We start from the raw sequence: 54,211 nt of genomic DNA, 5'->3' as shown, positions 1-54,211 counted from the left end.
TCGCGAAACCAGTGCAGCTCTGTGGCCGTGTTGACCTGGAGGTCAACACTCCAGTCAAGCCCGTCAACATCGCGAACGTCCGATTACGACCACGACACTCGAGGCCGGGTCGGGCCGGTCCGGGCCGGAGAGCCGACCTCCAGGCCGGAGAGCCGACCTCCAGGTCGGAGAGCCGACCTCCAGGTCGGCTCCGCAGTCGCGAAACCAGTGCATCCCGCTCTGTGGCCGTGTTGACCTGGAGGTCAACACTCCAGTCAAGCCCGTCAACATCGCGAACGTTCGATTACGACCACACTCGAAACGGCTCGTTGTCGTTGTCGTCTTCGACCACGCTCAAAGCTCGATGCCGAAAACAACCCCCCGCTCACCCCGCCGGCGCCGCCCCGAACACCCCGTGCAGGAACCAGCCGCCGCTGCCGCGCAGGTCGCGATACACCCAGAGCCGCTCGCCATCGGCGCTGCGGGCGACGTAGTAATCCCGCGCCACGGCAAAGCCGTCCCACCAGCCGGTGTCGATGCGCTCGCAGCCGGCGCCCAAGTCCAGCGGGCCGTCGAGGCAGGGGCGGCCGTCGTGCAGCGCCAAGGGCAGCGGCTCCGCCAGGAGCCAGAGCGGCCGGTCGGCGCGGGCGCCCGGCGGCACCTCGAGCGGCTGCTGCGGCGTGCGGCGTCGTTGCCGGCCGGGCGCATCCAAGGCCGGCAGCTCGGGCTCGCAGGGCCGCGTGGCCCGCTCCGGGCGATGGTCCGGCGCCGTCGCGAGCCCCTGCACCGCCGCCGCGCCGAGCCGCGCCCGCAGCCGGTCCAGCAGCACCGGGTCCGGTGCCGTGCCGGCCGGGTCATCGGGCAGCAGCGGAAGATCGCGCGCGGCCAGCGGCTGCACGGGCTCGCTGCCGAGGCTGATGGCCCGCACCGGTGCCGGCAAGGTCAACCGATCCAGCCGCTCGCGCAGCAGATCGAGCCAGTGCCGCGGGTCCCGCGCCGGCGCCGCGGAGCCGAGCCGCAAGCGCGTCGCCGGCAGGTCCGCGTGGTGCAGCCGCCAGCCGAGCTGCCGCACGCCGGCCTGCCGCGCGAACAGAAAGCCCCCCAGCTCGTCGATGAGCCGCCGGCACGCGAACACCAGCGCCGGCGCGTCCGGCACCTCCGCCGGCAGCTCCAGGCTGGCGCGAAAGCGCTGCGGCGGCACGAAGGCCCGGCGCGGGTCCGGCCGCTCGCCGAGCAGGCGCTCCAGTTGCGCAAGCCGCGCGAGGCCGAAGCGCTCCGCGAGCCCGGCCCGCGGCAGGCGCAACAGCTCCCCGACGCGCACGAGGCCCATGCGCTGCAGGTCATCGAGCTCCGCGGCCGTGAAGCCGAGCGCCGCCACCGGCAGCGCCGCGAGCGCCCGGCGCAGCGCGGCGCGGTCTTGGATGATCGCGGCGTCCGCGTCCTCCGCGGCCCGACCGAGCCCGGCGGCGGCGAGCACCAGCGCCGCACCCGGCGTCGGCGCCAACACGCAGCGCGCCCGCCAGCCGAGCGCGCCGATGCCCTCCAGCACCCGCCCGCGCAGCGCCGCGGCGCCGCCGAAGAGCCTGAGGCTCCGGCCCGCCTCCAGCACCAGCGCCGCTGGCGGTGCCAGGCTGACCTGGTCGCTGAAGGCCATGGCCCAGGCACCGAGCCGGGCCAGCGCCGCGCGCTCCGCGGCCGGCTTGCGCGGCAGGATGCGAAGCTCCGCCACCAACGCACGCGCGGCGGCGTCCGGCAGGCCGGGCAGGATGCCGAGCCGGGCGGCGGCGGCGTTGCGGGCGAGGATGCGCTCATGCTCGCTGACCGCAATCGGCGGCTGCATCGCGTGAGCGCCATCAGCCGCGACGCAGTGTCCGACTGTGGGAGCGGCTTCAGCCGCGACGCAGCCTCCAAGCATGGTTGTGGGAGCGGCTTCAGCCGCGACCGAGCGCCCGAGCATGGACGTGTGAGCGCCATCAGCCGCGACCGAGCGCCCGAGCGTGAATGTGGGAGCGGCTTCAGCCGCGACCGCGACCTCCGGCAGCCCCCGGGTATAGACCTCCAGCGGCAGCGCCGGCAGGTGCAGCGCGAGCCATTGCATGGCAGCAGCCTACCCGGGCTCAGCGCCGCGGCGGGCCGCGCCGGTGCCTGCCGCGGCGCGCGGCAGCCGCGAGCGCCCCGGCACCGGCCGCGGCCACCAGCCGGGTGTCGTCGCGCTGTGCCGGCGTCGGCGCGGGTGCAGGACGTGCCGCGTCCTGCCGATCTGCCGCCGGCCCGGCCGCGCCCTCGGGTGCATCGACATCCAGCCGCGGCGGCCGGGGCGGCTCGCCTTGGGAGGCCGAGCGCGCATCCGGTGCGCGCCGCGTCGCCGCCGGCCGCGGTGCAGGGGCGGCAACGGCCGGGCAGCTCGGCGCGGCGCCATCGATCCGCGCAGCCGCGCCGCTGCCCGCGTTGGCGCCGCCTTCGGGCACGACAAGGCCCCGAGCGGCGTCCCCGACCTGCCCAGCCGAGCCGGCCTCGGCCGCAGGTGCGCGTGCCGGCGTCTCGACCGCATCGGCCCGGCCCGCGGCCGCCGGCTCGGCATCCGCCCGCGCCGGCAGCCACAGCCGCTGCCCGGGGCGACCGCCGCGCTGCTTCAGCAGCGTCACCTCCAGGCCATCGTCGCGGGCGCCGACCTTGAGCCGGAGCGCCGCCGGCGAGGTCTCGCCCGCCGCCGCGGGCGGGCGCAGCAGCAGCGCCGGCAGCCGGTGCTCCGCGGCGGCGAGCTGCAGGCGGCGCAGCGCCGCCGGGGTCCAGCAGGCCGACGGCCGGCCCCGGGCGCGTCCAGTTGGCGCCGCGGGCGCGGTCCAGGCCAGCACCGCGGCGCAGGTGCCGGAGCCGAGCCCCTGCTCCGCCGCCCAGGCGCCATCGGCACCGGCACGCACAATCAGGATGCGCCGCAGGTCCAGCCCCGCCGCCGCCAGCGCCGGCGCAAAGGGCAGGTGCGGCGGGTCCACCCACAACAGCCAGCGCGGCTGCCGGCTCAGCGCCGCCAACAGCGGCAGCAAGAGCGCGAGCGCGGCCCCCTGGTGCGCCGTCAGCACCTCGCTCAGCCCGCCCGCCGGCCAGCCGTGGCCGGCCAGCGCCGCGTCCAGCGCCGCAAAGCCGGTGGCAAGCCCCATCGGCGCTGCCGCCGGCGTGGCATGGCCGCGCCAGAGGTCGGCGCGGGTGGCGAGGAGCTGATCGAGCTGCATGGTGCTGCCGTTGTCCGCCTGATGATGGGGCCCGCATCGCCCCGCTGTGCCGACGACCGAAGTGCCAATGCCCGGAATGCCGAACGAAGCGGCCGGAGCGCCGACCGAAGCGCCGACCGGAGCTTCCGCCGGAGCACCGGCCAGAGTGCCGGCCGGAGCGCCGACCGGAGCTTCCGCCGGAGCACCGGCCGGAGTGCCGACCTCCAGGTCGGCACGACCTACAACCGCCGCGACTCGCCCCCGCCACGCCCGCTCACCCCCAACCGCAGCACACCGACGCCAAGCCCCTCAATCACCAGCGCCTGTTCGCGCAGATCCACGACGATGGGCGCAAAGTCCGGGTTCTCCGGCAGCAAATGCACGCGCCAGCGCCAATTGGCCTGGCGCCGCAGGCGCTTCACCGTCACCTCGTCGTCGAGCCGCGCGACCACGATCTGCCCGTCCTGCGCCTCCGGCGTGCGGTGCACCGCGAGCAGATCGCCATCCAGGATGCCCGCGTCGCGCATGCTGAAGCCGCGCACCCGCAGCAGGTAATCCGCCCGCGGCCGGAACAGGTCCGGGTCCAGCCGGTGATGCTCCTCGATGTGCTCGGCGGCGAGGATCGGGCTGCCGGCGGCGACGCGGCCCACCACCGGCAATGCCGGCTCGTCATCCGCCGGCGCCAACAGCCGGATGCCGCGCGACGCCCCCTGCTGCAGCTCGATGACGCCATGCCGCGCCAGGGCCTTGAGGTGGTCCACCGCGGCGGTGACGGAGCGGAAGCCGAAGGCCTCGGCGATCTCCGCCCGCGTCGGCGGATAGCCCGTCTCGCGCACATGCCGGCGGATCAGGTCCAGGATCTCTTGCTGGCGGGGGGTAAGCCGGTCGGACATGGGCGCGGCCTCGGTGGGGCGGATGAACTGTCATTTTAGACAGCTTCCGCCGCTTCGCAAGCGCGGATTCGTGCGCGCAGGGCCGAGGGCCAAGGGCCAAGGGAGCCCTCCTCGGCCCTCGGCCCTCGGCCCTTCCTCCCCAAAGCGCCCTGTCGATGCGAAGCTTGCCCCACCCACAAACACTTCGACGCCGTACAGCCATCTAGGGGCGCTGCCCTTGACGCGCATCGGGATTTCCGTGAGCCTTGCAACCTGTTCCACAGGGATCGAGACCGCGGCCATGCCCCAATCGGATCAAGCCCCAAGCCCCGCCGCCGCCGCGCCCGGGCCGCCGAGCCCGGACGGCCGGCCGCGCTATTTCCTGTCCGCCGTCAGCGGCGAGTTCGGCCATCTGCGCCGGCTCGCCGCGGACGTGCTCACCAAGCTCGGCTGCGAGCCGGTCACGATGGAGACTTGGGCCACCGGCGCCGGCGACCTGCGCGCGCTGCTGCGCCAGAAAATCGACGCCTGCCACGGCCTGATCCAGATCGTCGGCGACGCCTACGGCGCGGAGCCGCCCTACGCCGCCCTCGCCGAGCTGCACGGCGCCGACCCGGACCCGTTCGCGCACTTCGGTACCGTCAGCTATACCCAGTACGAGCTGCACTACGCGCTGGCCAGCGGCAAGACCGTCTGGGTCTTTCCGGCCGCAACCAGCACCGACCCCGCCACGCCCGGCCCCTGCCGCGACAAGGCCCTGTCCGATCTCGACCGCCCGCACGACAAGCCCGGCCAGCCGCCGCACCCAGACCCGGACGCCTACCAGGCCGAGCGCCGCCGCCGCCAGCGCGCCTACCGTGCTTGGCTGGAGGCCAGCGGCCGGCTCCGCCACAGCTTCAACAATGCCGACCGCTTCGAGCTCTTGCTCAAGGACATCCGCGACGAGGTCGAGGCCCTGCGCGAGCGCCTGCTGGACAACCAGCGCCGGCTCGCCGACGGCCAGTCCCGCATCGAGGCCAAGCTCGACCGGCTATCCGCGCAGCAACAGATCACCGCCGCGCGCATCCGCGCCCACCTGCTGGACGCCGTCGAGGGCACCTACCAGCGTGAGCTCAAGGCCGCCGAAGAACCCGCCGACTGGCAGCAGCGCGAGCGCCTGCGCCAGGCCGCGGAGACCCAGCGCAGCGCCCAGCTCACGCGCATCGACGAGGTGGCCGCCTCCTTCGTCGAGATCGAGCAAGGGCCGAACGCCACCGAGGTCTTCCAGGAGCTGACCCGGATTCTGGACGAACAAGGCGTCGGACCCGCGCTGGCCTACGTGGAGTCCAAGCGCGGCGGCATCCTCGCCCAGGTGCAGGCCATCCAGGCCAGCGCCGAGCAGCGCATCCGCGCGGCCCTGGCGCCGCTGCTCAAGGCCGCCCAGCTCTACGCCGCCGCGGGCGACGCCGAGCAGGCCCGCGCCACCTACCGCGACATCCTCGCGCGGGCGCCGGACTGGCCCGAGGCGGTGGAGGCAGGTTTCGTGTTCCTCATCGACCAGGGCGACCTCGCCAGCACCCGCGCCACGCTGGCCGCCGCCAAGGCCGACTTCGACGCCGCCCGGCGCCTCGCCGAGCGCGCCGCCGCGCTGGCGCCGCCGGACGGCGCCGGCCAGCAGGCCGCCGAGCGGCGCATCGGCGTCGCCGCCAACTGGCAAGGCAACATCGCCGTCGCCGAGGGCCGCCTGGACGCCGCCGCCGCGCACTATGCCGAGTACCACCGCATCGCCGCGCGCCTCGCCGCGGCGGACCCGGCCAATACCGGGTGGCAGCGGGATCTGTCGGTGTCGCACAACAAGCTCGGCGATGTCGCGGTCAGCCAAGGTCGGCTCGACGACGCCGCCCGCGCCTACGCCGCCGGGCTCGCCATCCGCGAGCGCCTCGCCGCGGCGGACCCGGCCAACACCGGGTGGCAGCGGGATCTGTCGGTCTCGCACAACAAGCTCGGCGATGTCGCGGTCAGCCAAGGTCGGCTCGACGACGCCGCCCGCGCCTACGCGGCCGGGCTCGCCATCGCCGAGCGCCTCGCCGCGGCGGACCCGGCCAACACCGGGTGGCAGGACGATCTGGCGATCTCCCACGAGCGCACCGGCGACATCGCCGTCGCCCAGGGGCGGATCGAGGACGCCGCCGAGGCCTACGGGAAGCGACTCGCGGTTTTCGATGCCTTAACGCGCAAGGATCCGAGCAATAAGCGCTGGCAGCGCGAGCTGTCCGTCTCCCACAACAAGCTCGGCGATGTCGCGGTCAGCCAAGGTCGGCTCGACCACGCCGCCCGCGCCTACGCCGCCGGGCTCGCCATCCGCGAGCGCCTCACCGCGGCGGACCCGGCCAACAAGCAATGGCAGCTCGACTTGGCGATCTCGCATGAGCGGCTCGGCGAAATATCCGTCGCGGAAGGGCGCCTAGACGATGCGAAGCGCCATTACGAAACGGAGATCGCCATTGCCGAGCCCATCGCCAACGACGACCCCGCCGACCTCGGCAAGCAACGATTCATTTCCGTTGTCTACAACAAGCTCGGCGATGTCGCGGTCAGCCAAGGTCGGCTCGACGACGCCGCCCGCGCCTACGCGGCCGACCTCGCCATCGCCGAGCGCCTCGCCGCGGCCGACCCGGCCAACACCGAGTGGCAGCGGGACTTGGCGGTGTCGCACTACAAGCTCGGCGATGTCGCCGAGCGGCGCGGCGACACCGACGGGCTGCGCACCCACTGGACCGCGATGCTCGCCGTGTTCGACGGGCTGATCGCGCGCGGCCTGCACGTGTCGCCGGCGGACCTGGAAGGGCTGCAGGCGATCCGCGCCCGTGTGGATGAGCTTGATCGCGCCGCGCCATAGGTCGGCTCTGCCTCGGCGGCCACCCTGGTCGGACTGATGATCGACGCCGCTCTGCCGCCAATGCAGCGCAGGCGGCAGAGCCGCGAAGAGGCATGCCGAGTCAGAGCCTCGGCACGAGACATGACCAGTGGCGCATCTGCTTGTCTGGTGCCGAGGCTCCGCCTCGGCACCGAATTCGGCGGCTCTGCCGCCAGTGCACGACTCGGGGCGGCAGAGCCGCGAAGAGGCGTGCCGAGGCAGAGCCTCGGCACGAGACAATTCTGGCCTCGTGACACCGCTCCGCGGTGTAACGCATCGCCGGGCGCGGATCGCCGAGTGCCGGCGTGCATAGGGGCGCTGCGTCCGCCGCCGAGGCGCCCCGCCTCGGCGCGGGTTTCAGCGGCTCTGCCGGCCTTGATGTCTGGTGCCGAGGCTCCGCCTCGGCACCGAATTCGGCGGCTCTGCCGCCAGTGCACGGCGCGAGGCGGCAGAGCCGCGAAGAGGCGTGCCGAGGCAGAGCCTCGGCACGAGACAATGCTCTTTCTTCCCTTTGCGCCTCTGCGTCTTTGCGCGAGCTTCCTCTTCTCGTGCTTCCCTCTGCGCCTCTGCGCCTCTGCGCGAGCTTTCTCTTCTCCCATGGCACGCGTGCCGAGACACGCGGACAGCGTGCATCCCGGCACGGACCATGGCACAGTCGCGCCGTCAAGCTGCTGTCCGATTCGCCGCCATGAACGCCGCTGAAACCCTCTACGAGCAAGACTTCCACGCCTGGACCGAGGAACAGGCGCGGCTGCTGCGCGCCGGCATGACCGGCCGGGCCGACCTTGCCCACATCGCCGAGGAGATCGAGACCTTGGGCGCGAGCGAGCGACGCGAGCTGGAGAGCCGCCTCAAGGTGCTGCTGCAACCCCTGCTCAAGTGGCGCCATCAGCCCGAGGCCCGCTCCACCGGCTGGGCCGGCACCATCGCCGAGCAGCGCGACCAGCTCGACACCTTGCTGCGGCAGAGTCCGTCGCTCTGCCGGCTGGTGCCGGAATACATCGGCTACGCCTACCCGAAGGCGCGCCGGGCCGCGGCGCTGGAGACCGGGCTGGCGCGGGAGGCCTTCCCGCCGACCTGCCCGTTCACCGCGGAGCAGGCACTGGACCCGGACTTTCTGCCCGGCGCCGTCTAGCCTGGCGCGAGCTGGCGTCTAACCTCGTGGCACCGCCCGCTGGCCTCGTGCCACCGCTCCGCGGTGTCACGCATCGCCATAGGCGGCAGCGCCGCGCAGCGGCAGCCCCTTGCAGCTTCGGCGTTGGCGCCGCGTCTGGTGCGCGGGCGCAGCTTCGTGCACCCTATGCCACCGGGCGCGGCAGCCGGGTGAGGGCCCGTCGTGACCCGCCCCGATCAGCACGAACCGGAGCAGTACCATGACGGCCGCCACAGACACCAACCCCCCGCCCCCGCGCCCGCGCGTGGTGCTGCGCCTGGGCTTCGCCGGTCGGCGCGAGATTGACGGCGCGCAGTTGACCAACCTCGCCCGCGCGCTCGATCGGGTGCTCGCGCGACTCGGCCACCGGCTCGCGGCGCTGACGCCGGGCACGCCGTTGGCAACCTCCGCGGAGCCCTTGGTGGCGGCCTTCTACGACGGCAGGCGGCGGCCGCTGCTGCGGCTGGTGACGGGCCTCTGCGAGGGCGCGGACACCGCCGCGGCGCTGGCGCTGGAGCGGCTGACGGTGACGGCGGACACGGCGGGGCCGCACGCCGCCGCCGCGTCCTGCATCGACACCGAGCTGGCGGCGGTGCTGCCCTTCGACATCGCGCGCTATCGCGCGAGCCGCTACGACTGGTTCCAGGCGGAATTCGACCGCCAGGCCGCCGCCTGCGCCTATATCGTCGAGCTGGACGGCCTGCACGACCGCCCGCAGCCGGCCCCCGAGCCGGACTCCCCGCGCGATCGCCTCGCCCGCCGCCGCCGCGCCCGCGGCTACCGCGCGCAGTCCAAGGTGCTGCTGCGCCAAGTCGATCTGCTCATCGCCGCGGCGGACCCGGACGCGGCGGGCAAGGCCGGCGGCACACTCGAGACCATCGCCGCCGCGCTCGCCTTCGCGCTGCCGGTGGTGTTCATCCACACCGGCGATGCATCCATCCGCGTCGTCGACCCGGAGCAGGACCTGGCCTCGGCGCTGGCGGACCCGCTGCCGACGGATGCGGCGCTGGACGCCACGCTGGACCGTCTCGTGGAGCAGCTCATCGCGGACCCGGAGCTCGCCGCGAGCCGCACCGACGGCGGCGTCGCGGTCGAGGGGCTGCCGCTGTTGGCCGAGTTCTTCGACGCGGCGCAAACACCGCCGGCGCCGGCGCACCGGACCTTCGCGGACCGCCTCCGGCACTGGAGCTGGCGGGCGCTGCGCGAGCGCCTGGGGACCCGGCCCAGGACCGGGGCAAGCGCCGAGGACGGCGGCGACGGCGGCGACGGCGGCTTCGCGCCGGAGGCATCCCCGTTCCATGTCTACCGCGACCGCGCCCGGCGGCTCAACCACCACTACAGCGGCCTGTATCGCGGCGCCTTCGTGCTCGGCTACGGACTCGCGGTGGCCGCGGTGCTGCTCGCGACCCTGGCGCTGGTGCTGCTCGGCCAGGGCCAGAGCGAGGCGGCGCAGATCCTCAAGGGGGCGGCCGACGCGGGGCATGCGGCAGCGCCCGCGCTCGCCGCAACCACCGCGACCGGCCATGCGCAGGCGGTGCTGCCGGACTGGCTGGTGCCGGCGCTGTTGGCACTCGGCTTCGGCAAGCTCGTCATCGTCTGGTTCATCGCCCGCAACACCCAGCGCGCCAACGGCGAGCAATGGAGCGACCTCGCCGTGGACTATCGCTACCTCGCCGAGCGGCTGCGGACCATGCTCTACCTGCCGCTCGCGGGCAGCTTCCAGCCCCCCGCCGCGGCGCCGCCGCAGTACGCATCCCGCGTGGCGCGACAAAGCGCGGTGGACTGGCTGTTCGAGGCGATTCTGCGCTCGGTGTCGCCGGCCGCCTTCGGCGTGGACGAGACGCTGCCGGGCTGGAACGGCGGCACGCTTCGCGTTCGGGTGCTGCGCCCGCGCCCGGCGTCGGCGCTCGCCGTGCTGCGGGAGCATTGGGTGCGAGGCCAAGTCGCCTATCACGCCGACAACGCCCGCATCATGCGCCGGCTGGACCTGTTCACCGAGCAGACCGCACGGCGCCTGGGCAGCGCGCTGGTGGCCGTGGTGGTGCTGGACCTTGCCCTGGTCGCCTGGGAGCTGCGCGGCACCCTGCCGGCGTCCATTGCGCCGACGGCGCACCTGGCCGCGCCCTGGCTCATGTTCCTGGCGGCGCTGCTGCCGGCCGCGGTGGCGGCGCTGAGCGGCCTGCGCTTTCAGAGCGAATGCCGACGCCTGGCGGAACGCTCCGAGCACCTGCGCCGGCTGCTCGGCGGCCGGCCGGCGGATCGGCACGCCCGCCCGCCCGAGCTCACCGGCGGGCGCTGGCTGGAGCTCGCCACGCTGTCGCAGCGCGTCGACGGCTGCACCGCGGACCCGGACAGCGACATCGGCGCCTGGTCCGCGGACGCGCTGGCCGCGGCGGAGCGCATCGCCATCGACTGCGTGCGCGAGGTGGCCGAATGGTCGGTGCTGTACGCGAAGGAGCTGCCGGAGACTTGAGGCTGGACTCTACCTTCGCGGCTCCTAGAACCCTGAGCGCTGCTCGTTTCATCAGAATCCTAGCGGCCCTAGAACGGAGTCCACCTTTCGATGCAACTCCCACACAAGTGTCATCTCCCGCGCGGACGCTTGCCGATACAGTCTCTTGACGGGGTGAGCCCAAAGCTTCCGAACATCGTTTAATCGAGAAATCCACGCGGTGGCTCGGTCTTTGCCCTGCTCACCTGATATTGCCTCCACCACGTAAGAGCAACACGACCAGTTCTTTTTCACAATTTGTGCGAAATCGACCAATGAAAAGTATGCTTCGGGTGGCAGCGTATCGGTACATCGTTCCTCCTCCCTCCGCTTGACGCATTCGACCCGTATCGCCTCAGGCACACATTCATTCCACCAACGGTCCCCGAACTTCCGGTTCAATGTCTGCACAACCCAATTGAATAACCGGGTTTCAATTTCCTCCAGTGCGTTTCCGAGGTTCCCTTTTCGCTGTTCATCCTGCGGGGGCTCGAAGTCCAGCAAAACGACGTGCAGTGGAGAAACGACCGAAAAAGGGCTCAAGAACTTGAGCGCGGTTTCGAACGCGCCCCAAATGCTCTCGCCCGCCGCATCTGCGCTCCCTGGCAAATCCGCCCCGTATCCTCGCGCACTCGATACCAGAACCCAACCCGGATTCACTGCCACGAACCGCCGAACCGCTAGTTCATGCACGTGCGATTCCAATCGCAAGCGCATGATCTTGGAATTAGCATCCCACCCTGCGCCATCCTCTTCCACCGGCAATCTCGCCGCAACTACAAGAAACGGGGGCTTAATCAACTTTCGGCCGGCCACGTTGGCGCACGCCTGCCGAAAAGTACTCTGCAGGAAAGGCCCGAAATGCGTCGAAATGCGAACGATCAAGCCGGAAGGATCATGGGTTTCGCCGACATAGAGGACTTTGTGCTGGGGAGCTGCCAGGATGTATAGCCAGGGAATCCGCTTAGTCACGTCTAGGCGCGCTGCCGCCAGCCCCGTGAAATGTACCGCGGGAACGTACATCGCAACTTGGCACCGACCGCCTTTCAGTCACCAACGTCCGAGCCAGAAATCTTCTGGAGCTCGGCGCCAAGGGATTCCGCGAGATCTTCGCCAAACGTACTGGCCTTACGACGGAAACGATCGAGCACCTTCTCGACCTGATCGGCCTTGACGTCCCGCCAAGTGGTGGAGCGAACCTCCAGTTCTGCACGCGCGAGGATCGTCAGCATTTGATACAAGATAATCGTAATCCGTGGGTCGTCCTGCGCGGCAGCCAAGACTTCCGCGACCCACGTATGCTGCGTGTTCATCATCGTCTCCGCAGCCCCCAGATCGACCGCAGCGTAGGGCAGCCACATCGCGTTTCCCTTCATGCCGCTCACCGGGATGACGCGATCCTTCTCTTGTGCTCTTTGCGTAATACTCTCCTTGGTAACACGCTCGTCTTGAAGCGACGCAAGGGTCGCTAGGCCGATCTCCTGTTGTCGCTGGCGCCGCGCCTCAATTTCCGCAGTCGAGCTGACTTCGGTTCCAGGGGTGTAGTCCAAATCGGACACGGGCGTATTGACTATACTCTCGTTCGCGGCTGCGTCCTTACGCTCCTTCTTCCACTCGGCCTCACGCGCTCCTGCGTTCTTCCACGCATCCACGCTTTTACTGTGGTAGTTTGCGATTAGGCCTTTCAAATTACTGCGCGCGGCTTTGGACAACTTGATATGACGCTTCTTGACATCGAGCGCCACCACTGCGTCGGCTCCTTCATCCATCATCAGCCGTCCCCTGAAGGCCCATGCCGATGTCTGGCTCGACACCAAGCCCCAAAACCGTTCCGCCATGACAATGATGCGCCTATTGCGGTACACAAAAAAGCCGTGCCGGGGCAGCCGCGTATATGGATCTACATCGATCTGGTAGCGTTCCCGCATTTCCTTCTGGCCGCCGACAGGCGCAAAGCTGGGCGGATGGATCAGATGCGTTGCGGTGATGATCGCATCCGCCCCCGCACCCAAGGATAGGGGCGTATCATCCAACAGGAGCCGCACGTCGCGACCGTCCCAATCTTCAGGATTGCCGATCGAACCGTTCGCCCGCGCTTCCTCCAGAAACAAAGGATCAATCCCACTCAGCGGGGTACCGTTGACCTCGATCGCAATCGGCTGTGACGCCGTGTCGCCGCCGGCCCCCGGGGACAAAAAGAGATGGTAGATGTTCGAAACGTGCCGCCGGAAGTAGGTCGTGAAGGCCTGGAAGGCAGGTTGACTATCCGTCGGCTCTTCGATGATCAGCAGCGTACCGTGATCCGGGTTCGGCGCCAAGGTTTCCCAAATGGCCAAGTAATGATCGGGAGGATCGCCCAAGTCGATGCGATACTTACCGTATTGCTGTATGTCGGACACCTCCAGAACCGCACAACAAAGCTTCGTATCAGATTGCTTGCTGACTAACGCGAGCTTGTTTCCCAGAGAAAGCCCAGCGGACTTCAAGCCAAGGCCGAACTTGCCCAGTGAACCGGCGGGGTAATCGCGTTCACTTCCCAACGTAAAAGCGTTCTTTAGGCCTTGCTCATCCATTCCGCTGCCGTCATCAACGATAATATAGCGGCCGACGGTGTCTGTAGTTCCCTCTTCGTCATTAAACTGCTCCTCCAACTGCACACGAATGGTCTTCGCGCCCGCGTCTACACAGTTGTCCATAAGGTCGCACAAAGCGACCTCCGGATCATAGCCAATGCTCGCCACTGCGGCTACGAGTTTGCCAGCGTGTGCGGGAATTTCTACTTTTGTCATTTGGGCACGCCTCGCCTTTTGGTTTAATGGGCTTGAAAACGTTGCTGTTACTACTCGATGGCTCATTCGCAGGCCACGACCGCGAGCCGCAGGTGAATAGTCTCCGATACGAATCGGTGGTTGACGTTCCTAGTTCTGGCTTAGCCGGAAGGTGCTCGATCCGCGTGTCCGCCACCTTGGAAATTACAGCGAGACTAGGAATCCGCCTAGTTACTGCAAACTATACACGCTTGCGCATCGGCATCGTCGTCCTGAGTGCTTATCCGTAGGGACTCCTGCCACGACATACCTTGTTCTCGCGTCGAACCTGACGACTCATATTGCGCGGCCTTGGCAACGAGCTCGTCAAGCGTCATACCGGCGACCCATGTATATCCGTCCTTATCTGCCTCATAGCGCATCGCGGCTTCGAAGAGCTTCGGATGCTCGCGGCGCAACGCGAGCCACTCGCCGCGTTGTTGAAAAAAGCAAAAATAGCAACCTGAGCGCTTCCGCCATCGGTAATAGTCTGGAATACCCACCGTGTCCTCCAGGATCCTAAAAACGTCCTCGCGGCCGATTCCATCCTGAATGAAGGGGAACACGGGGTTAATGTTGCGCTTGGTGCTGATATAGCCTTCACGGTTCTCGTCGGCACGGATGCCGATATATGACAGCGCTGGGTCGTCGCCAATGAATCGCTCGAACGGCTCGATCTTCATGACGCGGGTACACCACCGCTGCCGCGGCGATGGCAAATAGCCGCCGTACATCTTTAGATGATGATCGAAATCGCGCCCGCTGTTCAGGCGGGCCACCTCCTTGCCGAGGTAATCCTCCATACGATCGATGAAGTCGTAGACCTCGGGAAGCTCGGCGCCAGTATCGCAAAAGAAATACTCCATGTCCGGCACCGTGCCCTTGTCCTTAAGGTAAATGGCGAGGGCCGCACTGTCTTTGCCTCCTGACAGGCCGAGCACGTGACGAATGGACCTTTGCTGTTCAGTCATGCCTTCCCCCGGGTAGCGGATTGCCGGCTCAGTTGAAGTGAGCCGTGGTCTGCTGTCGACCGTAGCTGGTCTTCGCGCGCTTGAAGAAGCTCTTCGGTTAGTTCGGCGAGCAGTGCGTACCTCAGCGAAGGGTCCGGTAGGTTGCGAATTTGCTCAGAAATCTGCTCACGTACCGTCTTGATGGCCGTTCGGGCGGCGTGATCGATAAAGACCACTTGCTCGTGCTCTGTCCCACCCTTCCGGAGGCTCCGCAGCAGGACGACATCAAACTCGGTATCCGTTGCATGCCGGTTCCGGTCGTAGTGAACCCGCAACGTCTCGATGTCGTGGACTCGGCGCGTGAACTCCGCTAGGCGGTATTCTGCCCCTTCCGAATCGGCGTCATTCCACTTCTTTGCCGGCTTTTGCCCGAGGAATAGGAGGACGTTCGCAAACCACTCCTCGTCGGTCCCCGAGTCTTTCGTCAGCCGCCGGATGAAGGCCCGCAGGCCATCGGCGTCGATCGTGTAGCGATCGAGTCCATCGAGACGGCCGCGCAGAATGACCCTCAGCTCGGCCAGATCCGAATCCCGATCGAGGTTGAAGGCTTGCGCCATCAGGCCCTGGAAGTGCTGCAAAAGATCGGGGAAGGCCGACTTCAGCTCGCGAAGGGCTTGCTTGAGGCGATCAGCGAACTTACGCAGAGCCGCCTCGTCTGGGTTGTCTTGCGCTAGGGTTTCGAGACCGCATGCAATCGGCAGTTCCTCGAACAGCAGCGCGTGGGGGGACTTGGCGAAGGCGAAGACGCTGCGCACCCGTTGCGCGGTCTGGGAAACCCGCTTCGTGAGGTTCGCGTACTCAGGCAAGTCGCCCATAAACTTCGCCAAGGGCCGAGCGATGGTTAGGACGCTTGTACCGCGCTGCGGGTCCTCGAACATGAGCCGGAGATACTCGCGGAACAACGACGCCCGTAGGCCCTCGATACGGAAGCTCTGTACGGCGAAATCGCCCGGACGCCGAACGAACCGCTCGATCTGTTCTTCGGTGAGGTAGGGGATGTAGCGCCCCTCCTCGAATAATGCGCACTCGTCTTGGTACACCAGGTAGCCAGCGAGATAGAGTATGGGCAGAACACCGCGCTTGATGCCGTAGGGCGGAGCCTGAAGCAAGGCGTCAAGTACCGAGAACGGCGCCGGCGCCTGTTCGTTCTCAGTCATGAATGCGGCGATGCGTTGCCACACCGGACCAAAGCGGAACTCTCTTGCGCGCTTGCCGGCCGTGCCGTTTACGGTCGGCGCCGAGAACGCCCAGCTCTGGTCCCCCGCCGCCGCCGGCCGATGGATGCCCGGCTCTCGCAAGAGGGCCAGGTAGATCGCCCGTTCCGGCGGAAATTTTTCGATTCCGAGATCAGTATCCGATTCGCGCCGCAGCATGGCGGCAAGCAAGCGATTGCGGGCTGCGGCAGCCTGAGACGACGGCTTGTCGCGGTTGATCAGCTCGTTCTTGATGGTCGGGCTCGCGTGGTAGATCTCGTCCAGGATGCGCGACAAGGCCGACTGCAAGTCGCGGCGCGTCGCTAGGTCCAGCGCACGCCCCCGCCAATACCAAACGCCAGCGCGTGGGTCTTCCGACAACGCGCGCAATATCTCGCGGCGCTTCGCCGCGGTTACGGCAAGCCTGTCTTTATATTCGCGTTGGGCGACCGGGTCGGTGTTCAGGGCCTGCGCCTCGCGACGGACACGCTCCAATGCCGTGACCTCGGCGATGACCTGTCGCAAGCGATCGGCATCCGGGCAGGCGACCAGGATGTCCGCTCCCTTGAAGTACCCGAGCACTTCGTCGTTGAAGCGTGCGCGATCCGCTTCGTTCTGAATAAGAAAGAAGATAATTCGCGGCGTGTCCGTCGACTCGGGAAGCCGCCGGAAGCTGTCCACATCGGCGAAGCTCGGCAGGTAATAACGCAAGGTCCCGGTTTGAATCGCGTGCCGGCGACCGAGAATCGGCGGAAGGGCATGCTCCTTGTTGAGGGCGCTTGCGAGATTGAAGCGTCCGGCACGCTCGACTTGTTCCTGCACCGCGGCATCGAGGTCAAAGTCGCTTCCTTCCCAGACTCGATACTCGCCACTGAACTTACGGTATTGCAGTACGGATTTTGCAATGAGCTGTCGGATAGCGGCTGATGCTGTACTCGGAGGACCATCGCACAGGGCGACCACATCTTTCGACGCCTTCAGGCCACCCTGCGCACCGACGATGTTCAGGAGACCGATGGACTTGAGCAGGCGCTCCTGCTCCGGCGGGGCATCGCCGAGCCGCTCCGTGGCGGTGACGACCTCGGTCCAGCGTCGGCGGGTGTAGTGGTCGGTCACGGCCGCGGACTGATTGCGGATGAAGTATTCGTAGATTTGCCAGGGCAAGATCCAGTCGCCGATCCGAGCAAGGCGGCTCAGGCTGTCACCGAGTCCGTAGGGCTCCAGGCTCCCCAGGTAGCTGAACAGCGTGCGCTCGTTCTGCGCGACCTTCTGGCAAAGCAACGGGAGCAGCAAGGCGGCGAGCGGGTGCAAGGGGTAGCAGCGCGCAAACAGCTCGGCCGCACTCTGGGCCGTCAGCGATTTCGGCAGGGCATCGGCCGACGCCAGCCGCTCGGCAATATCGAGCGCCTGTGCGTGGATGCCGGCGCGCTGTTCGGCATCGAGCCGGTGCGTGAAGGCGGCGGCGACGACGCGCAAAACCTGCTCCGCGGATTCGATGAACGGGATGGTCTCGAAACGGCCCTGCACCTTTGTCCATTCGTTGCGGAGCGTGTCGCCCAGACCGCGGGCGTACTGGTCCATGGATTGATGCAGCAGCACCAGCAGGGTGAGCTTGGCGCCATGGTCGGCACCGGTGCGTTCCGCGAGGGCTTGCAGCAGGAAGATGTCGTTGGCGCCCGAGTGCCGGGCTTCGTATTCGAGAAACTTGCCGAGCTCGTCGATGACCAGCAGCAGACCGCGGCCACCTGCGCGGGCGATGGCGTCTTGCAGCGCGGCGACGAGTTTCATCAACTCGCTCGTGGTGGGCGGCTGTTCCGCCGTCGCCGCCCGCTGCAACGCGTCGATGACCGCCGGCCGACGCCCGGCACGGTCGGCCCAATAGCGCAGTGCGCCGTCGGCGAGGGCCTCCGTCAGGCGCGTTGCGAAAGGCTCGGGGCTGCCGGTGAGGACGATCACGCAGTGGCCGCAATGGCCGTGCTCGGGCCGATCGGGGTCCCGAAAGCGGTGCGCCAGATCGGGCTCGGCCGCGTTCAGCACTTCCCAGGCGGCTTGCGTGTTGGTCGAATCGGGCGCCCCGAGCAGGTGCGTCAGGAACGCGGCAAAGGTCGATTTGCCAACGCCATAGGGACCGACCAAGGACCAGGCACCCAAGGCGCGTTTTAGGTCGAGGCTGTCGGCAATGCGGGCGAGTGTGTGCAGGGCGCGCGGCGTCGGGATGTAGCCCCGCACCACGGCCGGAGAGTCGCTGTCGCGCTCTAGATTGACGGAGCGCGTGTAATGGGCATTGACGAGGATGTGATCAGTGAGGCTCATGCCGCTGCTCGCTGGTGGGTGCCGTTGTAGTGGGCATCAAGCATGTCGATGGGGGTGAGATCATCGAGCACATACAGTTGGTGCACGCCCGCGGTCTCGCGCAGCTCAAGCTTATGCGGCATCCCGGCGACGAGCCTCTCCAGCTTTGCCAGCAAGTCGCCTTCCGTGAGTCGGAATACCGCGCCCAGCGCCGGATAACCGACCGGGCCGTACATCAGGTCCGCCACCGGGAGCTGCATTTCGCCGAGCTCCCGCAGCAGTTCCACCACGGCGAAGCCGAGGATTGTCGGCGGCAAGTCCTCGCGGGCGGCGGGCCGGGATTCGTAGCCGTGCGCTTCCGGCAGCTCGGTGATGAGGCCGAGCACAGTCAACGGTGAGTCCAGGGCCTCTTCGATCTGAAGGTTCCCGCTCGGTGCGCTGCGGACGTACATGCGCCGCAGTACCTCGGAGTCCGACTTGAGCGTGGACGGCGACACGCGGCTCTGCACCTGGGCCTTCACGAAGTCTTGGAGCGCCGTTGTCAGCTCGCCACCAGTGAACTCGGGCTTGTGGAAACGGTTGAAGAACCACCACCAGGACGTGGCCAGCGCCGGGTTTGATGCGATCAGCCAGTGCAGCAGCCAAATCGTCGCCTCGTCTTCGAGGTACGGGTCGCAGCCGTCGTCATCGAAGACATAGGCGCCGATGTCCGTGAGCGTCCAGCCCATCTCGCTGCGCTCGATGAGGCGCGCGGCCTGCAGCCAGTAACGGATGGAGCTGACCATGTTCTTGCCGACGCCGAGTCGGACGGTAGCATCCTCCGCCTCGAACACGGGTTCACCGCCGATCAGCGCCTGCGCCCCCTTCGTGAGCCAGCCGAAGCGCAGTGCGAAGGTTTCGTGTCGGCCGAAGGCGGTGCGTTCGAAGTCGAACCTCATCCGTATCTCCTGTCTTCATCGTCGCCATCGGCAACCATCAGTTTCAGCGTCAACTGGCCCCGATCACGCAGGTACTCGTTGGCGTTGTCCAGAAACCACTGCTTCAAGGTGACCCCGTCCCGGTCTAGGGCTGCGTAAAGCTCTTTTTTCAAGTCCGGATCAATCTCCACGACGACCCGACCGCTGCGCCCGACAGGCATCGGCACACCACTTGGCTGTTGCATGGCTGCATGTAACATAGGGCATGTTATGTGACGTCGCAATGGCGAACTGATCGTGGATTTCGACCACTGCACCTGGAAAGTCCGACGGTTCGTGCGCTCGCACAGTTAAGCAGCCAGGCAGGCTCAAAACCTGAGCCCGCGCGCGATCCTGCCCTGATCGAGGCCGCGGCTCTTGCAGCGGAATCCGAGCGTGCTGCACCGGCCGTGTTCTGCGGCACGTTGGATACACGATTGCTACTTACGGCCGAAGTTTAGGCTGCCTTTCGTCTGTTGACGAGTGGTTTCTGACCGACCACCTATGCAGCGGCAGGGCAAAGAAGCTACACGAGAGCACGTGGGCGCCGAGGCGCAAAGCGCGGTCTATCACTGATGCCCGGCTCAGACCCGGCTCGGGCAGCGCTCCCGCAGCACGCAGTCGCCGCAGCGCGGGCGGCGCGCCCGGCACAGGTCCTTGGCGTGGCGGACGATCAGCGCGTGGTACTCGTTGAACAGCGCGGCGTCGGGGCCAAGGGCCTGCTCGAACCAGGCGCGGAGCACCTCGTAGGGCTCGCCGCCGCCGATGAGGCCGAGCCGCGCGAAGAGCCGGCGGGTATAGGCATCGATGACGAACACGGGCCGCTCGAAGGCATACAGCAGCATGTCGTCCGCGGTCTCGGGGCCGATGCCGTGCATGGCCAGGAGCCGCGCGCGCAGGCCGATGGTGTCCATGACTGCCAGCGCCGCCTCGCCGCCGGCCGCCAGCAGCGCCGCGCAGAAGGCCCGCAGCCGGGCGGCCTTGACGTTGAAGTAGCCGACGGGGCGGAGCAGCGCGGCAAGCTCGGGCTCCGGCAGGGCCAACAGCGCCGCGGGCGTCAGCGCGGTGCGCGCCGTGACCTGCCGCAGCGCCTTCTCGACATTGGTCCAGGCGGTGTTTTGGGTCAGGATCGCGCCGACCATGACCTCGAAGGGGGTGTCCGCCGGCCACCAGTGCTGCGGGCCGTGGGCGGCGAGCAGGCGCTCGAAGACGTCGCGCAGCGCTGGCTCGGCGGCCGGCGCCGACGCGGTGGTCGGCGCGGCGACGCTGCCGTCGGCAGTCACGGCCGGCGCGTCGGGAGCAGCGCCCGGGTGGCAGGCCGCGTCAGACCCGCCGCCCCTTGGGGATGACGACGATGCCGTCGGCGGAGACGTGGAAGCGCGCCTCGTCGGCACCGCGGTCGAAGCCGATGCGCTCGCCGGGGCCGATGACGACGTCCTTGTCGCAGATGCAGCGGCGGATCTGCGCGCCGGGGCCGACCTTGACCCCTTCGAACAGGATGGCCTCGTCGACGATGGCGCCGTCTTCGACCTCCACCAGCGGAAACAGCACGGAATGGCTGACGCCGCCGCCGCGGATGACGGTGCCGGCGGCGAGCATGGAGTTGACGAAGATGCCCTCGTTGCCGGAGGTGGCACCCGGCACCGTGCGCGCCGGCGGGTACTGACCCTGGTAGGTGAGGATGTTCCAGTCCGGCTGATAGAGATCGAGCGGCGGTGCCGCCTCCAACAGCGCCATGTTGGCGCGGAAGTAGGCGTCGGTGGAGCCCAGGTCGGACCAGTAGCGGTCCGGCGTCACGCGGCCGCGCTCGCCGCCGAAGCGATAGGCGCAGACCGTCTCGCGGCCGAGCAGCGGCGCGAGCAGGTGCGTCGCGAGATCGGTGCCGGCGCCCGGCGGCGATTCCGCCGAGGCGCGCGGTGTCGCCTCCGCCTCGGCGGCGGCGAGGCTGTCGATCTCCGCGAGCAGCAGCGCCTTGTCCACGACGTACACGCCCATGGGTGCATCGAAGGTCGCGGCCGGGTCCGGCGGCGGACCGAGGCCCGTGATGTGCTCGGCTTCGCCGTGCAGCATGACGTCGCCGCCCGGGAAGGCGCCGCCGGCCGGGCGCACGGCCACGGTCACGCCCGCGCCCTGCTCGACGTGGAAGCGCACCAGCTCGGCGTAGTCCATGCGGTAGACGAGCCCGCCGTCGAGCAGCAGCAACTGCTCGGCGCGCGAGCGCTCGATGAGGTAGCGGTTCTGCCGCAGCGCGTCCAGCACGCCGCCGTACCAGCCGTCGCCCGCGCGCATCTGCGGCGGCACCGAGGTGATGAACTCGCCGAGCTCCGCGTTGAACACCGACCAGGCATCGCGCAGATGCTTGTGCAGCGAGTGGGACTTGTACTGCGTCAGCACCAGCACCTGCCGCAGCCCGGAGTGCAGGCAGTTGGCGAGCGTGAAGTCGATGACGCGGTACTTGCCGCCGAAGGGCACCGCGGCCTTGGTGCGGTGCTGGGTCAGCGGTGCGGGCGCACCGCGCTCGATGGCAAACAGAAAGGTCAGGGTCGCGCTGGGCATGGTCATCGGGGCAGCACCGTCGGGCACTCTGCGAGGTCAGGGGCACTGCCCGGGGCGGGCGGGCCTGCGATCAAGTGTCGCAACGGGGTGACCGGACCCTGCCGGCTGCCCTCGGCGCGGGCTCAGCCGTGGGGCGCCGCCACCGGGCCGGGGACGGTGCCGCCCGAGAACATCGGCACGGCTACGAGCCCGCCGTCTCCGTTGACGATACTGACGGCATTGTAGACCAGCACGCCGGCACCGACGGCGAGGGTCAAGAGCAGCGCGAGCCGATGCAGCAGCGTCGACAGCGTGCGGCGGCGCCGAGCGGGCAGCCCCGGCCCGGGGTTATCTTGCGTGGGCGTCATGTGCGGCCTCCGCTGGGGTTGGGATCATCGGTGTGCGTGTGCGCCTGGTGGTGATGGGTGCCGCTTGGTGCCGCCGGCTCAGCCGGCCGCGGCCATGCGCCCGCCGTCCAGCTCCGCCGTTGGCTGCGGAGAGCAGGTGCGCAGCAGCCGCGAGCGCCCACTCATGGCCGCCGCCACCGGCAGCCCCATCAGGTGCAGCACGGTCGGCGCCACATCGGCGAGCGTGCCTCCCGGTGCGAGCAGCCAGCGCTGCTGGTCCACGACGAGCAGCGGCACCGGGTTGGTGGTGTGCTGGGTGTGCGGCTCGTCGGTCTCCGGGTCGGTCATCAGGTCGCAATTGCCGTGGTCGGCCGTCAAGAGCGCGGCACAGCCGTGGGCGACTGCGGCATCGAGCACCCGGCCCGCCTGGGTGTCCACGGCCTCCATGGCCTGCACGGCGGCAGCCAGGTCGCCCGTGTGGCCGACCATGTCGCCGTTGGCGAAGTTCACGACGATGAAGGCGTACTGCTCGCTCTCGATGGCCGCGACGACGGCGTCCGCCACCTGGCGGGCGCTCATCTCGGGTTTCAGGTCGTAGGTGCGCACCGTCGGCGACGGGATCAGCCGATGCTCCTCGCCCGGGGCCGGTGCCTCGACGCCGCCGTTGAAGAAGAAGGTGACGTGCGCGTACTTCTCGGTCTCGGCGCAGTGGAACTGACGCAGCCCCCGGTCGCTGAGCCAGCGATTCAGCGCCACGGCCGGCGCATCCGGCGTGAATGCAAAGGGCAGCCGCAACGACTTCTCGTACTCCATCATGCAGGTGATGGCCGGCCGCGGCGCGGCGCCGCGGTCGAAGCCGTCGAAATCCGCGATGGCCAGCGCCGCGGCGATCTGGCGCGGGCGGTCTTTGCGGAAGTTGAACAGGACCATCGGGTCGCCGTCGTCGAGGCCGCGATAGCCGCCGATGACGCTCGGATGGATGAACTCGTCGGTCTCGCCGGCGGCATAGGCAGCGCTGATGGCGGCGCGGGCATCGGCGGCAGCGCGGCCCTTGCCGAGCACGATGGCGCGCCAGGCGCGCTCGCTGCGCTCCCAGCGCCGATCGCGGTCCATGGCGTAATAGCGACCGCTGACGGTGGCGAACCCGCCGCCGGCTTCATCCAGCGCCCGTTCCAGATCGCGCAGGTCGTTGAGGGCGGACTTGGGCGGCGTGTCGCGGCCGTCCGTGATCATGTGCAGGAGCGGCTTGGCGCCGCGCCCGCGGCACAGCTCGATCAGCGCCATCAGGTGACGCAGGTGAGAATGCACCCCGCCGTCGGAAACAAGACCGAGCAGGTGCAGCGGCCGACCGGCCGCCCGCGCGGCGTCGGCGGCGGCCAGCAGGGCCGGATTCGCTTGGAAGCTGCCGTCGGCGATGGCGTCGTCGATGAGGACCAGGTCCTGGCGGATGGTGCAGCCGCTGCCGAGCGTCAGGTGGCCGACCTCGGAGTTGCCCATCTGCCCTTCCGGCAGGCCGACGCCGACGCCGGAAGCGTCGAGCAGCGTGAACGGGTAGCGGTAGAAATACTCGTCCAGACGGGGCGTCTGCGCCTGCGCAACGGCGTTGCTGAGCTTGCTCGGGTTCACGCCGACGCCGTCGAGTATCACCAACACCACCGGCTTGGTGGCGACGGGCGTTGGCGGTGCATCTGCTGCGATCATGAACTTCTCCATTACTGTTGCTCAGGTTCCATTGTGCACCGCAATAAGCGTGCCGCGAAAGGCAGTTAGGTCGCCAGGCGCACGCTGGTGGGGCTGCTGGCAAAAGCGCGCGGCGGCGCTTGAACGGCCCCTGCACCACAGCGGTGCGCACCGCGCGATGCTTGGGCATCGCGTCACTGCATGCGACTGCGCCGCCGTGCCGATCAGGACGCGAGCATAGCCCGAGGCGCGGCGTCCGCCGCCTGTGACATTCCCCAATGGGAGCAGGCGCAAACCGCCGCGACGGCTGAGCGGATCGAGCAGCGGCGACGCTCGGCCCGCGCTGCCGTCAGTCCTGCTCGGCGCCGGGCTCCGGCCGCTGCGCCGCCGCGCGCAGCATCAGCGCCTTCATGTCCGCCACCGCGGCGGCGAGCCCGCTGAACACGGCGCGGGCGACGATGGCGTGGCCGATATTGAGCTCGCGCACGCCGGGCAGTGCGGCGACTGCGGCGGTGTTGTGGTAGTCCAGGCCGTGGCCCGCGTTCACTTGGAGCCCGAGATCGAGCCCATGCCGGACCGCCGCGGCGAGCCGTGCCAGCTCCCCGGCGCGCGCCTCGGCGCCGGCGGCATCGGCGTAGTGGCCGGTGTGCAGCTCGACCACGGGCGCGCCGACCTCGGCCGCGGCATCGAGCTGGGCCGGGTCGGCGTCGATGAAGAGCGACACGCGCACGCCCGCCTCCGCCAGCATGGCGCAGAAGTCGCCGAGCTCGGCACGATGCGCCACCACGTCGAGGCCGCCCTCGGTGGTCAGCTCCGCCCGGCGCTCCGGCACCAGGCAGCAATCGGCCGGGCGGATGCGCGCGGCGATGCGGCCCATCTCGGCGGTCGCGGCCATCTCGAGGTTCATGCGCGATTGCAGGATGCCGGCGAGCAGCTCGACATCGCGGTCCTGGATGTGCCGGCGGTCCTCGCGCAGGTGCAGCGTGATGGCGTCGGCACCGGCGTGCTCGGCCACCAGCGCCGCCTGCATCGGCTCCGGATAACGGGTGCCGCGGGCCTCGCGCAGGGTGGCGACGTGGTCGATGTTGACGCCGAGCAGGATCTCGCTGTGGTGCATAGGGGTCAGACTCCTTGTAGTGAATCGGGAGCTGGATCGAGCCGGGTGTGTGCTCCTGGGTCCGGGGTCGGCGCCGACAGCTTTGCGCCACCGCGGCGCCTGGCCGCGAACAGCGCGCGGCTTTGCAGCGGCCGCTCGCCCAGGTGTGGCGCCAGCAGCCGTCGCAGCAGCCGCCGCGCCTCCCGCGCCGCGCCGGGCGGGAGCCGCGTGCCGGCCTCGAGCGCAAGGAGCGTGGCGCCGGACAGCGCATCCGGGTGGTCCATGCCGTCGAGGATTGGGCCGCGTTCCGGCTCCACAACATAGCGCACATCGGCGGCGATCGGCCGGCCCGTGTCGGCGTCGCGGTCGAGCGGCGGACGATAGCCGAGCTGGCCGAGCAGCGTGAGCTCAAAGCGGCGCAGCGGCGTGTCGGCCTCGCCGCCCCCGGCAAGCTCCGTGAGCGCGCGCTGATAGGCCGCGAAAATGATCTCGTCGGCGTCGTGGCGAGCGACCAGGCGCAGCAGCAGCTCGTTGACGTAGAAGCCGCAATAGAGTGCGTCTCCCGCCAGCGGCAGCGGCCGGCCGGCGGGCTCCGCCCGGGTCAGGGTGCCGACCTCGCCGCGGCCGGTCCAGGCGAGCAGCAGCGGCTGATAGGGCTGCAGGAGCGCCGCCTGGCTGCTGCCGCCGCGCCGGGCCCGGCGCGCGCCCTTCGCCACCAGCGCGATGCGCCCGGCGGCGGCGGCGTAGACATCGAGCAGCAGGCTGGTGTCGCCGTAATCGCGGCGGTGCAGCACATAACCGGGTTGCAACTGGTCGCGGGTCATTGGGGCCAGCGCAACATGCGGTGCGCCCGAGGGGTGTCAATCGCCGTAGCCCAGGCTCACCAGCGCCGCCTCGTCGCTGCGCCAGCTTTCCTTGACCTTGACCCAGACCTCCAGATGCACGGGGCAGTCGAACATCGTCTGCATCTGCCGGCGGGCCTCGCTGGCGGTGGCCTTCAGCGCCTCGCCGCCGCGGCCGATGATGATGCCCTTCTGGCTCTCGCGCTCCACCCAGATCAGGGCATGGATGAGGTAGCGGCCGTCCTGGTTTTCGAAGCGCTCGATCTCCACCGTGACCGCGTAGGGCAGCTCCTGCGCGTAGCGGCGCGTAAGCTGCTCGCGCAGCAGCTCGGCGGCAAAGAAGCGCTCCGAGCGGTCGGTGAGCTGATCGTCCGGGAACATGCGCTCGCCCTCCGGCAGGCGTGCGAGCAGCAGGTCTTCGAGCGTGTCCACCTGCGCGCCGTTCTTGGCCGAAACCGGCACGATCTCGGCAAAAGCGTGGCGCTGGGCGAGGGCGGCCAGATACGGCAGCAGCACGGACTTGTCTTTCAGCAGATCCACTTTGTTGACGGCCGCGATCACGGGGGGACCCGAGTTGACCGCGGCATCGAGGGCGAGCTCGTCTTCCCTGGTGAAGCGCGGCGCCTCCAGCACCAGCAGAATGAGATCCACGTCGCCGAGGGCCGAGCGGGCGGTACGGTTCAGCACGCGGTTCAGGGCACTGCCGCCGCGCTGGTGCAGGCCCGGCGTGTCCACGTACAGGAGCTGGCCGTCCGGGCGGCTCTTGATGCCGAGAATGGCGTGCCTGGTGGTCTGCGCCTTGTGCGACGTGATGGCGAGCTTCTGCCCGAGGAGGCGGTTCAACAACGTGGACTTGCCGACGTTGGGCCGCCCGACGATGGCGATGGTGCCGGTGCGGTCAGTCATGGGTGCCCTCACGTGGCGGTGGCGCTGTCGAGCTTGAGCAGCATCGCGGACGCGGCTTCCTGCTCGGCCCGGCGGCGGCTGCTGCCCTGGCCGCTGGCCTCGGCGCCGTCGTCCGGCAGTCGGCAGCGGACGTGGAAAGATTGGTCGTGGGCCGCGCCCGAGACCTCGACGACACTGTACTCCGGCACCGGCCGGCGCCGCGCCTGGAGCCATTCCTGGAGCCGGGTTTTCGGGTCCTTGATGGCCTCGCGGGCTGCGACCTGCGTGAGCCGGCCATCGAACAGCCGCAGCAGCATGGCGCGCACGACCGCGAAGCCGCGGTCGGCATACACCGCGCCAATGATGGCCTCCAGCGCATCGGCGAGGATGGAGTCGCGCGCGTGGCCGCCGGTGCGAAGCTCGCCGGGACCCAAGTGCAGATACTCGCCGAGCTTGAGCTCACGGGCCACCGCGGCAAGGCTGTCCTGGTTCACGAGTGCGGCCCGCCGGCGGCTCAGCTCGCCCTCGTCGGCCTCCGGAAAGCGCGTCCACAGCGCCTCTGCCATGACGAGGCCGAGGGCCGCATCGCCGAGGAACTCCAGCCGCTCGTTGTTCTCGCGGCCGGCGCTGCGGTGGGTCAGCGCGAGCGCAAGCAGGTCGGCCCGCAGTGCGTCGTCGGCGCCGAGCAGGGCCGCCGTGAGCCGGCGAGGGTCCGCGTTCATGGCTTCTTCAACAGCACCTTGTGGTCGAAGGCCATCACCACGTCGACATTGAAAAACAGGTGCTTGCGCACTTCGTAGTCGGCGATCAGGTTGATGCCGTCGGGGTCGCGCTCGAGCTTGAACTGCTGCGTGCCCACATCGCGGATGCTGTTGATGCCGAGCTGCGAGCTCAGGCTCGACATGATGCCGCGCGGCCCCTGGGCGATGACGTCGGGCTTCTCCTGCAGCCGGTCCATGATGCCGCGCACCTGCCAGAAGGTCGCGTACGCGGGGAACATGGCGATGGCGAGGTTGGCGAAGAAGACCACCAGCACGATGATGATCATGACCCCGCCGAAGCCCATGCCGCGCTGGGCGCGTGCACTCGGCCGGCGACGCGACGGGGGCTGGCGGTTCGAAGCGGCGTGGCTGGTCATGGTCGTTGGGTCTCGGTGGCCGGTGCTCAGGCGCTGGTGCTCAGTGGATCACGTCGCCCAGGCGGTCGAAGGCGATGGGAAAGCCGCGCTGTCCGTCCCAGTGCATCCAGATCGCGAAGGCCTTGCCCACCAGGTTGCCCTCGGGCACGAAGCCCCAGCAACGGCTGTCGTTGCTGTTGTCGCGATTATCGCCGACGACGAAGTAGGCGCCCTCCGGCACGGTGACGGGGCCGTTGGCGAGCACCATGCAGCCCGGCGGCAGGTCGCGGGCACCGGGGTTGATCAGGATCTCGTGCTCGACGCCGTCGACTTGCTCCAGCGCCCGATAGGCCCCCGAGTGGCCACTCCCGGCGCCCTCGCCGATGTACGGCGGCAGCGGTAGCTGCGCCATGGGCTCACCGTTTACGTACAGTGTCTTGTTGCGGTAATAGATCTGGTCGCCGGGCACGCCGACGACGCGCTTGATGTAGTCGACGGCCTCATCCCGCGGGAACCGAAACACCACCACGTCGCCGCGCGCAGGCTCGCCCAGCGGCAGGAACTTGCTGTTCAGCACGGGCCAGCGCAGCCCATAGGCGAACTTGTTGACTAGGATGAAGTCACCCACCAGCAAGGTCGGCATCATGGAGCCGGACGGGATGCGGAATGGCTCGACGATGAAGGAGCGCAGCAGCAGCACCGCCAGGATGACCGGGAAGAACGAGCGCGCGTATTCGACGATGACGGGCTCGCGGCTGGCGCGGGTGGCGGAGGCCCCGGCACCGGCGCCGACACCGGCAGCGTCGGCCCCGGTGGCGGATTGTTCGGCGAGCCGGCGGCGGCGTGGCGCAAGCACCAGCGCATCCAGCAGCCAGATGCCGCCGGTGAGCGCCGTGGCGGCGACGAGGAAGGTCGGAAAATCGAAATTCATGCTCTGAACGGGTGCGTATCCGTGTAGATCGCGCGGGCCAGGTGGGCCGAGCGCTGCTCGCGGCCGGCGCGCGGGGGAAGGATGGGTCGGGAGGGCCGCGGCCGCCATGGTGCGCGCGGCGACCGACCGGCGCGGGGCAGCCGATGTAAACGGCTAATTATCCTTGGAGGTTTGCAGCACGGCAAGGAATGCCTCCTGCGGTATCTCGACGCGCCCCACCTGCTTCATGCGCTTCTTGCCCGCCTTCTGCTTCTCCAGGAGCTTGCGCTTGCGGGTCGCGTCGCCGCCGTAGCACTTGGCCGTGACGTTCTTGCGCAGCGCCTTCACCGTGGTCCGGGCGATGATCTTGTTGCCGATGGCGGCCTGGATCGCGACCTCGTACATCTGTCGCGGGATCAGCTCCTTCATGCGCTCGGTGAGGTCGCGTCCGCGCGACTGCGAGTTGCTGCGGTGCACGATGAGCGACAGCGCATCGACCCGCTCGCCGTTGATGAGAATATCGAGCTTGACCAGGTCGGCCGGGTCGAAGCGCTTGAGCTCGTACTCGAAGGACGCGTAGCCGCGGCTCACGGACTTGAGCCGGTCGAAGAAGTCCAGCACCACCTCGTTCAGCGGCAGCTCGTAGGCCGCCTGCACCTGCCCGCCCAGGTACTGGAGCTGCTTTTGCACGCCACGCTTTTCGATGCAGAGATTGATGACGCCGCCGAGCAGGTCCTGCGGCACCAGAATGTGCGCCTCGATGATGGGCTCGCGGATCTCGCGGATGCTGCCGAGATCCGGCAGGTTGGCGGGATTGTCCACGTTGATGGTCTCGCCGTCGGTCTTCAACACCTCGTAGATGACCGTGGGCGCGGTGGTGATGAGGTCTAAGTCGTATTCGCGCTCCAGGCGCTCTTGCAGGATCTCCATGTGCAGCATGCCGAGGAAGCCGCAGCGGAAGCCGAAGCCTAGGGCCTGCGAGGTCTCGGGCTCGTAGAACAGCGACGAATCATTCAGCCGGAGCTTCCCCAGCGCGTCGCGAAGATCTTCATAGTCGTCGGTGGAGACGGGGTAAAGCCCCGCGAACACCCGCGGCTGGATCTGCCGGAAGCCCGGCAGCCGCGCCTGCGCCGGCCGGTCCGCGGTGGTGATGGTGTCCCCCACCGGCGCGCCGTCGATCTCTTTGATGCCCGCGATCAGAAAGCCGACCTCGCCGGTGTCGAGCAGCGGGCGCTCGGTCTTCTTCGGCGTGAAGACGCCGACGCTGTCCGCCTGGTAGACGCGACCCGAGGACATGACCTTGATCTTGTCGCGCCGGTTCAGCGAGCCGTTGACGACCCGCACCAGGGACACGACGCCGACGTAGGAGTCGAACCAGGAATCGACGATGAGTGCCTGCAGCGGGGCGTCGGGATCACCGCTCGGCGGCGGGATGCGCTTGACCAGCATCTCCAGCAGGTCCGGGATGCCGACGCCGGTCTTGGCGCTGACCCGCAGTGCATCGTCGGCGTCGAGGCCGATGATCTCCTCGATCTCGCGAATGACCCGCTCCGGCTCCGCCGACGGCAGATCGATCTTGTTCAAGACCGGCAGCACCTCAAGCCCTAAGTCGATGGCCGTATAGCAGTTGGCGACGCTCTGCGCCTCCACGCCCTGGGCCGCATCGACCACCAGCAGCGCGCCCTCGCAGGCCGCCAGCGAGCGCGACACCTCATAAGAAAAGTCCACGTGTCCCGGCGTATCGATGAAGTTGAGCTCGTAGGTCTCGCCGTCCTGGGACCGATAGTCGAGCGTGACGCTCTGCGCCTTGATGGTGATGCCGCGCTCGCGCTCGAGGTCCATGGAGTCCAGCACCTGCGCGGACATCTCACGGGCGCTCAGGCTGCCGCAGTGCTGGATGAAGCGGTCGGCGATGGTGGACTTGCCGTGGTCGATGTGCGCGATGATGGAGAAGTTGCGGATGTGCTTGAGGTCCGACATGGCGGGGTCTTGAGTCCTTGTTCAGCGAAGGTGACGGGGCCGCGGCGGCGGAGCGCCGGCGCGGCGGCGACGCGCCGGTCACTCCGCCGGAATGCGTATGGGATAGAACATGCGCCCGTCGCCGCGCTGCACCAGCACGGCCACGGACTCGCCCGCCTGCACCGCGTCGAGCAGTTGCCGGAAGCGCTTGGTGTCCGGCACCGGCTCGTTATCGAAGGTGACGATGACATCGCCGGCGCGAATGCCGCCGCGCTGTGCGGGGCCATCCTCCACGCTCGCGACGATCACCGCACCGCCGGGCAGGCCGAGCCGCTCCTGCTCGTCTGCGCTCAGGTCCTCGACGACGAGGCCCAAGCGGTCCGCTGCGGCCTGCTCCACCTGGCTGGTGGTGACGACGATGGCCTCTTCCTCGGGGAGCTCGGACAACATAACCGGCAGCTCCATGGTTTTACCGCCGCGCAGCACGGTCAGGACGGCCTCGGTGCCGACCTTGGCGGCGCCGACCAGCGGCGGCAGGTTGCCCGAGGTCGTGACCTCCTTGCCGTTGAAGGCGAGCACGATGTCCCCCGCACGCAGCCCGGCCTTCGCGGCCGGGCTCTGCGGCAGCACCTGCGCCACCAGCGCACCGCGGGGATGCCCTAGGTCGAAGGTCTCGGCGAGCTCGCGCGTCACGTCTTGAATCAGGACGCCGAGCCAGCCGCGGCTGACCCGCCCCTTCTCCTTGAGCTGCGCCACCACGTCCATCGCCACATCAATGGGTACGGCGAACGACAGGCCCATAAAGCCGCCGGTGCGGCTGTAGATCTGGGAGTTGACGCCCACCACCTCGCCGTCGAGGTTAAACAGCGGCCCGCCCGAGTTGCCGGGGTTGATGGCGACATCGGTCTGGATGAAGGGCACATAGTCTTCGGTGGGCAGGCTCCGCCCCTTGGCGCTGACGATGCCGGCGGTGGCGGAATGCTCGAAGCCGAAGGGCGAGCCGATGGCGAGCACCCACTCGCCCACCTTGAGGTCCGCGGCAGAGCCGATCTGCACCGCCGGCAGGCCCTCCCCGTCTACCTTGAGCAAGGCCATATCGCTGCGCTCGTCGGCGCCGACGACCTTGGCGATGAACTCGCGCCGGTCGCTAGTGCGCACAACGATCTCGTCCGCCGCCTCGACGACGTGCGAGTTGGTCAGCACGTAGCCGTCCGGCGACAGAATAAAGCCCGAGCCCAGGGAGCGCCCGTTCTCGCCTTCGTCCGGCAGTGGACCCTCCTCCCCGAAGAAGCGGCGGAAGAAGTCATACAGCGGGCCATCCTCGCCGAACCCATCTTCGGCATCAAAGTCCTGCGGCCCGTAGAGCAGGTTCTGTTTGGTGCTGATGTTCACCACCGCCGGCCCGTAAAGCTCGACCAGGCCGGTGAAATCCGGCAAACCAAAGCGTGTCGCGGCGTTCCCGGGCAAAGCTGGGACGACGGCCTCCCTCGCGGCGCCCGCGGGGATTGCGCAGGCCATCAGCAGCAGCAGGAAGGACAGCGGGCGGATGGGGGTGAGCATCTAGGCGATGAAACCGGTCGGGAGATCGATAGCAACGGCAGCGCGGCGCCGACGCGAAAGCGCAAAGATAGCAGAGCACCGGCCCGGGCTGCGCTCTGCCGTTACGATGTCGCCGCCCGGCCAGCGCCGGGCGTGCTGTCAACTGAAAGTGACCGGGATAGGCAGCGGGCGGTCTCTGCGCAGCAGCACCGGGCGAAAGCGCCGGTTTGCAGTCAGGCGGCGGCTGTAGGCGGCCACCAGGCGTAGCGCGATGACGAGTCCGAGCAGACCGCCGAGGATGCTCGCAAGCTCGCCGTCGGTACTTGCGGGGAGCGGCCAATGCCGACCGGCGATGGCCCCACCGATGAGACCCACGAGTGGCCCCAGGTAGGCGGCGGCGGCAGCGCGCAGCAAGGCATCTTCGGGGACGCCCACCACCACCGCGTCGCCGACCTCAACGCCGAGGGTGTTGTCGACTTCCAGATGCAGCGGACGCCGCCCGAGAAACCGGTCAAGCAGCGACGTTCCGCAGCTCCCGGCAGCGCCGCAACTGCCGCAGGCGCTCCGGCGCACCGCCTCGATGATGGCGACGCCGTCCGCGACTCGCAGCACCCTGCCCTGCTCTTCGATCACAGCTCCACCCACGCTAGGCGCTGCGATGCACGCAGCGCCGCACAGCATAGGCGCGCTGCCCAGCATCGGCAATCGTCCCTGAGGCAAGTTTCACGACGACACGGCGCTTGCAGGTCAAAGGGCCGAGGGCCAAGGGAGCCCTCCTCGGCCCTCGGCCCTTGGCCCTCGGCCCTCGGCGCACCCTGACCAACCGCGCTTTCTAGGTTCAATCGAGCGCGGCAGCCATGCCGTCGAGCACGAACCGCACCGTGGCGAGCGGCACCTCGCCGACCACAGTCACGTGGTGCTCGCCGATGCGGCCACCGGCGGCGCTGACGGCGCCGAGCTGGGACTCGCCCCGCAGCACACCTGTCGCGGGCGGCTCGGCGTAGATCGAGAAGGATGCAAGGCCGTCACTGACCACCAACTGGCGCACCGTAGCACCATCGTCACGCTCGAAGTTTGCCCGAGAAATGACAGCGAAGCCGCTGGGCAGCCGACGCGGCTCCCAATCGGCATCATCGCCGGGCGCCGGCGTCGGCCGCGCCGGCGGCTCGCCGCCAGACGGCGGCGCCGCGGCGGGATCGATGTCGATGTCCGTGAACATGATCTGTTGGATCGGCACGCGGTCGTGTGCGAGCAGATCGACCTTGAGCGGCAGGCCGCTCGCCTGATCGACGTAGAACCGGTAGCCGTAGCGATAGACGTCCTTCGCCATGACGCTGACCACATCCGTCTCGCGCCCCGCGATGCGGAACACGCCATGCCGTGCTACGCCGTAGTGACTGGACAGGGCCGAAAAGTCGAGCACGAGTCCGCCCAACAGACCGCCAGCGGCGGCGGGCCGCCGGACGGTCAGCGGCGCCGAATCCGGCAGCATGCAGGTGACGCCCCCGGCGTGCCGGGCCAGTGCCCGCACCGGTCCGGTCAGGGAGAAGAGGCTCTCACCGCTGCCGCCGGCGCCGACGCGATGGCTGACCCGCAGTGCCGCCAGGTCGTGCCCGTGCAGGTAGACCAGGGTGCCCTCAAAGGCCACGTGCTCGGCGGACCGGTTCATGCGATGGAGGATCGCCGCGGCGCCCTCGTCGGCGAACGCCGCGGCCGCGCTGCCGAGCAGCCCGAACAACAGCGCCGTGAGCCGCAGCGGGCTCATGCAACGGTCGCACACGCGGTGAAGCTTCGGAGCCGCGGGGTTCGACACCGCGCCCTGGGTCGCAGGTGCAGACAAGCTCAAGGTAGACGCTCGTAACCGATGACGGCGACGTAGAGTCCGACCCCGCTGCGTGCGGGCCCCGCCATTTGCTCATGGTGGTTGAACAGCAGCCGGTCGAGCCGGTTGCGCACGGCGGGGTCCTGCTGCTGCCAGCGCTCGGTGGTTGCGGCCAGTTGGACGTCGCCGTCGAGCGCTCCTGGCACCGGGCGCGTGAGCACGACGGCCAGCCCGAGCAGCGCCATCCCCGCGGCAAGGGCACCGCCGACGGGTGCGCTGAGCCAGCGCGAGCCGTGGGGGATGCGCGGCAGCGGCGCAGGTTCAGTAGGCCCGCTGGTCGCGGTGAGCTGCGCACGCACCCGCCCGGCAATGTTGCGTGCGGCGAGGTCGTTCGGCTCGCGGCGCAACGCGCGGCGGATGAGGTGCCAGCGTTCCCAGCTCCCGACCAGCTCGGGTGACCCGAGCAGATCGTTAATGGCCGCCGCGGCCTCGAAACGCCCCGCCTCGCCGTCCATGAGGCAGCAGATGCGTTGTTTTTCCAGATCCGTGCTCATGCGGTATTCACCCCCGCAGATTGTGTGACTGGTAAGCGTCGCCGCGGCGACGCGCTTCGGCCCGGCGACGCCGATTGCGGCCCGGACTGCCCGCCGGCGGCCGTGCCGCGGTCGCGACGAATCATGACATCAGCAGCGGCCGAAGCCGCTTGTCGATGGCCTCCCGCGCGCGAAAGATACGCGAGCGCACGGTGCCAATGGGACACGACATGGCGGTGGCGATCTCCTCGTAGCTCATGCCTTCCAGCTCGCGCAGGACGATGGCGGTCCGCAAGTCCTCCGGCAGACCGTCGAGCGCCGCCTGCACGTTGTTGGCGATCTCATCGGTCAGCAGCTCCCGTTCAGGCGTCGCCTGATCGCGCAGCCGACCGCCCATGTCCATCTGCTCCGCAACTTCCGCCTCCACGTCGTCGCCCGGCGGCCGACGACCCTGCGCCACCAGATGGTTCTTCACCGTGTTGATCGCGATGCGGTAGATCCAGGTGTAGAACGCGCTCTCGCCACGAAAGCCCGGCAGCGCGCGATACGCTTTGAGGAAGGCATCCTGGGTCACGTCCATCACCTCGCTGTTGTCGCGCAGGTAGCGGCCGATCAGCGCGGCGATCCGCTGCTGATACTTGAGCACCAGTAGATCGAACGCACGGTTGTCACCGCCTTGCGCACGTTCGACCAAGGCCTGGTCGGTCTCCCGCTCACTCATGGGCGCCTCCGGCCGGTGCTCCATCGAACGACCGGCCGCGCCTGTTGCACGTTGCCATTGACACTCACCAGCGGTGTTAAGTTCTTGCGTCACCCTCTCGAGCTGACGCCGCGCAAGGCCCCGGTTCGCCCGCATGCGGCCGGGGCTGCGGCGGGGTGCTCGCGTCGTTGCAGGAGAACATGCGGTCAAACCCCAGCATCAAAACGGTCTCGTCCAGCGAACCACGGAAATGAACAGAGACACGGACGGGTTGTTCATACTTTGCACAGATTTGCGCGATCGTGGGGCGGAGCCTCAGGGCCAAGGGCGGAGGAGCGCTCCCTTGGCCCTCGGCCCTCGGCCCTTCCCCCTTGGCCCTTGGCCCTTGGCCCTTGGCCCTTGGCGCTTCCCCCAGACGTTTCGGCGCGCATTCGGCGCCGCCAAGGAGTCCTCGCCGCAGCCCACGTAATGCTTGACTCGATCGCCGCCGGGTAGCACGTTTCGGCAAACTAGGCGTTGTCGGCTCACCGCCGCAAAGTCGGTGCCCGATACCCGCCCGCGACATCCACCGTCGGCTCGTTCGCGGTGCGAACGAACAACATCCTGCGCAGGCCATGCCACCCATGAACAACCCCCATCGCCACGACGTGCTCATCATCGGCAGCGGTGCCGCCGGTCTCAGCCTCGCGCTGCGGCTCAGCCCGGGGCTCCGCATCGCCGTGCTGTCGAAGCGCGAGCTGCGCGAGGGGAACACGCTGTATGCCCAGGGCGGCATCTCCGCTGTGCTCGACGCGGCGGACTCGATCGAGTCCCATGTCCGCGACACGCTGAACGCGGGCGCCGGACTCTGCGATGAGGCGATCGTGCGGCTCGTGGTCGAGCATGGTCCGGAGAATATTCGCTGGCTGCTCGGCGAGGGGGTCCAGTTTACGCGCGACGTGCAGTACCGCGACGCCGAGGGCTACCACCTGACCCGAGAGGGCGGCCATTCGCACCGGCGCGTCGTGCACGCGGCCGACGCCACCGGCCGCGCCGTGGAGGACACGCTCGAAAGCCAGGTGCGGGCACGCGCCAACGTGGATCTGTTCGAGCACCACACGGCCGTGGACCTGATCGACGCCCGACGCATCGGCGCCAATGAGGACCGCTGCATCGGCGCCTACAGCCTGAACAGCCTCACCGGCGAGGTGGAGACCTTTCTCGCGCGCTTCGTCGTCATCGCCACCGGCGGCGCAAGCAAGGCCTATCTTTATACCAGCAACCCGGACGTGGCCACCGGCGACGGCATCGCTATGGCTTGGCGCGCGGGCTGCCGCACCGCAAACATGGAGTTCATCCAGTTCCATCCGACCTGCCTTTACCATCCTAAGGCCAAGTCGTTCCTGATCACCGAGGCCTTGCGGGGCGAAGGCGCACGCTTGGTCCTGCCGAATGGTGATCGCTTCATGCCGCGCTTCGACCAGCGCGCCGAGCTCGCGCCGCGCGACATCGTCGCCCGCGCCATCGACCACGAGATGAAGCGCATCGGCAGCAAATACGTGCTACTCGACATCTCGCACCGCGAGCCCGAATTCATTCGCGAGCATTTCCCCACCATCCATGCCTACTGCCTCACGCTCGGCATCGACATGACCACCGAGCCCATCCCGGTGGTGCCGGCCGCCCACTACACCTGCGGCGGCATCCTCACCGATGCCCGCGCCCGCGCCGACCGCCCGGGGCTCTACGTGATCGGCGAGGCCGCCTACACGGGCCTGCATGGCGCGAACCGCATGGCGAGCAACTCGCTCTTGGAATGCCTCGTCTTCGGCGAGATCGCGGCGCGGGACATCGAGTTGCTGGCCGACGGCTGGCCGGAGCCGCCCGCGGCGCCGCCCTGGGACGCGAGCCGCGTCACCGAGCCGGACGAGGAGGTCGTGATCTCCCACAACTGGGAGGAGCTTCGGCGCTTCATGTGGGACTACGTCGGCATCGTGCGCACGAACAAGCGGCTCACGCGCGCGAAACGGCGCATCGACCTGCTGCGCCAGGAAATCATCGAGAACTACAGCAACTTCCGCGTCGAGACGGACCTGCTGGAGCTGCGCAACCTGGTGGAAGTCGCGGACCTGATCGTGCAGTCCGCCCAGCGCCGGCGCGAGAGCCGCGGCCTGCACTACACGCTGGACTTCCCGCAGCGGGACGAGTCCCAGCGCAGCCCCACCGTGCTGATCCCGGACCGTTATCGGCCGCGGCCGGAGCACTGGCGGGGCTGAGAACGACGGCGGTCGAAAGACGCGACCAGCCGGCCGCTGACGGCTAACGACCATGGCGACCAGCGCCACCCCGGAGGATGGAAGGCGCTGCTCGCCATGGCCGTTTCCCTCACCCCGGCCCTCTCCCAGAGGGAGAGGGAGATTAAGGAGCGCGCTGCGCGCGAGTTTCATGGTAAGGCGATTTCTGTCAAAAAACATACCGCCTGGCTTGTCTTTTCGCCCGCCTTCTGCGTCGCGGCAGCGGGTGCATAGTTCAACGATGTACCCGCTGCCGCTCCTTGAAGGCAGACGAAAATCCTGCGCCATTCGGTAGGTTTTTTTTCCGGCAATCGCCTAAGGATTCCAAAGCTTGACGAGCGTGACCACGAGGCCGCCCACCGCCACCGTCGTGCTGAATGACCAAACGAGAAAGCGGTCCATGCGCCGCTGCATCTCGCGAATGTCCTGCTGGACGCTTTCGAAGCGCTTGTCGACTTGCTCGAAGCGCTTGTCGACTTGCTCGAAGCGCTTGTCGACTTGCTCGAAGCGCTTGTCGACTTGCTCGAAGCGCTTGTCGACTTGCTCGAAGCGCTTGTCCACTTGCTCGAACCGAGCCAGCATGTCCTCGCGCAGTTGCTCGAAGCGCTTGTCCACTTGCTCGAACCGAGCCAGCATGTCCTCGCGCAGTTGCTCGAAGCGCTTATCCATTTGCTCGAACCGCTTGTCCATCTGCTCGAACCGCGCCAGCATATCTTCGCGCAGCTCCTTGTGGCGCAGCTCGGACGCTTCGAAGCGCTGGTCCATGCGCGCAAAGCCTTCGCGCATCAGCTCGAGCTGGTGCTTCAGCGCTTCCTCGACGCGCACCATGCGCTCGCGCAGCTCAATCTCGTACACGGCCGGCGGCTTGCCGAGGGATTGCTCCGCGAGCCAATCGCCAAGATGCGCCTTGATGAACTGGATGTCTTCCTGCGCCAGGGCCATGTCTGCTGCCGTACGGATCGCGAGTTTTGGTCAGTATATCAGCCGTGCCATGGGCTCTCCGACAGGCAAAGCCCGCCGGCCACCGCCTGCCCGAGCGCCAGCCCGCCGTCGTTGCTCGGCACGCGGCCGTGGCTCAACACGCTGAGCCCGACTTCACGCAGCCGGGTCGAGAGCGCCTCGAACAGCGTTCGGTTCTGGAACACGCCGCCGGACAGGGCGACGGTGCCGATGTCATGCGCCGCCGCAAGGTCCGCCGACAGCCCCGTCACTGCCTCGGCGAGGCCGGCATGGAAGCGCATCGCGACCAAGCCGGCTTGTGCACCGCCGGCAAGGTCGTCGCACAGGGCCCGCCACATGGGTGCTGGGTCCAACACGGCCATGGCGCCGTCGTCGACCACCGCGAACGGATAACCCGCCACGCCGACCAGGGGCCCGCAGCGGGTCTCCAGCTCGATGGCCGCCTGGCCCTCGTAGGCGATCCGGTCCGCACAGATGCCGAGCGCCGCGGCCACCGCGTCGAAGAGTCGTCCGCAGGACGATGTGAGCGGTGCGTTGATGCCGCCCGCCGCCATGCGGCGGAGCAGCTCCACCGGGCGAGCGGCAAGCGCGCGCGCCATGGGCAGGTCTCCGAAGTCCCGCCGAAAGGCGTCCCAACCCAAGGCGGCGTCGAGGTGCGCGAACAACACTCGCCAAGGCTCCAAGATCGCCTTGCTGCCGCCGAGCAGCGGCACCTGCCTGAGCCGCGCGACGCGACGCAGGTCCGTGTAGCCGCCGACGAACCATTCCCCGCCCCAGACGCTGCCGTCGTCGCCGTAGCCGGAACCGTCGAGCGCGATGCCGAGCACCGGCGGCGCGCCAGGCGCCCTGGCATTGTCCGCCAGCACGGCGGCGATGTGCGCGCGATGATGCTGGAGCGCAACGACCGGAATGCCCCACTCCGCGGCGAGCTGCCGGCCTACCCGGCTGGCGTGGTAGCCAGGATGGGCATCAACGGCGACCGCGGCGGGCAGGTGTTGGTACAGCGTGCGGTAGAGCCCGATGGTGTGCTCGAACTCGCGCGCCGTGGCGGCGTCGTGCAGATCGCCCAAGTGCTGCGACAGCACCGCCTGTCCGTCCTTCAACAGGCAGATGCTGTTCTTGAGCTCGCCGCCCATCGCCAACACCGGCGGCAATGGCGCGAAGGCCGCGGGCAGGGTCAACGGCGCCGGCGCAAAGCCGCGTGCTCGGCGCAGCAGCCGGGGCGCGCCGTCCATGACGCGTGTCACCGAGTCATCGACGCGGTTGATGATGTCGCGGTCGTGCAGCAGCAGTGCATCAGCGATGCCGGCCAGGCGCGCGCGGGCATCGGCGTTGTCGATGCACTGGGGCTCCTCGCTGCGGTTGCCGCTGGTCATGACGAGCGGGCGGTCCCAGTCGGCCAGCAGCAGATGATGCAGCGGGCTGTAAGGCAACATGCAGCCGATGGTGGTCTGGCCCGGCGCGACCGCGGGCGCCAAACCGGCCCCGGGGCGCATCGGCAGCAGGACGATGGGTGCCGCGGGTGCGCGCAGCAGCGCCGTCGATGCATCATCAAGCTCGGCGAAGCGAGCGATGACATCGAGATCCCGTGCCATCAGCGCGAGCGGCTTCGCATAGCGGCCCTTGCGCCGCCGGAGCTCCGCGACGGCGTCGGCGTCGGTCGCATCGCAGGCGAGATGAAAACCGCCGATGCCCTTGAGCGCGACGATGCGACCGGCGGCCAGGAGCCGGCTCGCCGCCGCGATGGGGTCCACCGCGCCCTCCCGGGCCGGATCGAGCGGCGTGCCATCCGCCCGCTCGAGCCACACCCGCGGTCCGCAGACGGGGCAGGCATTCGGTTGAGCGTGGAAGCGCCGGTCGGACGGATCGCGGTACTCGCGCTCGCAGTCCGGGCACATCGGAAACACGCTCATGCTGGTGTTCGCCCGATCATACGGGATCGCGCGGACGATGCTGAGCCTGGGCCCGCAATGGGTGCAGTTCGTGAACGGGTAGCGATGGCGGCGATCGCCGGGGTCTTGGATCTCCCGCAGGCACGCCTGGCAGGTGGCAGCGTCCGGCACGACACCCGTGTGCACGGACGTGGTGGCGCTGTGCTCGATGACGAAGTCGTCGCTCCGCCCTGCCCCATCCCAATCGGAGCGTTCCAGCGCGTCAATGCGCGCGAGCGGCGGTGCATCGTCGCAGACCTGCCGGCACAGCTCGGCGAGGGCTTCGGGCTCTCCCCAAGCCCGGATCAGCACGCCGTCGCCGTCGTTGCGCACACTGCCGGCGAGCCCGAGCGCTTGCGCCAGCCGCCACACGTTGGGCCGAAAGCCCACGCCCTGCACCAGCCCCCGGACGCGGATCAGCGCGCCGCTGGCCGTGGCTGACGGGTCTTGCGAATGCGCAACGCTCTCGGACATGCCTCATGGACCCCGGCACTGGGCTCTGATTCCCCGCGACGTGCAGGCGTCCGACACAGGTGCGTGCGCCGAGGGCACAAAAAAACGCGGCGATGGCGCACGCCATGCCGCGTTCTTGTTTGCTTGGTCCGGGCGGCAGGATTCGAACCTGCGACCCCCACAACCCCATTGTGGTGCGCTACCAGACTGCGCTACGCCCGGAAGCCGGCCAGTATACGAGGGTCGCGCCGGCACATCAACGCGCGTCTCAGTGCGAGCGGCGCTTCAGGTCATGCAGCAGGTCCTCCAGCTCCAGGCGCATCTGACGGATGATCTGGTGGCTTTGGGAGCTGTCGTGCTTGGCGGTCTCGCCGGAGAGCTGCTGGCGCGCACCGCCGATGGTAAAGCCCTGTTCGTACAGCAGCGAGCGGATCTGGCGGACGGTGACCACGTCGTGGCGCTGATAGTAGCGGCGGTTACCGCGGCGCTTCACGGGTTTTAGCTGCGGAAACTCCTGTTCCCAGTAACGCAGCACATGCGGCTTCACGTCACAGAGCTCGCTGACCTCACCAATGGTGAAATAGCGTTTGCCGGGAATCGGCGGCAGATCGTCGACGCTATCGGTCGAGTCCGGCATAAGCTTCGACCCGCGACTTCAGCTTTTGACCTGGGCGGAAGGTCACCACGCGGCGGGCCGTGATGGGGATCTCCTCACCCGTCTTGGGATTGCGTCCGGGGCGCTGCTTCTTTTGGCGCAGATCGAAGTTGCCGAAGCCGGACAGCTTCACCTGCTCGCCGTTCTCCAAGGCAGTGCGAATCTCCTCAAAGAAGGACTCGACGACCTCTTTCGCCTCGCGCTTGTTGAGCCCGAGCTCTTCGTACAGGTGCTCGGCCATGTCTGCCTTCGTCAATGCCATAACTGTCTCGTTGCAAGTCCGGTGCGCTCAAACTCGGGGAACGTGGCGCGAAGCCGCAAAGCGGTTGGGCTCAGGTGCGCAACTGCGCGTTCACATCGGCGCGCAGGGCATCCAGCACGCGCGCCGTGACCGCCGCCACCTCATCGTCGGTAAGTGTCTGAGAAGTCGCCTGTAAAATCAATCCCAAGGCAATGCTTTTTCGACTGGAATCTACTTTCTCGCCGACATAGATGTCGAATAGGACCAGTTCCCGCAGCAGATCGCCGGCAGCAGACCGGACGCTGTCCTCAATGCGGGCGAAAGTCACCGTGCGATCGACGACGATGGCGAGGTCTCGGCGGATGGATGGAAACTTTGACAGCGGTGCGAACGCCGGTCGCGGTGCCCCGCTCAAGGCGGAGGTGTCGAGCTCGAACAACTGCACGCTCACCGGGAGGTCCAGTGCTGCGGCCAGTGACGGGTGGATGCTGCCGAGCCAGCCGACCGGCTTGCCCGCGCGCTCGATGCGCGCGCTCTGCCCCGGATGCAGCGCCGGGTGCGCCGCGGCGGTCCAGGCCACCTCGCCGGCACAGCCGGCGGCCGCGAGCAGCGCCTCGACATCGGCCTTCAGGTCGAACAGGTCGGCATCGGCGCCCACGGCACCCCATTGCTCCGGCAGCACCGGGCCGACGATCGCGCCGGCGAGCATGGGCTCCTGCATGAGCTCGGCACCAGCCTGACGGAAGCGCAGCCCGGACTCGAACAGCCGCACCCGCGTCTGCTGCCGCGCCAGATTCTGGCGCAGCGCTTGGAGCAGTCCGGTCCAGAGGCTCGTGCGCATCACCGAGAGCTCCGCGGACAGCGGGTTCGCCAGCGCCAGCGGCGCGGCGTCCGGGTCCACGAGGCGCTGCAGCTCCGGGCTCACGAAGCTGTAGGTGACGGCCTCGTAGTAGCCGCGGTCGAGCAAGAGCCGGCGCGAGCGCTGCGGATCGTAGGCCATTTCCAACGGGGCGCGGGTCGCCGCGGCGGAGCGCGCATGCGTCACCGGGATGCGGTCGTAGCCGTGCACGCGGCCGAGCTCGGCGATGACGTCGACCTCCAACTGCACGTCGAAGCGCGCCGGTGGCGGCGTTACCTGCCAGCCGTCCCCGACGGCGGTAAGCGTCATGCCGAGCCGGCTCAGGATATCCGTGACGGCGGCGTCGTCGAACGCGAGCCCGAGCACCTGCGCGATGCGGGCGCGGCGCAGGTGCAGCGTCGGCGGCAGCGGCAGGTCCGGCTCGGACACCGCGGCCACCACCGGACCGGCCGTGCCCCCGGCGATGCCTTGCAGCAGCGCGGTCGCGCGCTCCATGGCGAGCACGCAGCGGGTCGGGTCCACGCCGCGCTCGAAGCGATGCGAGGAGTCGGTGTGCAGCCCGTAGCTACGGGCCTTGCCGCTGATGGCGGCGGGTGCGAAGAAGGCGCTTTCCAGCAGCAGATCGCGGGTGGCGTCGCCGACGGCGCTGTCGGCCCCGCCCATGATGCCGGCCAGCGCCACGGCGCGCTTTGCATCGGCAATGACCAGGCTGTCGGCGCGCAGCCGAGCGGTGTCGCCGTTCAACAGGGCCAGTTCCTCGCCGTCGCGGGCCATGCGCACCTCGATGCCGCCATCGAGCTTGGCGAGATCGAAGGCGTGCATCGGCTGGCCCAGCTCCAGCAGCACGTAGTTGGTGACGTCCACGGCAACGCTGATGGGCCGAAGCCCACTGCGGCGCAGGCGCTCCTGCATCCAGAGCGGCGTCGGCGCCCGCGGGTCGATGCCGCGCAGCACGCGGCAGAGGTAGCGCGGGCAGGCGGCCGGGGCGGCGAGCGTGACGTCGACGCGGTCGTCGCTGCCCGCGGGAACGGGCTCGATGCGCGGCTCGCGCACCGCGACGCGGTTCAGCACGCCGACGTCGCGGGCGACGCCGGCAACGCTCAGGCAATCGGCCCGGTCCGGCGTCAGGTCGAGCTCGATGCAGTGGTCGTCGAGCGCGAGGAAGGCACGGAAGTCCTCGCCCACCGGGGCGTCCGCCGGCAGCACCAGAATGCCGGCCGAGCTCTCGGCAAGGCCGAGCTCGGAGGCCGAGCAGATCATGCCGTTGGACTCGACGCCGCGGAGCTTCGCGCGCTTGATCTTGAAGTCGCCGGGCAATCTGGCACCGACGGTCGCCACCGGCACGCGCTGGCCGGCCGCGACGTTGGCGGCGCCGCAGACGATGCCGATGGGCTCACCATCGCCCAAGTCCACCTGGCAGACGCGGAGCTTCTCGGCGTCCGGGTGTGGCGCGACGCTCTGCACGTGGCCGACGACGACGCCGCTGAACGCGGGCGCGGCCGGCTCTACGGCGTCCACCTCGAGCCCGGACAGGCTGAGTTGATCGGTAAGGGCTTGGGTGTCGAGCGGCGGGTCCACCCATTCGCGCAGCCAGGCTTCGCTGAAGCGCATCGATCGGTCTCCGATGAGGGCGCGCGGCGCGCCGGTGCGTGCCGGCGGGCGCTAAGATGTTGTCGGCTAGCCGAACTGCCGCAGAAAACGCAGGTCGTTCTCAAAATAGAGCCGGATGTCGTCGATGCCGTAGCGCAGCATCGCCAGGCGCTCGACACCCATGCCGAAGGCATAGCCCAGCCAGCGCTCCGGGTCGATGTTGACGTGCCCGAGCACGGCGGGGTGGATCATGCCGCAGCCGAGCACCTCCAGCCAGCCGCTCTGCTTGCACACCCGGCAGCCGGCGCCGCCGCACTTGACGCACTGCACGTCCACCTCGGCGGACGGTTCGGTGAACGGGAAGTAGGACGGCCGGAAGCGCAGCTTCAGGGCATCGTCCTCGAAGAAGTTGCGCAGGAAGTCGTACAGCACGCCTTTCAGGTCTGCAAACGTCGCCTGCTCGTCCACGAGGAAACCTTCCACTTGGTGGAACATGGGCGTGTGGGTCAGATCCGAGTCGCAGCGATAGACACGCCCGGGCGCGATGACGCGAAACGGCGGCTCGCGCTGTTCCATGACGCGGATCTGCACGGGTGACGTGTGCGTGCGCAGCAGCCGCCCGTCCGGGAAGTAGAAGGTGTCGTGCATCGCCCGCGCGGGATGGTGCGCCGGGATGTTGAGCGCCTCGAAGTTGTGGTAGTCGTCCTCGACCTCGGGGCCTTCCTCGACGTTGAAGCCGGCGTTGGCAAAGAGCTGCTCGATGCGCTCCAGCGTGCGGGTGACCGGATGCGCGGCGCCGATGTGCTGGCCCCGGCCCGGCAGCGTCACGTCGACGCGCTCCCCGGCGAGCCGCTCGGCAAGCAGCGCCTGCTCCAGCGCGGCCTTGCGGGCGTCGAGTGCCTGCTGCAGCTCCACCTTGACCTGATTGATGGCCGCTCCGGCGGCCGGGCGCTCCGCCGGCGGCAGCGCACCCAGCGCCTTGAGCTGTGCGGTGAGCCGACCGCTCTTGCCCAGATAATCCACGCGGGTGCGGTCGAGCGCGGCGAGATCCACCGCGGCAGCCACGCTGGTCAGCGCCTCACTGCGAAGCTGATCGAGGGACGGCGGACTGCCTGGGCTCATTGGAAATCTAAAACAGGGGCTAGGGGCTGGGGGCTAGGAGCTAGGGCCTAGGAGCTAGCCCCTAGCCCCTAGCACCTGACTTAAGCCAAGGCGGCCTTCGCCTGCTCGGCGATGGCGGCAAAGGCCGCATCGTCGGCGTAGGCGATCTCGGCGAGCACCTTGCGATCCATGTCGATGCCGGCCTTGTTCAGCCCGTCCATGAACCGGCTGTAGGACAGACCGTTCATGCGCGCGGCGGCGTTGATGCGCTGGATCCACAGCGCGCGGAAATCGCGCTTGCGCTGCCGACGATCGCGATAGGCGTACTGGCCGGCCTTGATGACCGCCTGCTTCGCAACGCGGAACACCTTGCTGCGGGCACCGTAGTAGCCCTTAGCCTCGTCGAGGATCTTCTTGTGGCGGGCGTGCGCGATGACGCCCCGTTTGACGCGTGCCATGTAACTGGACCTCCGGCGCTCAGCAGTAAGGGATCATGCGACGGGCGGCACGCACGTCGGACTTGTGCAGCACCTGCGGGCCGCGCAGATGACGCTTCCGCTTGGTGGCCTTTTTGGTCAGGATGTGGCGCCGATGCGACGCATTACGCTTGAACCCGCCGGCGGCGGTGCGGGAAAACCGCTTCGCCGCGCCGCGGTTGGTCTTGATCTTGGGCATTTTGGTTCTCCGTCTGGATTATTTGATGCGGCAGCCGGAAGCCCTTGACCCGGCGGCTGCTGGTTGTATGGCCGCGCTGCCTGCGGCCGTTCGGTCGTCCCGCCAGGGGCGGGATACTGCGGCGCACACCCCTGTTGAGCGGGGCGCGGCCGAGCGCGTGGGGAGGCGCTATTTCTTCCGCGGGCCGAGCACCATCACCATCTGCCGGCCCTCCATCTGCGGCTGCTGCTCGACGATGCTGATGTCGGCGAGGTCGGTCTCGACCCGCCGCAGCAGCTCGAGCCCGAGCTCCCGGTGCGCGTGCTCGCGACCGCGAAAGCGCATGGTGACCTTGGCCTTGTCGCCCTCGTGCAGAAACCGCTGCAGGTTGCGCAGCTTGACCTGGTAGTCGCCGATGTCGGTGCCGGGGCGGAACTTGACCTCCTTCACCTGCACCTGTTTCTGCTTCTTGCGCGCCTCGGACTTTTTCTTCTTCTGATCGAACAGAAAACGCCCGAAGTCCATCAGGCGGCAGACCGGCGGCTCCGCGGTGGGCACGATCTCCACCAGGTCCATGCCTTCCGCTTCCGCCCGCTCAAGGGCGGCGCGCAGGGTCAGGACGCCGATCTGGTCTCCTTCCGCGCCGATCAGGCGGATCTCGGATGCCGTGATCTCCTCGTTGACGCGGTTACGTTTTGATGCAGCGATAGCTAAGCTCCTCCCTCGGGGGCTGATTTCGTCAGGTGACCGCCGGTACAGGGCGCACCGCCCTGCCCGCATGCCAACACGACCGACAGGGCCGTCGTCACGGCGGGCAGTGCGGCAGGGTCGATCACCGTTGCGCCGTCAGTTCCGCGCGGCCTGTTCAGTTCCGCGCGGCGATGGCGGTAGTCAGGGTTTCGATGAAGGACTCGACGGGCATGACGCCGTGGTCCTGCCCTTGCCGATCCCTAACGGCCACCTGGCCCTGCTCGACCTCGCGGTCGCCGATGACGAGCAGGTATGGCACCCGGTGCAGCGTGTGGGCGCGGATTTTATAGCCGATCTTCTCGTTCCTCAAGTCCGACTCGGCGCGGAATCCCTTGTCCCGCAGCGTCTTAGTGACCTCGCGCACGTATTCCGCCTGGCGGTCGGTGATGTTCATGACCACCACCTGCACCGGCGACAGCCACACCGGCAAAATCCCGGCATAGTGCTCGATGAGGATGCCGATGAAGCGCTCCATGGACCCCAGGATGGCGCGATGGATCATCACCGGCACCTGGCGGCTGTTGTCCTCGGCGATGTAGTGCGCGTCGAGCCGCCCCGGCATCGAGAAGTCCACCTGGATGGTGCCGCACTGCCAGGCGCGACCGATGCTGTCGTGCAGCGTGAACTCGATCTTCGGCCCGTAGAAGGCGCCCTCCCCCGGCTTCACTTTGAAGTCGAGCCCCTTGGCGCGCAGGGACTGCTCCAGCGCGGCCTCGCCCTTGTCCCACAGCGCGTCGCTGCCGACGCGCTTGTCGGGACGCAGCGACAGCGCCAGCTCAATGCTGTCGAAGCCGAAGTCCCGGTAGGTCTCGAACACCATGTCGATGAGCGTCGACACCTCCGCCTGGAGCTGCTCCTCGGTGCAGAAGACATGCGCGTCGTCCTGCGTGAAGCGGCGCGCGCGCATCAGCCCGTGCAGCGTCCCGGACGGCTCGTTGCGGTGCACGACGCCGAACTCGGCGATGCGCAGCGGCAAATCGTGGTGGCTCTTCAGCCCCTGGTTGAAGAGCTGGATGTGCCCCGGACAGTTCATGGGCTTGATCGCAAAGTCGTGGTCGTCCAGGTGCGTCGTGAACATATCGTCCGCGAACTTCTCCCAGTGACCGGACCGCTCCCACAGCGAGCGGTCGAGCACCTGCGGCGTCTCGACCTCCTGGTAGCCGTACTCGTCCAGCTTGGCGCGCATGTAGCGCTCGACTTCCCGATAGATGACCCGGCCCTTGTGGTGCCAGAAGGCCATGCCCGGGGCTTCGTCCTGGAAGTGGAACAGATCGAGCTGCTTGCCGAGCTTGCGGTGGTCGCGCTTCTCGGCCTCCTCCAGGCGATGCAGGTAGGCCTTGAGCTCCTTCTTGTCGCGCCAGGCCGTGCCGTAGATGCGCTGTAGCATCGGGTTGCGGGAGTCGCCCCGCCAGTAGGCGCCGGCCAGCTTCATGAGCTTGAAGCCTTGGCCCAGCTTGCCCGTGCTCGGCAGGTGCGGGCCGCGGCAGACGTCGAACCACTCGCCCTGGCGATACACCGAGACCTCTTCGCCCTCGGGGATGATGTCGTCGATGATCTGGACCTTGTAGGTCTCGCCGAGACCGCCGAAGACGCGCTTGGCCTCCTCGCGCTCCCAGACCTCGCGCGCGATGGGCAGGTCGCGGGCGACGATCTCGTGCATGCGCTGCTCAATGGCGGCCAAGTCCTCCGGCGTGAAGGGCTCGTCGCGCGCGAAGTCGTAGTAAAAACCGTTCTCGATGGCCGGGCCGATGGTCACCTGCGTGCCCGGATAGAGCTCCTGCACGGCCTGCGCCATGACATGGGCGGCATCGTGGCGCAGCAGCTCCAGCGCCTCCTCGTCCTTGGCCGTGACCATGGACACCTCGGCATCCTCGGCAACGACGCAGCTCGCATCCACCAGGCGGCCGTTGACGCGCCCGGCCAGGGTTGCCTTCGCGAGCCCGGGACCGATGCTGGCGGCGATGGCCTGCACCGTCACCGGCGCATCGAAGCTGCGGACGGAACCGTCGGGGAGCGTAATCTGCGGCATCGGGAGACCTGCGTGCTTTTCAGTGGCGATCGATACGAGGGATCGCTTGAACCTCATCGTCCTTTAGCCCATCCAGCCCGATTCCGGCCGGGCCGAACCGCCGCCGCGCGCGCCGCGACGGCAGAAAAACAAAAGCCGCCAAGCCCCTAGAGGCCGGCGGCCCGAAGTTGGTAGGCGCGAGTGGACTCGAACCACCGACCCCCACCATGTCAAGGTGGTGCTCTAACCAACTGAGCTACGCGCCTGCAAGCCGCGCATTATAGGGGGAGCCTTCCAGCGCCCGCAAGCACCGGATGCAAAGCCGGCGCGATGCCGCCTGCGCGTGCCGGTTCACGCCCAATCCGCCGGCCCCTGCTCGCCTGCCTGCCCGCCCGCCTGGGGGGAAGGCCCTCGGGCAAGCCGGAAGCCGACGTTCCAGTAGCGGTAGGCCGGCACGTCGGCGATGCGGTGGGCGGAGCGGCACCACCTGGCGCTGCCGAGCCAGCGGCCGCCGCGCAGCACGCGCTCGCGGCCCGCCGACGGGCCGGTCGGGTCCCGGACCAGCCGTTTGGGATAGTCGCCCAGCCAGTCCTGGCACCATTCATAGACGTTGCCGTGCATCTGATACAGGCCCCAGCCGTTGGCCGGCAGCGCCCTGACCTCGAGGGTCTGCTGCCGATAAAGCCCCTTCGCGCCGCCGGCATACGGAAAGTTGCCGTCGTAGTTGGCCTGGTCCGTGGTGAGCCGGTCGCCGAAGCTGAACGGCGTCGTGGTGCCGGCGCGGCAGCCGTATTCCCACTCGGCCTCGGTCGGCAGACGGGCGTCGAGTCCCGGCACGCATGCGTTCAGCGCCGGCAGGAAGCGCTCGACGACATCATCCCAGCTCACCCGCTCCACCGGGCGCTCCGGCCCGTGGAAATCGCTCGGCGTCTCGGCCAGCACCGCCCGCCACAGCGCCTGCGTGCAGGCGGTGTCCGCCAGCCAGAGGCCCCGGGTCAGCAGCACCGGGTGCTGCTGCTCGTTGTCGCGCCGCTCGGGCTCGTCGTCCGGGGAGCCCATCAGGAAGGCGCCCGGCGGCAGCCAGCGCAAGTGCTGCACCACATCCCCCACGGCAAAGGCCTGCCAGAGACCCCGGTCATCCTGGCCGAAGGCACAGGCCCAGGCCTCCGGGAACAGGGCCGGCAGCCGAGGCTGGGCAGCAGGCGAGACGGATTCCGGGCTCAGGGCGTCGTCTGGCATGGGATCACGCGGACATGCGGCGGACGGCCGGCGGGCGTTCGGGCGGCCCGCTGCCAGGCCCCCTACTTGCGCGCCGGCGCCCTTCCTGTTCGCCGCCCGACCCGCGTGGCAGGTGCCCGCCTCGCTCCGACGCGTAAGCCGGGGAGCGCGTGGCCGGCGCTCCAGCGCCGCGCGTCCCCCGCCCGCTGGCGCAGCGCGCCCGGGTCGCTGGAGCGTCAGGCCTTGCTCCCCGGCTTCCGCGTGGGAGCCAGTCGGAAAAGCGGTACTTCATTTGCGTCGCCTCCCCAATAGCCGGCGCAGGAATCCGCCGCTGTCGGTTGGTTTGTCCGGACTCGGTCGCTCGGGGCGCTCGCCCCGTGGCAGCGGCGCCGGCACGGCGGGCTCGGTCGCCGGGGCTCCGCCACCGGCGCCCGTGCCCGCCGCGCCCGCGCCGCTGCCCTGCCCGCCTGCCTGCTCGCCTGCCAGGGGGGAAGGCCCTCGGGCAAGCCGGAAGCCGGCGTCACTGCTGCGGGAGGCCGGCCCGCGGGCGTCGCGGAAGGCGGAGCGGCACCACCTGGCGCGGCCGTTCCAGTAGCCGCCGCGCAGCACGCGCCCGCGGCCCGCCGATGATCCGATCGGGTCCTTCACCAGCGACTCGGGATAGTCCCCCAGCCAGTCCTGGCACCATTCGTAGACATTGCCGTGCATCTGATACAGCCCCCATTGGTTGGCCGGCAGCGCCTTGACATCGAGCGCATGCGCGCGGTACTCGCCCTGCTCGCCGCCGGCATAAGGATAGTTGCCGTCGTAGTTGGCCTGGTCCGTGCTGAGCCGGTCGCCGAAGCTGAAGGGCGTCGTCGTCCCGGCGCGGCAAGCGTATTCCCACTCGGCCTCCGTCGGCAGCCGGGCTTCGAGCCCCGGCACGCATGCGTTCAGCGCCGGCAGGAAGCGCTCGACGACAGCCTCCCAGCTCACCTGCTCCACGGGCCGTTCCGGGCCTTGAAACCCGCTCGGCGTCTCGCCGAGCACGGCCTGCCACAGCGCCTGCGTGCAGGCGGTGTCCGCGAGCCAGAGGCCCCGGGTCAGCAGCACCGGGTGCTGTTGCTCGTCTTTGTCCCGATCGGGCTCGTCCTCCGGCGAGCCCATGAGAAATTCCCCCGGGGGCAGCCAGCGCAGCCGCTGCACCACGCCGGCGACGCTGAATTCGGCCCAGAGGCCATGGGCGTCGAGGCCGTGGCGCTCGGCCCAGTCCGGTGCCGGCAGCAGGGCGGTCCGGATGAGACCCACAGCGGTCGCCGATTCTGGTGCCAACCGAGAGCCCCGGGTGCCGGCCTGCTCGAACAGCGCCGCGTCCCACCAGGCGCCCTCGGGCAGCGGCAGCGGGTCGTCCAGCCCGGCGACGGCGAGTGGCCCGGCGGGCTGCCAGTACAGGCGGCAGCGCGGGCCCTGGTGGTCGGTGGCGGCCTTGTCCGCCGGGCCCAGCAGCTCGGGCGCTGGCTCGGCGAACAGCCCGAGCCCGTCGCGCCCGAGCCCGCGTGCCCAGGGGGGCCGGCGGATGGCCTCCAGTATCCAGCGGGTGTCGCCGGCGGTGATGCGCCAGCGCCGGTCCTGCGCCGGCGGGCGCGACTCGCCAAGGCGGAGACCGCTGCCGAGCGCGGAGGCCCGCAGCCGCTGCGCCAAGTCGTCGCGCCCGGCAGCAGCGTCGGCCCCGGGCGCGCGGGCCGGCTCCAGCTCCCAGTAGGCACCGGCGAGGCTGCCGTGCGCGAGCACGGCCGCGGGCGCGGGTCCGTCGGCGGCATAGAGCCCGATGGCCTCGCCCTGCTGGGCGAGCAGCACGGGCCGCTCCGGGTCGTCCGGCGCCAGCAGCCAGCGCAGCAGGTCCGGGTCGAGGCCGGGCGGCAGCGCCGCGAGCGCGCCGGCGCGCAGCTCCGTCTGCTTGGCCAGCGCCCAGGCGGTGGCCAGCTCGCGGTGCCGCGCGAGCAGCGCCGGCCGGCGCCGGCCCAGGCCGGCGATGGCGGCGGTGAGCGGCGGGTGCTGGCCGCCGCGGTCCGGCCGATGCAGGGTGGCCGCCCAGTGCTCCGCGTCGCGCAGGGCCTGCGCCAGGGCCGCGGCGACGGGCTGCGGCAGGCCGGCGTCCGCGCCGGCGCCGGCGAGCGCCGCGGCGGCCAGGGCCTCTTCGAGGCGCACGAAGGGGGAGCTGTGCCGATGAAACTCCGCACGCGCTGTGAGGATGGCCCGGCGCGTCGCGGCCGGCAGCGCCCGAAACGCGGCCTCGGCGGCGGCGCGCCGGTCCGGGCGCAGCGCGCAGGCGAGCTCGTCGGCCACCAGGTCCGGGTGGTTCCAGGCCGCGTGCTCGCTGCCGATGTCCGGGTACGGGGCCAAGTCCGAGTCCAAGTCCGGGCCCAAGTCCGAGCCCTGACCGGCCAGCAGCAGGCGCAGGCGGCGCAGCAGCGCGGGCTCGGTGCGGGCGCCGGGGGCGAGCGCCGCGAGCAGGGCGGCGGTCGCCGGGTCGGTGGCGGGCGGCTCGGCGTCCGCCGCGGCGTCCGGCGTGATCGGCGAGCTTGGGTCGAGCGTGCGCAGCGGCGGCGGCGCGCGCGGGCGCTCCGGCTCCGGGTCGGGGCTCGGCCGCCGCGGGCGCGCCAGGCGCAGCGGCGCGCCGCGCTCCAGCAGGGCGCAGGCGAAGCGGCGACTGACGGCGGGCGTGAGCAGCCGCGGCGGCACCGGGGCGAGCAGCAGCGGGCGCATGCCGGCGCGGGCGCTGCGCTCGGCCAGCGCGAGCCAGTGGCGATGCCTGCTGCCGTGGGGGTCGTACAGGCCGGCGTCGCCGAGGATGATGAGCGGCGTGCCGTCGGCGATGGCGAGCGGCCTGCGCGGGCCGGCGTCCGCGCCGAGGCGTTCCAGGTCCAGCGGGCTGCCGCCGTGCGTGGCGAGCCGGAGCAAGCGCCGGCCGAGGGCGGCCTCCAGCCGCTCCGCCCAGGCCCAGAGGTCGTGCTGAAAGGGGCGCAGCGCCGGCGACAGGTCCAGCACCAGGTGCACCAGGCCGGGCCAGCGCGGCCGGCGGCGACGCGGCAGGCGCTCCGGCAGCCGGCAGCGGGCGAGGCAGTCGCAGAGGCGCTCCAGGTCCAGCGCCCGACCCGCCCGCGGCCGGGCCAGCACCTGGCGCAGGAACCTGGCCTGGCGCGGTGCCGGCGCCAGGGCCGCCGGCCGCGGCGGCGGCTGGCCGCGGTCGGCCTGCGGCAGCGCGTCCCAGGGCGTGGCGTCGGCGAGCCAGCCGGGCACGCGGCGGGCGCTCGGGTCGGGTGGCCGCCGCTCGACGGCGGCGATGCGCCAGAACGGCAGGTCCGGCAGGTCGGCGGGGCGGTAGGGCGCGGGCTTGGGCGCGGTGTCGGCGGCGTCGGACTCCGGCGCGGTGCGGGCGCGCGGGGCCGGCGCCGCGTCGGTCTTGTCGGCGGGCGGCGGGTTTGGCCGCGGACGCTGCGCCACGGGCTCGAAGCCCAGCGCCGCTGCCGCCGCCGGCCATTCGGCGCGGTCCAGCCGGGCGATGACCTGCGCCAGCGCGGCGCGGCCGAGCATGCCGGGGCGGGCGTGTGCGCTCTGGGTCACCGGGTCTCCTTGGGGCGCCGGCAATCCGGCGTCAGTCGGCGTCGTCGGACTTGCGCAACGCGAAGCCCGCGAGCTGGCCCAGCAGCTCCTGCTGCTTGGGCTCGGTTGGCTCCAGTCGCGCGACGGCGATGACGAGGTCCAGGTACTCGGCGAGCCCCGGCTGGTAGCGCTGGCTCTGCTCGGCGGCGCGGCGGTCGTCGAGGAGCAGCCGGGCGGCGGCGGCGAGCACGTCGTCGAAGCAGCAGGCCGCGAGCCCGAGCCGCTCCAGGTGCAGCCGGCCCATGCCGGCGAGCCACGGGGCCAGCGGCTCCGGCAGCCGCAGGGTGCGCACCAGGCAGCGGCGCAGGAAGGCGTTGGGCAGCTCGCGCTCCTCGTTGGTGGTGATGATCACCAGCGGCGGCCGGGCGCCGCGGATGACCTGCCGGCCGAGCAGCGGCACCGTGAAGCCGCGGTTGCCGAGCAGCTCCAAAAAGGCGTTCGGCAGGTCCGGGTCGGCCTTGTCGATCTCGTCGATGAGCAGCACCGTGCCCGCCTCCTGGCGCCAGCCCGCGGGGGCGTCCGGGCGCTCGCCCTGCTGCTGCGCCTGCCATTGGCGCTCCGCGCTGGTCCAGTCGTAGGCCCACCAGAGCGGGCCGGGGCTCAGATAGTCGCCGGGCGGGCCGGCGCCTTGGCCGGACTGGGCGTCGGCGAGCCTGGCCACGGCATCGTGCTGCCAGAGCAGGTCCGCCGCCTCGGTGCGCCCGTCGATGGTGACGGAGACGAAGAGCCGCCCGGCCGCCGCGGCGGCGGCCCGCGCCGTCTGGCTCTTGCCGGTGCCGGGGTCGCCGCGGATCAGGAGCGGGCGCTCGGCGGCCTCGGCGGCGCGCAGCGCCGCGGCGGTGTCGGCGTCGAAGCGGTGGATCGACTTGGGCCAGGTGCCCTGCTCGGGGAGCGGGATGGGGGGGCCGATGGGGTAAACGGGGATGGGGTGCGGCGGCGGCTGTTCCGCGCCCGGGGCATCGGTTGGGTTGTCGCCGGCCGGCATCAATGCGTCTCCAGCAGGGTCAGATACTCGCGCACGCTGTCGATGAGCTCCGCCTCTTCGACCAACAG

43 protein-coding genes and 2 tRNA genes (1 of these 45 only partly in view) are annotated in these 54,211 nt (G+C 69.4%); 4 read left to right on the top strand and 41 right to left on the bottom strand.

The window, feature by feature from the left end; genetic code table 11:
* Window positions 1–364: 364 nt before the first annotated feature.
* From ML01_RS06630 to lexA, 3 genes are all read right to left on the bottom strand, one after another.
* Window positions 365–1,819, bottom strand: a complete 1,455-nt coding sequence (locus tag ML01_RS06630) for a DNA polymerase Y family protein (RefSeq protein ID WP_058554601.1) — start codon at window positions 1,817–1,819, stop codon at window positions 365–367.
* 277 nt (window positions 1,820–2,096) lie between these two features.
* Window positions 2,097–3,209, bottom strand: coding sequence for a translesion DNA synthesis-associated protein ImuA (gene imuA / locus ML01_RS06625; protein WP_058554600.1), 1,113 nt, complete (start codon window positions 3,207–3,209; stop codon window positions 2,097–2,099).
* A 218-nt stretch (window positions 3,210–3,427) separates the two neighbouring features.
* Window positions 3,428–4,081: a transcriptional repressor LexA gene (gene lexA, locus ML01_RS06620; RefSeq protein WP_058554599.1), complete on the bottom strand. Its 654-nt coding sequence runs from the start codon at window positions 4,079–4,081 to the stop codon at window positions 3,428–3,430.
* A gap of 280 nt (window positions 4,082–4,361) precedes the next feature.
* Here lexA and ML01_RS06615 point away from each other — a divergent pair, with 280 nt between their 5' ends.
* The 3 genes from ML01_RS06615 (at window position 4,362) to ML01_RS06605 (ending at window position 10,582) form a co-directional block, all read left to right on the top strand.
* Window positions 4,362–6,938 carry a tetratricopeptide repeat protein gene (locus ML01_RS06615; protein WP_058554598.1) on the top strand — a complete coding sequence of 859 codons (2,577 nt, stop codon included), beginning with the start codon at window positions 4,362–4,364 and terminating at the stop codon, window positions 6,936–6,938.
* Between the two features lie 706 nt (window positions 6,939–7,644).
* Complete coding sequence (locus ML01_RS06610; RefSeq protein WP_058554597.1) at window positions 7,645–8,091, top strand: DUF29 domain-containing protein; 447 nt, start codon at window positions 7,645–7,647, stop codon at window positions 8,089–8,091.
* A gap of 238 nt (window positions 8,092–8,329) precedes the next feature.
* Window positions 8,330–10,582, top strand: a complete 2,253-nt coding sequence (locus ML01_RS06605; RefSeq protein WP_058554596.1) for a hypothetical protein — start codon at window positions 8,330–8,332, stop codon at window positions 10,580–10,582.
* A gap of 51 nt (window positions 10,583–10,633) precedes the next feature.
* On the opposite strand, the gene ML01_RS28450 is transcribed toward ML01_RS06605, so the two are convergent.
* The 22 genes from ML01_RS28450 to rpoE form a co-directional block, all read right to left on the bottom strand.
* A complete protein-coding gene (locus ML01_RS28450) occupies window positions 10,634–11,623 on the bottom strand; it encodes a Swt1 family HEPN domain-containing protein (RefSeq protein WP_156427585.1) in 990 nt (329 codons plus the stop codon).
* 23 nt (window positions 11,624–11,646) lie between these two features.
* Entirely contained in the window at window positions 11,647–13,389 is a 1,743-nt protein-coding gene (locus ML01_RS06600) for an ATP-binding protein (protein WP_162267978.1), read from the bottom strand.
* Between the two features lie 206 nt (window positions 13,390–13,595).
* Window positions 13,596–14,378: a phosphoadenosine phosphosulfate reductase family protein gene (locus ML01_RS06595; RefSeq protein ID WP_058554594.1), complete on the bottom strand. Its 783-nt coding sequence runs from the start codon at window positions 14,376–14,378 to the stop codon at window positions 13,596–13,598.
* A complete protein-coding gene (locus tag ML01_RS06590) occupies window positions 14,375–17,923 on the bottom strand; it encodes a hypothetical protein (RefSeq protein WP_156427584.1) in 3,549 nt (1,182 codons plus the stop codon). The genes ML01_RS06595 and ML01_RS06590 overlap by 4 nt, the downstream gene beginning before the upstream one ends.
* Window positions 17,920–18,840, bottom strand: a complete 921-nt coding sequence (locus ML01_RS06585) for a DUF4007 family protein (RefSeq protein ID WP_058554593.1) — start codon at window positions 18,838–18,840, stop codon at window positions 17,920–17,922. Before ML01_RS06585 ends, ML01_RS06590 begins: the two co-directional genes overlap by 4 nt.
* Window positions 18,837–19,064 carry a hypothetical protein gene (locus ML01_RS06580; RefSeq protein ID WP_254045152.1) on the bottom strand — a complete coding sequence of 76 codons (228 nt, stop codon included), beginning with the start codon at window positions 19,062–19,064 and terminating at the stop codon, window positions 18,837–18,839. Before ML01_RS06580 ends, ML01_RS06585 begins: the two co-directional genes overlap by 4 nt.
* A gap of 378 nt (window positions 19,065–19,442) precedes the next feature.
* Window positions 19,443–20,141, bottom strand: a complete 699-nt coding sequence (locus ML01_RS06575) for an endonuclease III domain-containing protein (RefSeq protein ID WP_371258185.1) — start codon at window positions 20,139–20,141, stop codon at window positions 19,443–19,445.
* A 40-nt stretch (window positions 20,142–20,181) separates the two neighbouring features.
* A complete protein-coding gene (locus ML01_RS06570) occupies window positions 20,182–21,414 on the bottom strand; it encodes a glucose-1-phosphate adenylyltransferase family protein (protein WP_058554619.1) in 1,233 nt (410 codons plus the stop codon).
* 122 nt (window positions 21,415–21,536) lie between these two features.
* The gene (locus ML01_RS06565; protein ID WP_058554591.1) at window positions 21,537–21,761 is read right to left on the bottom strand and encodes a hypothetical protein; all 225 of its coding nucleotides are present in this window, start codon (window positions 21,759–21,761) and stop codon (window positions 21,537–21,539) included.
* 78 nt (window positions 21,762–21,839) lie between these two features.
* Window positions 21,840–23,441: a 2,3-bisphosphoglycerate-independent phosphoglycerate mutase gene (gene gpmI / locus ML01_RS06560; protein WP_058554618.1), complete on the bottom strand. Its 1,602-nt coding sequence runs from the start codon at window positions 23,439–23,441 to the stop codon at window positions 21,840–21,842.
* 328 nt (window positions 23,442–23,769) lie between these two features.
* On the bottom strand, window positions 23,770–24,537 hold the full coding sequence (gene pdxJ, locus ML01_RS06555; RefSeq protein ID WP_058554590.1) for a pyridoxine 5'-phosphate synthase: 768 nt from the start codon (window positions 24,535–24,537) through the stop codon (window positions 23,770–23,772).
* Window positions 24,538–24,542: 5 nt separating this feature from the next.
* Window positions 24,543–25,340 (bottom strand): DNA repair protein RecO, encoded by a 798-nt coding sequence (recO, locus tag ML01_RS06550; RefSeq protein ID WP_058554589.1) that lies wholly within the window; start codon window positions 25,338–25,340, stop codon window positions 24,543–24,545.
* Window positions 25,341–25,376: 36 nt separating this feature from the next.
* The gene (gene era, locus ML01_RS06545; protein WP_058554588.1) at window positions 25,377–26,264 is read right to left on the bottom strand and encodes a GTPase Era; all 888 of its coding nucleotides are present in this window, start codon (window positions 26,262–26,264) and stop codon (window positions 25,377–25,379) included.
* Window positions 26,265–26,272: 8 nt separating this feature from the next.
* A complete protein-coding gene (rnc, locus tag ML01_RS06540; RefSeq protein ID WP_058554587.1) occupies window positions 26,273–26,965 on the bottom strand; it encodes a ribonuclease III in 693 nt (230 codons plus the stop codon).
* Entirely contained in the window at window positions 26,962–27,381 is a 420-nt protein-coding gene (locus tag ML01_RS06535) for a DUF4845 domain-containing protein (protein WP_156427583.1), read from the bottom strand. Before ML01_RS06535 ends, rnc begins: the two co-directional genes overlap by 4 nt.
* Window positions 27,382–27,421: 40 nt before the next feature.
* The gene (gene lepB, locus ML01_RS06530) at window positions 27,422–28,291 is read right to left on the bottom strand and encodes a signal peptidase I (RefSeq protein ID WP_058554585.1); all 870 of its coding nucleotides are present in this window, start codon (window positions 28,289–28,291) and stop codon (window positions 27,422–27,424) included.
* Between the two features lie 153 nt (window positions 28,292–28,444).
* Window positions 28,445–30,250: a translation elongation factor 4 gene (gene lepA, locus ML01_RS06525; protein ID WP_058554584.1), complete on the bottom strand. Its 1,806-nt coding sequence runs from the start codon at window positions 30,248–30,250 to the stop codon at window positions 28,445–28,447.
* A gap of 78 nt (window positions 30,251–30,328) precedes the next feature.
* The gene (locus ML01_RS06520) at window positions 30,329–31,747 is read right to left on the bottom strand and encodes a DegQ family serine endoprotease (protein WP_058554617.1); all 1,419 of its coding nucleotides are present in this window, start codon (window positions 31,745–31,747) and stop codon (window positions 30,329–30,331) included.
* 180 nt (window positions 31,748–31,927) lie between these two features.
* The gene (locus ML01_RS06515; RefSeq protein WP_058554583.1) at window positions 31,928–32,401 is read right to left on the bottom strand and encodes a SoxR reducing system RseC family protein; all 474 of its coding nucleotides are present in this window, start codon (window positions 32,399–32,401) and stop codon (window positions 31,928–31,930) included.
* A 205-nt stretch (window positions 32,402–32,606) separates the two neighbouring features.
* Entirely contained in the window at window positions 32,607–33,533 is a 927-nt protein-coding gene (locus ML01_RS06510) for a MucB/RseB C-terminal domain-containing protein (RefSeq protein WP_058554582.1), read from the bottom strand.
* Window positions 33,534–33,610: 77 nt separating this feature from the next.
* Complete coding sequence (locus ML01_RS06505) at window positions 33,611–34,144, bottom strand: sigma-E factor negative regulatory protein (RefSeq protein ID WP_058554581.1); 534 nt, start codon at window positions 34,142–34,144, stop codon at window positions 33,611–33,613.
* 121 nt (window positions 34,145–34,265) lie between these two features.
* Window positions 34,266–34,844, bottom strand: coding sequence for an RNA polymerase sigma factor RpoE (rpoE, locus tag ML01_RS06500; protein ID WP_058554616.1), 579 nt, complete (start codon window positions 34,842–34,844; stop codon window positions 34,266–34,268).
* Between the two features lie 602 nt (window positions 34,845–35,446).
* Here rpoE and nadB point away from each other — a divergent pair.
* Window positions 35,447–37,078 carry an L-aspartate oxidase gene (nadB, locus tag ML01_RS06495; protein WP_058554580.1) on the top strand — a complete coding sequence of 544 codons (1,632 nt, stop codon included), beginning with the start codon at window positions 35,447–35,449 and terminating at the stop codon, window positions 37,076–37,078.
* Window positions 37,079–37,411: 333 nt separating this feature from the next.
* Here nadB and ML01_RS06490 read toward each other — a convergent pair whose 3' ends face one another.
* The 16 genes from ML01_RS06490 to ML01_RS06415 form a co-directional block, all read right to left on the bottom strand.
* Window positions 37,412–38,038 (bottom strand): hypothetical protein, encoded by a 627-nt coding sequence (locus ML01_RS06490; RefSeq protein ID WP_058554579.1) that lies wholly within the window; start codon window positions 38,036–38,038, stop codon window positions 37,412–37,414.
* Window positions 38,039–38,076: 38 nt separating this feature from the next.
* Complete coding sequence (hypF, locus tag ML01_RS06485) at window positions 38,077–40,461, bottom strand: carbamoyltransferase HypF (protein ID WP_058554578.1); 2,385 nt, start codon at window positions 40,459–40,461, stop codon at window positions 38,077–38,079.
* A gap of 124 nt (window positions 40,462–40,585) precedes the next feature.
* A tRNA-Pro gene (locus ML01_RS06480) sits at window positions 40,586–40,662 on the bottom strand.
* Between the two features lie 46 nt (window positions 40,663–40,708).
* A complete protein-coding gene (locus tag ML01_RS06475) occupies window positions 40,709–41,077 on the bottom strand; it encodes a MerR family transcriptional regulator (RefSeq protein WP_058554577.1) in 369 nt (122 codons plus the stop codon).
* Window positions 41,058–41,357, bottom strand: a complete 300-nt coding sequence (gene ihfA, locus ML01_RS06470; protein WP_058554576.1) for an integration host factor subunit alpha — start codon at window positions 41,355–41,357, stop codon at window positions 41,058–41,060. The genes ML01_RS06475 and ihfA overlap by 20 nt, the downstream gene beginning before the upstream one ends.
* 70 nt (window positions 41,358–41,427) lie before the next feature.
* Entirely contained in the window at window positions 41,428–43,806 is a 2,379-nt protein-coding gene (gene pheT / locus ML01_RS06465) for a phenylalanine--tRNA ligase subunit beta (RefSeq protein WP_058554575.1), read from the bottom strand.
* A 66-nt stretch (window positions 43,807–43,872) separates the two neighbouring features.
* Window positions 43,873–44,907 (bottom strand): phenylalanine--tRNA ligase subunit alpha, encoded by a 1,035-nt coding sequence (pheS, locus tag ML01_RS06460; RefSeq protein WP_058554574.1) that lies wholly within the window; start codon window positions 44,905–44,907, stop codon window positions 43,873–43,875.
* A gap of 80 nt (window positions 44,908–44,987) precedes the next feature.
* Window positions 44,988–45,344 (bottom strand): 50S ribosomal protein L20, encoded by a 357-nt coding sequence (gene rplT / locus ML01_RS06455; protein ID WP_058554573.1) that lies wholly within the window; start codon window positions 45,342–45,344, stop codon window positions 44,988–44,990.
* A gap of 19 nt (window positions 45,345–45,363) precedes the next feature.
* A complete protein-coding gene (gene rpmI, locus ML01_RS06450) occupies window positions 45,364–45,561 on the bottom strand; it encodes a 50S ribosomal protein L35 (RefSeq protein WP_058554572.1) in 198 nt (65 codons plus the stop codon).
* Between the two features lie 168 nt (window positions 45,562–45,729).
* A complete protein-coding gene (infC, locus tag ML01_RS06445) occupies window positions 45,730–46,248 on the bottom strand; it encodes a translation initiation factor IF-3 (protein ID WP_371258187.1) in 519 nt (172 codons plus the stop codon).
* A gap of 157 nt (window positions 46,249–46,405) precedes the next feature.
* On the bottom strand, window positions 46,406–48,319 hold the full coding sequence (gene thrS, locus ML01_RS06440; protein ID WP_058554571.1) for a threonine--tRNA ligase: 1,914 nt from the start codon (window positions 48,317–48,319) through the stop codon (window positions 46,406–46,408).
* A gap of 168 nt (window positions 48,320–48,487) precedes the next feature.
* Window positions 48,488–48,564, bottom strand: a tRNA-Val gene (locus ML01_RS06435).
* A gap of 85 nt (window positions 48,565–48,649) precedes the next feature.
* On the bottom strand, window positions 48,650–49,537 hold the full coding sequence (locus ML01_RS06430) for a formylglycine-generating enzyme family protein (RefSeq protein ID WP_058554570.1): 888 nt from the start codon (window positions 49,535–49,537) through the stop codon (window positions 48,650–48,652).
* A 267-nt stretch (window positions 49,538–49,804) separates the two neighbouring features.
* Window positions 49,805–53,119 carry a formylglycine-generating enzyme family protein gene (locus tag ML01_RS30105; RefSeq protein WP_254045151.1) on the bottom strand — a complete coding sequence of 1,105 codons (3,315 nt, stop codon included), beginning with the start codon at window positions 53,117–53,119 and terminating at the stop codon, window positions 49,805–49,807.
* Window positions 53,120–53,150: 31 nt separating this feature from the next.
* Entirely contained in the window at window positions 53,151–54,143 is a 993-nt protein-coding gene (locus ML01_RS06420; RefSeq protein ID WP_082674015.1) for a MoxR family ATPase, read from the bottom strand.
* On the bottom strand, window positions 54,143–54,211 hold the 3' portion of the coding sequence (locus tag ML01_RS06415; protein ID WP_058554569.1) for a serine protease. 1,347 nt of this gene lie beyond the right edge of the window; the window shows 69 of its 1,416 coding nt (coding positions 1,348–1,416); its start codon lies off the right edge, out of view; its stop codon occupies window positions 54,143–54,145. The genes ML01_RS06420 and ML01_RS06415 overlap by 1 nt, the downstream gene beginning before the upstream one ends.

Origin of the sequence: Thiohalocapsa sp. ML1 (genome assembly GCF_001469165.1) — a bacterium.
Classification (GTDB): domain Bacteria; phylum Pseudomonadota; class Gammaproteobacteria; order Chromatiales; family Chromatiaceae; genus Thiohalocapsa.
This window is presented reverse-complemented; position numbering and strand designations above follow the sequence as displayed.

Bases quoted from the DNA above. Each gene is read 5' to 3' on its own strand.
- ML01_RS06585 (WP_058554593.1), bottom strand. From the start codon at position 18,840: ATGAGGTTCGACTTCGAACGCACCGCCTTCGGCCGACACGAAACCTTC.
- ML01_RS06570 (WP_058554619.1), bottom strand. From the start codon at position 21,414: ATGCCCAGCGCGACCCTGACCTTTCTGTTTGCCATCGAGCGCGGTGCG.
- ML01_RS06505 (WP_058554581.1), bottom strand. From the start codon at position 34,144: ATGAGCACGGATCTGGAAAAACAACGCATCTGCTGCCTCATGGACGGC.
- nadB (WP_058554580.1), top strand. From the start codon at position 35,447: ATGAACAACCCCCATCGCCACGACGTGCTCATCATCGGCAGCGGTGCC.
- ML01_RS06580 (WP_254045152.1), bottom strand. From the start codon at position 19,064: ATGCAACAGCCAAGTGGTGTGCCGATGCCTGTCGGGCGCAGCGGTCGG.
- thrS (WP_058554571.1), bottom strand. From the start codon at position 48,319: ATGCCGCAGATTACGCTCCCCGACGGTTCCGTCCGCAGCTTCGATGCG.
- rpoE (WP_058554616.1), bottom strand. From the start codon at position 34,844: ATGAGTGAGCGGGAGACCGACCAGGCCTTGGTCGAACGTGCGCAAGGC.
- ML01_RS06600 (WP_162267978.1), bottom strand. From the start codon at position 13,389: ATGACAAAAGTAGAAATTCCCGCACACGCTGGCAAACTCGTAGCCGCA.
- ihfA (WP_058554576.1), bottom strand. From the start codon at position 41,357: ATGGCATTGACGAAGGCAGACATGGCCGAGCACCTGTACGAAGAGCTC.
- ML01_RS06430 (WP_058554570.1), bottom strand. From the start codon at position 49,537: ATGCCAGACGACGCCCTGAGCCCGGAATCCGTCTCGCCTGCTGCCCAG.
- imuA (WP_058554600.1), bottom strand. From the start codon at position 3,209: ATGCAGCTCGATCAGCTCCTCGCCACCCGCGCCGACCTCTGGCGCGGC.
- pdxJ (WP_058554590.1), bottom strand. From the start codon at position 24,537: ATGCACCACAGCGAGATCCTGCTCGGCGTCAACATCGACCACGTCGCC.
- pheS (WP_058554574.1), bottom strand. From the start codon at position 44,907: ATGAGCCCAGGCAGTCCGCCGTCCCTCGATCAGCTTCGCAGTGAGGCG.
- recO (WP_058554589.1), bottom strand. From the start codon at position 25,340: ATGACCCGCGACCAGTTGCAACCCGGTTATGTGCTGCACCGCCGCGAT.
- ML01_RS06520 (WP_058554617.1), bottom strand. From the start codon at position 31,747: ATGGCCTGCGCAATCCCCGCGGGCGCCGCGAGGGAGGCCGTCGTCCCA.
- lepA (WP_058554584.1), bottom strand. From the start codon at position 30,250: ATGTCGGACCTCAAGCACATCCGCAACTTCTCCATCATCGCGCACATC.
- rnc (WP_058554587.1), bottom strand. From the start codon at position 26,965: ATGAACGCGGACCCTCGCCGGCTCACGGCGGCCCTGCTCGGCGCCGAC.
- ML01_RS06420 (WP_082674015.1), bottom strand. From the start codon at position 54,143: ATGCCGGCCGGCGACAACCCAACCGATGCCCCGGGCGCGGAACAGCCG.
- ML01_RS06615 (WP_058554598.1), top strand. From the start codon at position 4,362: ATGCCCCAATCGGATCAAGCCCCAAGCCCCGCCGCCGCCGCGCCCGGG.
- ML01_RS06590 (WP_156427584.1), bottom strand. From the start codon at position 17,923: ATGAGCCTCACTGATCACATCCTCGTCAATGCCCATTACACGCGCTCC.
- ML01_RS06610 (WP_058554597.1), top strand. From the start codon at position 7,645: ATGAACGCCGCTGAAACCCTCTACGAGCAAGACTTCCACGCCTGGACC.
- ML01_RS28450 (WP_156427585.1), bottom strand. From the start codon at position 11,623: ATGTACGTTCCCGCGGTACATTTCACGGGGCTGGCGGCAGCGCGCCTA.
- ML01_RS06490 (WP_058554579.1), bottom strand. From the start codon at position 38,038: ATGGCCCTGGCGCAGGAAGACATCCAGTTCATCAAGGCGCATCTTGGC.
- ML01_RS06605 (WP_058554596.1), top strand. From the start codon at position 8,330: ATGACGGCCGCCACAGACACCAACCCCCCGCCCCCGCGCCCGCGCGTG.
- ML01_RS06595 (WP_058554594.1), bottom strand. From the start codon at position 14,378: ATGACTGAACAGCAAAGGTCCATTCGTCACGTGCTCGGCCTGTCAGGA.
- ML01_RS06510 (WP_058554582.1), bottom strand. From the start codon at position 33,533: ATGAGCCCGCTGCGGCTCACGGCGCTGTTGTTCGGGCTGCTCGGCAGC.
- era (WP_058554588.1), bottom strand. From the start codon at position 26,264: ATGACTGACCGCACCGGCACCATCGCCATCGTCGGGCGGCCCAACGTC.
- lexA (WP_058554599.1), bottom strand. From the start codon at position 4,081: ATGTCCGACCGGCTTACCCCCCGCCAGCAAGAGATCCTGGACCTGATC.
- ML01_RS06630 (WP_058554601.1), bottom strand. From the start codon at position 1,819: ATGCAGCCGCCGATTGCGGTCAGCGAGCATGAGCGCATCCTCGCCCGC.
- gpmI (WP_058554618.1), bottom strand. From the start codon at position 23,441: ATGATCGCAGCAGATGCACCGCCAACGCCCGTCGCCACCAAGCCGGTG.
- ML01_RS06565 (WP_058554591.1), bottom strand. From the start codon at position 21,761: ATGACGCCCACGCAAGATAACCCCGGGCCGGGGCTGCCCGCTCGGCGC.
- ML01_RS06475 (WP_058554577.1), bottom strand. From the start codon at position 41,077: ATGCCGGACTCGACCGATAGCGTCGACGATCTGCCGCCGATTCCCGGC.
- ML01_RS06535 (WP_156427583.1), bottom strand. From the start codon at position 27,381: ATGACCAGCCACGCCGCTTCGAACCGCCAGCCCCCGTCGCGTCGCCGG.
- hypF (WP_058554578.1), bottom strand. From the start codon at position 40,461: ATGTCCGAGAGCGTTGCGCATTCGCAAGACCCGTCAGCCACGGCCAGC.
- rpmI (WP_058554572.1), bottom strand. From the start codon at position 45,561: ATGCCCAAGATCAAGACCAACCGCGGCGCGGCGAAGCGGTTTTCCCGC.
- rplT (WP_058554573.1), bottom strand. From the start codon at position 45,344: ATGGCACGCGTCAAACGGGGCGTCATCGCGCACGCCCGCCACAAGAAG.
- pheT (WP_058554575.1), bottom strand. From the start codon at position 43,806: ATGCGCTTCAGCGAAGCCTGGCTGCGCGAATGGGTGGACCCGCCGCTC.
- lepB (WP_058554585.1), bottom strand. From the start codon at position 28,291: ATGAATTTCGATTTTCCGACCTTCCTCGTCGCCGCCACGGCGCTCACC.